Here is a 57352-nt window from a genome sequence, read left to right on the forward strand (position 1 = left end):
CCCGAAGAGGTCACCGCCGCGGCAGCGGCGAGCCTTCCATCAGCACAAAGCTAAACAAAATCAAGAAACTGTCTCAGTTGACTTGACAGGTTCCGTGGCCCGACGGCGCCGAGAACCGGTGACGCACCGGACGACGATGCGTCAGCTGCCGCGGCACGCGACGACCGTAGGCGGTGTGAGAGGGGCGGGCAGGTAAGTACCCGCGCCGGTGAACCGGCGTGGCCGACGGCGGCCGCCGTGGACGCGACGTGCTGTCAGGCGGCTCGACGAGCGCGACGGCGGGCGTGGACGAAGGTGACGTCAGCACGCGCGTCGCCCCACCACCCCCACGGCACGATGGTCATGTACTTGCCGATCCCTGCGAAGACCGGCCCCGCGTCGGCATCGCGGCCGCTACGCGCCAGCCCGTACGCCAGAAAATTCGCGTCGTCCAGCCAGGCGCCGTGCCGGGGCGCGCCTCGACGAAACCAGCGAGACAGCGCACTGTCGAGGTCCGCCTGCATGGCCGAGTCCTGTCGCCACCGCTCGCCGATCTCGTCGGCGGAGCCCTTCGGGGAGATGCGCTCCTCCTCCCACAGCGCCCACTCGGCGGCAGCGCGGACCGGCAGCACGTGCAGCGGCGACCCGGCCGGCGCCGCGGCAGCCACGGAACGGGCGAAATCGAACATCTCCTCGTGAGAGCCACTCCACTTGCGGCAGAGGAAGGTCAGCTTGAGGACATGTCCTCCGTGATGCCAGGGGTCACGGTAGGTCAGTTGCCGCCAGGTCTCCTCGACGGCGTCGCGTGGTGCGCTGTGGCCGATCTGCATCTGCAGCCGGTTGACCCACGGCGTGGGGTCGGCGGGTGCCAGTTGAGTGGCCAGGTCGTTCACCTGCTCAGCCAAGTGCAGCAGCCGGTGGAACTCGGCCCACTGCTCCGGGCGGACGCTGCTGGCCCAGCCACTGCCGCGGACCTCCCAGGCTCGCGCGATCAGCGACCGGGCGCGGACGAGCTGGGCATCCGGGTCGGTGGGGCAGCGTGCCGCCCACCGGTCGGTCCAGTGACCGGCGGTGTCGGCCCGGCCGGTCGTGCGGTCGATCGGAGACTCGAACCCGCCGGTGGTCCCCTCCGCCAGCACCTGAACGTACCGGTTGCGTCGGTCGTGGTCGTCTCGGGTCCGGGCGAGGGCCTGCCGGGCCGGCTCGTCGAAGCCCTGGCGCGCCTGCTTGCACGCCTGGCGCAGTGCGGTGTCGTCCTGTGCCTCAGCGGTGTCGATCTGGTTGGTCAGGACACGCCACACGGTGGAGATCACGATCGACGATCATAGCGTCGAACTCGCGTTCACCTCATCACGAGGACTGTCGTTCTCCGCGCCACGTCGAGGGGCGGCCGATCCGGCCGGGACCGCCCCGTTGTTTTTCGAGTCAGACCGCCGGGAGGACGTCGGCGATCATGATGCCTGGAGTTGTTTTTTCGCTGGAAACTACGGCTGGTCCCCTATGCCGCGATCCGATCGCGCTGAGTCAGAACAACGCGATCTGCCCTGGCATTGGTTCGTGTGGGCAGGGCGAGGGCGGCACTGTCCTTGGAGGTTCCGGGATTCTCGGATGCGCTGCTTCTTCAGCTTCCTCGAGCCAGGCCAGCATCGGACGCAGGTGGTCACCTCGCCCATTGAGCGGCCGATAGCCAAAGTCTGCGGCTGCAGCTTGCAGTGCTCGTAAGAGCGTGTCGTCGACAGAAGGTAGTCCGAGGGCCCCGCGCAGGAGATCACGATTGGTGTCGAGGTCCGGCTGGTTGTCGCGGATCTCCTCGTCGGCGCGATCAAGGAACGTGCGCAAGTCCCGACCATCGTTCTGCTCAGCAGGAAACGTGGTGGCGTCGTGCAGGCTGGAGACCCCGACGACAAGGGCCAGCGCATCCCGGAGACTTCCTGCGACCAGGCCGCCTTCGCCCTCGGAGCCGACGTAGAGCACCGGCCGTGCATCTCCTGTACCGACCAGAAGGAAGCATCCGCCGGTACTGTCGCCGGCGACCGCCTCCAACGGCTCACCGCTCGCCAGCGTCACCGGCTCAATCGTTCCGTCTGCGGCTCGGGCCACTTCAAAGTCAAACAAGGTAAGCAAGTCGGAGATCCACGGAGTGCTGTGAATCGTGTCGAGCAGCCTTCGGTCTGTCACGGCATCTTGGTATCAGGTCACGGTAAATCTGCTGATCAACGCGCTCATCGAATAGCTGTCCGCGCTTGAACCAGTGAGCCGCGAGCGATCCAAGAAACGGCCATCAGTCCCTACCCCGGGCGAAGCCTTCGCCGTGGCTGAGGACGCCAGCGACCTCGCCGCCGTCCGCGACAGGCCCCGCACAAGGCGGCCGGCGGCCGAACCCGGTCCGATCAGCCAGACGGGGCCAAGGCTCGATCAACCCCGCAGGAGTCATGGCTCGATCAGCCCTGCCCGGATCGCGTACCGGGTCAGTTCGAGACGGTCGCGGAGGCCCAGCTTCTGCAACAGGTTCGAACGATGCCTCTCCACCGTCTTGACGCTGATCACCAGGAGGTCGGCGATCTCCTTGGACGAGTGACCTTCGGCGACCAGTTTGAGCACCTCCTCTTCTCGGTCGGTGATGGCACGGCCGGAAGCTGGGTCCTCTCCGTCGGCGACGCGCTCCAGATAGTTGCGGATCAGGGCGTTGACGGCGCCCGGATAGAGGAACGGCTCACCCCGGACCGCGGCCCGGCACGCCTCGACCAGGTCTCGGTCGGCGACGGATTTGAGCACGTAACCGGATGCGCCGGCCTTGAGCGCCTCGAAGAAGTACTGCTCGTTGTCATACATGGTCAGGATCAGGATGCGCATGTCGGGCAGGAGCCGAGACAGCTCACGGGCCGCCTGCAAGCCGGTGAGCCGTGGCATCGCGATGTCGAGAATCGCCAGGTCCGGCCGCTCCGCTCGGGCCTGGGTAATGGCCTCGGCGCCGTCGGAGGCTTCAGCGACCACGGTCAGGTCGGGTTCGCTGTCGAGAATGAGCCGGACCCCACGCCGGACCAGAGCATGATCGTCGGCGAGCAGGATACGAGCGGGGTCACGGTCAGTCATGGTGTTCCTTTCCGCCGAGCGGCACTCGTAACAGGACCTCGGTGCCCCGGCCCGGGGCCGGACCGACGGTGAGGTCGGCTCCGATCAGCAAGGCCCGTTCGCGCATGCCCCGCAACCCGGCGCCTTCAGGGGCTCCACCTACGCCCCGGCCGTCGTCCCGGATACGCAGCTCAACCGCTCCCGAGCAGGCCGCCTGCTCGGTGGCTGCCGACGCCGGCGGCCGGCTGCCGCTGTGGGGTGGCGCGCCGGGGACATGAGTGAGGCTGAGGGAGACCTGTCGTGCCCCGGCGTGGCGGGCCGTGTTGGTCAGTGACTCCTGAGCCACCCGGTAGAGCACGAGCTCTGTCTCCTTTCCCAGGTCGGGCAGGTCGCCGTCGATGGTGCGGCGCACGGTCAGCCCGGCCGTCGAGAACTCACCGGCCAGCGACTTCAGCGCGCTGGCCAGGCCCAGCTCCTTGAGGACGCCCGGACGTAGCCGGCGGGCGATCCGTCGGATCTCGTCGAGCCCGTTACGGACGGTCTCCTGAACCTGCCGCACCTCGCCGGACACCGGCTCGGGCGCATGGTCGGCAACGCGTTTCAGCTCCAGCAGCACCGCGGTGAGGGTCTGCCCCACCTCGTCGTGCAGCTCCTGGGCGATCCGTTGGCGCTCCGCCTCCTGCGCCGACAGCGCGCGGGCGGCGCTGGTGGCACGCTCGGCTTCGAGCCGGTCGAGCATCGTGTTGAAGCTGCGGATCAGATCGGCGATGCCGGTACGGCCGCTGACGGCGAGCCGATGGCCGGGGCGGAGCAGATCGACAGTGCTCATGGTGCGGGTGAGCCGGTCGAGGGGCGCCAGTCCGACCCGTAGCAGGCCCGCGTTGACGACGAGCATCACAACGAGCACACCGGTGAGGATCATCGCCTCGGTGACCAGCACCGGTGTCGACACCGTGAACGGGCCGACCATGAGCAGCGTGAACGCCGCCGTCACGACCACCGCGTTGAGCAGGAAGATCCGCCAGAACAGGGACAACCGCTGTGGCCTCCTCGCCGGTCTTTCCTCCACTTTCGCACCCATCCGCCGGTTGCCCGGCCAAGTCACGGCCCGATCCAGCCGACCCTGCCGGGCAGCTGGAGAAGATGACCGGCCCAGCGTGCCCAATCCGCGTACGGGTCGTCCATACGGGCAGCCACCCATTAAAGGTTCGGTTATCCGAACACCGAATGGGTGGCAGCCCGCACCTCGAATGGAGAGCTGCCCCGATGGTCAGTCACGGCCCCACTGGCTTGGATGGAGGACATGCAGAAACGAGCAGGAGGTGCCGCGATGACGCTGGAACGGATCGGTCTGCCCGGGGTCGGCGTGTCCCACCTGCTCACCACGCGGGACGGGGAGCGGCTCGCCGTCATCGTGCGCCCGGACGGGTGCCGTGACCTGGCGATCTATGACCCGGCCGACCCGGACCGGGTGGCCGGCACGGTGCTGTTGTGCGCCGACGAGGCGCACCTGGTGGCCGATGTCCTGCACACGACCGTCGTTCTCGATCACGTCGGCGGGCCGGCTCCCGCCGCGGGCGATGTCGGGACGGGCGAGGCGCTGGCGGTCCGCCTCAGAGTGCCTGCCGGTTCGGTCTGTGCGGACCGGCCGCTCGCCACTTCCCACGGCGCCGAGGTCGTCGCCGTGATCCGCGGGGCCCGGGTGCTCCCCCACCCCGGCCCCTCGCTGACGCTGCGGGCCGGCGATGTGCTGCTGGCGGTCGGCAGCGCATCCGCGCTTGCTCGGCTGCACGACCTGATGGTGGCGCCGTGCTGATCCTGCTGGCCGCCCATCTGGTCGCCGCGGTGCTGGCCCCGATGCTGGTTCGCGTCCTGGGTCCGCGGGCGTTCTACCTGCTGGCCGCGGCGCCGCTGGCCGCTTTCGGCTGGGCGGTGACGCATCGTGAGGGCGAGTGGATCCACCCGTGGGTGCCGGATCTCGGGCTCAGCCTGGCGTTCCGGGTCGACACCCTGTCCTGGCTGCTGATGCTGCTGGTCGGTGGGGTGGGCGCTCTGGTGCTCGCCTACTGCGCTCGCTATTTCGCACCGGGCACACCGGGCCTGGGCCGGTTCGCGGCGGTGTTCGTCGGGTTCGCGGGGGCGATGCTGGGCCTGGTGGCCAGCGACGATCTGCTGCTGATGTATGTGTTCTGGGAGCTGACGACCGTCTTCTCCTATCTGTTGATCGGGCACAGTGGGACGGCTCGGCCCAACCGGCGTGCCGCGCTGCAGGCTCTGATCGTCACGACTGCGGGTGGTCTGGCGATGCTGGTCGGCATCGTGATCCTCGGTCGGCACGCGGGCGGTTACCGCTGGTCGCAGGTGGCGGCGGCGTTGCCGGACGGCCCTGTGCTGACGGTCGCGGTGGTGCTGATCCTGTGCGGGGCGCTGTCCAAATCGGCGATCTTCCCGGTCAGTTTCTGGCTGCCCGCCGCGATGGCCGCGCCGACACCGGTCAGTGCCTACCTCCATGCGGCGGCGATGGTGAAGGCGGGCGTGTTCCTGGTCGCCGGGTTCGCGCCGATGATTGCCGTGGCGGGCGGGCCGGCGGCATCGGTCTGGCGGTTCCTCGCTGTCGGCCTGGGGCTGGTCACGATGCTCGTGGGTGGCTGGGCGGCCCTCTTCCAAGACGATCTCAAACTGCTTCTGGCGTACGGGACGGTCAGTCAACTGGGTCTGCTGACGGCGGTGCTCGGTTTCGGGACAGCGGGAACGGCTCTCGCCGGTGTGGCCATGCTGCTCGCGCATGCCCTGTTCAAAGCGGCCCTGTTCCTGGTCGTCGGCATCGTCGACAAGACCACCGGCACCCGGGATCTGCGCCGGCTCCAGGGCCTGGGCCGTCGAGCGCCTGTGCTGGCGACCATTGCTGTCGCGGCCGCGGCCTCGATGGCGGGCCTGCCCCCGGCGATCGGGTTCGTGGGCAAGGAGGCGGTCTTCGGTGCTCTGCTCGGCGCGGGGGCGGCCGGCTGGGTGACTTTGGCGGGCGTGGTTGCCGGTTCGATGCTGACCGTCGCTTACACGGCCCGGTTCCTCTGGGGCGCCTTTGCCACCAAGAGCGTCACCGTCGGCTCGGCGGACACGGCGAGCGTCCGGGCTCGCGAGAGCGTTCTTGGTCCACGCGACCACCCGGCTCAGGACAACCACGGGGTTGGGGACAACCGGAGTCCGGGCAACGGTGGCGGGCCGGGTGACGGTGCTGGTCCAGGCGCGGGCTCGGGGACGAGCAGTCCAGCGCTCAAGGGCGGCGGCGTCGAGGGCGGCCCTGCACGAGATGCTGCCGGCTCCCTGCGTGAGGCCGGGGTGGTGCCGGTTGTCGCGGTCACTCCGACGGTTCCCGCGCCGGCTGGGTCGCTGCTGGTCGCGCCGGCGGTGCTGGCGTTCGCCGGGGTGCTGGCGGGGTGTCTTGCCGGGGTGGTCGAGGGCGTGCTTTCGCCGTACCACCGTGGGTTTGAGGATGCCGGAGGTGTCGCCCACCTGGCGCTGTGGCATGGGCTCGGTGTGCCGCTCGCCCTGTCCTTGCTGGCCCTGGCCGGCGGGCTGGCGCTGTTCCGGTGGCTGCCGGCGTGGAAAGCGGGGCCCGGCCTGGGCGGCGGCGTCTACGAGCGGGTGATGACCGGGATGGACCGGCTCGCCGTCGAGGTCACGGGCGCGACACAACGGGGCTCGCTGCCGTTCTACCTGGCGGTGATCCTGGTCGTGCTGATCGCGACGGCAGGGCCGGCGTTGGTGGCGGGGTGGCCGGGGCGGACGGAGTTCCGGTTGTGGGACACGCCGCTGCACCTGGTGCCGGTGGCGGTGTCGATCGTCGCGGCGGTGTTCGCGGTGCCGGCTAGGAGGCGTCTGACCGCGGTGATCCTCGTCGGTGTGACCGGGTATGCGAACGCCGGGGTGTTCCTGTTGCACGGCGCTCCCGACCTGGCGCTCACCCAGTTCCTGGTGGAGACGGTCACGCTGGTCATGGTGGTGCTGGTGCTGCGGCGGCTGCCGAGTCACTTCTCGCAACGGCCGGGGCCGTGGCGACGGCGGGTCCGGGTCGGCATCGGTGTCGCGGTGGGCACGGTGATGGCCGGTGCGGGTTTTCTGGCGATGTCGGCGCGACAGGCGCTGCCGGTGTCGGTGGCCTATCCGGAGATGGCTGTGCCCTACGGCGGCGGGCACAACATCGTCAACGTGATCCTGGTCGACATCCGGGCCTGGGACACGATGGGCGAGGTCGCGGTGCTCGTCGCGGTGGCGACCGGGGTGGCGAGCCTGATCTTCCGGCAGGCGCAGCGACTGAGCCGGCGCGGGCCGGTGGAGAGCCCGTCCGAGCCGCCACGCGACGAGCCGGTATGGCTGATGGCCGGGCACACCGTGGAGGCCGGGCGCCGGTCGACCATGCTCGAGGTCGTCACCCGGCTGCTGTTCCACGTCATCGTGCTGCTGTCGGTGTATCTGCTGTTCACGGGCCATGACACGCCGGGGGGTGGCTTCACCGGCGGGCTCGTCGCGGGGCTGGCGCTGATCGTGCGCTATCTGGCCGGTGGGCGGTATGAGCTGGCGGCGGCCGCACCCGTGGACGCCGGGGCGGTGCTCGGCGCCGGACTTCTCATCGCGGTCGGCAGCGGCGCCGCCGCGCTGGTCGCCGGCGGGCAGGTGCTGCAGAGCGCGGTGCTCGACCTGCATCTGCCGGTGGTCGGCGACCTGCACCTGGTCACGTCCACGGTGTTCGACATCGGCGTGTATCTGATCGTGGTCGGGCTGGTGCTGGACGTGCTGCGCAGCCTGGGTGCCGAGGTCGACCGGCACGCGCTGGCCCGCTCGGCGGATCACGACGTCGAGCAGGGGACGGAACACGAGAGACGGCCTCAGGAGGAGCTGGTATGAGACCGAGCATCGTGCTGCTGGTCGCGGTGGGCGTGCTGTTCGCCGCCGGGACGACACTGCTGCTGGAACGCACTCTGACCCGGGTTCTGCTCGGGGTCATGCTGCTGGGCAACGGGGCGAACCTGCTGGTGCTCGCGGCCGCGGAGCCCGGCTCGCCGCCGATCGTCGGGACCGCCGACCAGGCGGAGATGACCGACCCGCTGCCCCAGGCGATGATCCTCACCGCGATCGTGATCACGCTGGGGATGACCGCGTTCCTGCTGGCGCTCGCCTACCGCAGCTGGCGCCTGAGCGGGCACGACGAGGTGCAGGACGACGCCGAGGACCGTCGGGTCCGGGAGCTTGCCGAACGGGACGAGGGCTCGGACGCCGAGGACCTGGACACCGACGAGGCCGAGACCGCGGAGGTACGTACGTGACCTGGCTCGTGCCACTCCCGGTGATCATGCCGCTGCTCGGGGCGGCGACGACATTGCTGATGTTCCGGCGACCCCGGGTGCAGCGGGCGATCAGTGTGAGCGTGCTGACCGCCACCCTCGTCGTGTCGACTTTCCTGCTGGTGCTCTCCGCCGACGGGCCGCTGGTCGTTGCGGTCGGTGGCTGGCCCGTACCACTGGGGATCGTGCTCGTCGCCGACCAGCTCGCCGCTCTGATGCTGGTCGTCTCCGCCGCGGTGACGCTGTGCGTGCTGCTCTACTCGATCGGGCAGGGCGGCGCGGACGGCGACGAGGAGCATCCGCTGTCGGTCTACCACCCGACGTATCTCATCCTCACTGCCGGCGTGACCAACGCGTTCCTCTCCGGCGACCTGTTCAACCTGTACGTAGGTTTCGAGATCCTGCTGGCGGCCAGCTACGTGCTGATCACACTCGGCGGGACGGAGAACCGGATTCGCGCGGGGACGACCTATGTCGTGGTGAGTCTGTTGTCGTCGGTCATCTTCCTGGCCGCGATCGGGCTCATCTACTCGGCCACCGGGACGCTCAACATGGCGCAACTGGTCGGACGGCTCGACGCGCTGCCCGACGGTGTGCGCATGGTGCTGCAGGGGATGCTGCTGCTCGCCTTCGGTATCAAGGCGGCGATCTTCCCGCTGTCGGCGTGGCTGCCGGACAGCTATCCGACCGCTCCCGCTCCCGTCACCGCGGTCTTCGCCGGGCTGCTCACCAAGGTCGGGGTGTACGCGATCATCCGTACCGAGACGCTGCTCTTCCCCGGTGGCCGGGTCGCCGACCTGCTGATGGTCGCGGCGCTGTCCACGATGCTGGTCGGCATTCTCGGCGCGGTCGCGCAGTCCGACCTGAAACGGCTGCTGTCGTTCACACTGGTCAGCCACATCGGGTACCTGCTGTTCGGGGTGGGGCTCGCATCGCGGGCCGGCATCGCGGCGGCGGTCTTCTACACGCTGCACCACATCGTCGTGCAGACGACGTTGTTCCTGGTCGCGGGGCTGATCGAGCGGCGGGGCGGCAGCACGGCGCTGGACCGGCTGGGCGGGCTGGCCCGTACCGCCCCGGTGCTGGCCATCCTGTTCTTCCTGCCCGCGCTCAACCTGGCTGGGATTCCACCGTTCTCCGGGTTCCTCGGCAAGCTGGGGCTCATCCGGGCCGGGGCCGATGACGGCGCCGTGCTGCCCTGGTTGCTCGTCGGCGGTTCCGCGCTGACCAGCCTGCTCACCCTGTACGCCCTGGCCCGGGTGTGGAACCTGGCGTTCTGGCGGTCACCGGCGACTCCGGACGCGGCCCCGCTCCGGTCGCCGCGCCTGATGGTCACACCGACCGCGGCGCTGGTCGTCGCCGGAGTGATGATCACCCTCGTGGCCGGGCCGCTGTACTCGCTCACCGACACGGTCGCCGAGGATCTGCTCGCGCGGACCCCCTACGTCGAGGCGGTGCTGCCGTGATGGTCCGTGGCCGGGACCGGCTTCTCGCGATCGTCGCCCTCACCGTCGTGTGGATGCTGCTGTGGGGTGTGTTCTCCTGGGTCACCCTCCTCGGTGGGCTGCTGGTGTCGATGCTGGTGCTGACGGTGTTCCCGCTGCCGCCGGTCACCTTCGCCGGGCGGCTGCGGCCGGGCGGCCTGCTCCGGGTCGCGATCCGATTCCTGACCGACCTGGTGGTGGCCAGTTCTCAGCTCGCGTGGACGGCGTTCGGCGGGCGGCGGGTGCCGCACAGCGCGGTCCTGGCGGTACGGCTCTCCGTGCGCTCCGACCTGCACCTGACCCTCTGTGCGGAAGCGGTGTCGCTGGTGCCCGGGAGTTTGATCGTCGACATGGACAGGGCCGCGGGGATCCTCTACGTCCACGTCTTCGACGTCACCGGGCCGGCGGACATCGACCAGTTCCGGCGCGACGTGCGCGACCTCGAGGAACGCATCGTCCGGGCGGTCGGCTCCGACGCCGAGATCAAGCTGATCAACGAGGCCGCAACGGCCGGATCGACATCGACCGTAGGAGGATCGAGATGATCGTCGTCGCCGCCATCGCCGCAGTTTTCCTAGCCGCTGCGGCCGGTATGGCCCTCGGCCGGATCATTCGGGGGCCGTCGACGCTGGACCGGATCGTGGGCACCGACGTGCTCCTGGCGATCACCGTGTGCGCGACCGCCACCGAAGCCGCCTACAGCCGCGATGCCACCGGGCTGCCGATCCTGCTCGGGCTGTCGTTGCTCGGCGCTGCAGGGTCGGTCGCGGTGGCGCGGTTCGCCGATCCGGTCGCCCGGCCGTCTCCGGCGGTTTCACCATCCCTGCCTGGTCGCGGTGGTGCGGGGGCCGCGGGTTCGATGGGCGCCCTGTCGGGTGCAGAGTCGCCGGGCAACGACCATCCGGCGCCTGCGGATCCGACCGGTCACCAGGAGTCGACTGGCCGGGCGCGAGGGCCGGTCTCAACGCGGCGATCGAGGGAGGCCCGGGAATGACTGTCACTGCTGTGCTCGACGTCGTTGCGGGGGTGTGTCTCCTCGGAGGGGCGCTGTTGAGTCTCGCGGCGGGCGTCGGGCTGTTGCGGTTTCCTGATCTACTGTCCCGGATGCATGCGGCCACCAAGCCTCAGGTGCTCGGCCTGCTGTTGATCCTGGCCGGCACGGCGATCCGGCTCGGCACGGCTGTCGACATCACCACATTGGTGCTGGTAGGGGCGTTCCAGCTGGTCACCGCTCCGGTCGCGGCACACATGGTGGGGCGGACCGCATACCGGGCGGGCCTGTTCCGGCGAGACCTGCTGCTCACCGACGAACTCGCCGCCGACCGCCGAAACCCATGATGCACCGCTCGGATCTGTCTGACCGAGCTGGCCGACCGGGCTGGCCGACCGAGCTGTGGTTGGTCTCAGTTAAGGCCGGGCTGAGGTGGGTGTGGTTGAGGGGCAAGGCGCGACGCGGGTGCCCGGTCAGGGAGGAGCGAGGGGAACCAGGTCGGGCGCTGACAAGGAAGGAGGACGCAGCCGAGGCGGCGGGTCACCGGAAAGCGGCGAGTCAGCCGGACGGCCAGGGCGCTGGCGAACTACGAGCCGAGTTGATTGAGGTTCGGCCCGACCGCACGAGAGCCGGAGAGCCAGCACCGGAACCGGGCGCCAGACGCTGGGGGCCAGACACCGGGGCGCCAGGCACTGGGGCGCCAGGCACTGGGGGCCAGACACCGGGGGCGCCAGGCGCCGGAAGCCAGGCGCCAGGCGCGGGACACCGGGCACCGCGAACCGCGCTGAGCCGAAGCAGAGCGCGCCTGAGCGGGGCGGCAGGACCAAGGCGAGCAAGAACAGGCAGGCCAGGCCTCGATGGTGCCGGTGACGCGAAGCCCTGGCTGCCGGCGAACTCCGTCGGCGGGATCTTTGGGACGAGCAAAAGGTGCCGCTCGGCTGTGGTTTCAGGGCAGGCGGCCGACTGCGGTGGCGTAGTAGAGGGAGGACTCGAGGTGGAAGGCGATCTGGCGGACCGACCAGGCTTCGCCGTCGCGGTGGTCCAGTTCGGCGGTGGTCAGTTTGGTGAGGCGTAGTTCGAAGATCTGGGCCAGGCGGGCCAGGCGGCTGCGGGCCTCGTCGAGGTCTTCGGGTGTGAACGGCGCCAGGTCGGCGGCTGTGGTGCTTGCTGAGGCATGCCAATGATCGGGGATCGTCGGGACACCGGCGACTCGGGCCTCTATCTCGGCCAGATGGTCGATCAAGTGGTCGGTGACACGTCGTATGGCTTTGTGTGGGGTGTAGACGCGGTCATCGATCGGGATCGGCTCGCCGGCCCACGCGGTCCAGGTCGCCGCCAAGTCGAGGACCTGGGCGATCATGCCGGTAACCACGGAAGCAGGGTCGCGATCATCGGTTACGGGAACATCGGACATCAGGGCCGCCCAAGGGTTCGTCGACTATCGGTCGGCGGGGAGGATACCGGCACCCTCTGACATTTCGGCGCATGGGCGGGCCGGAGCGGACGGTGGATGCGGAGCCGGGCGTGACCGACCACGCCCAGCTTCGCTACGGGGGCGGAGGGGACTACTTTTTCAGGCGGCGGCTTCCGGCGTGCCAGTCCTCGACCTTGCCCGTCTGCTCGGCCGTCACTCCGAAGGACGGGAGCTGTGGCTGTTCGCGCAAGCTGCGCTTCAGCTCGGCGAAACCGCCGAAACTCGCGAGGCCGACCACGTGATCCCACAGTTCGGTGGCCTGGTCCTCGTCCGGCAGGCGGCTGATCACCGGGCCGAAGAAGGCCACGCCCGCCGGTGGTTCGAAATGGATGATCGGTGTGCCTACGTCACGGCCGGTCAGGGACAGCGCCTCGTCCGACTCGGCCTGGATCTCCGCGTCGCGGGCGGTGTCGTCGAGGTGGTCGGCCAACTCCGGGGGCAGGCCGGCCGCGGTGAGGGCGTCGGCGGCCAGTTCGGTAGTGCCCTGCCAGCCGGGCGCCCGGCTCTCGTCGGGGGCGGTCTCCAGGATGCGGGCGCCGAACGCGGCGTACAGCGGGCCGACCGCCGCACGCCCGTGCTTCTCCCGGACCGCCGAGGCGACCCGCAGCAGACGCAGCCCGGCCTTGTGCTGGGCCTCGTACTCGGGCGGGAAGTGGGTGTCGTAGTCGAGGTGCGCGTTGATCAGCCGCAGCGAGATGAACCGCCAGTCGACCGTGTAGTCACGCCGGCCCTGCACGATGCGGATCCACTTGCTCGTCATCCAGGCGAACGGGCAGATCGGATCGAAGTAGAAGTTGATGTCGGCTTGTCCCATGTGAATGAGCTTTCCACTCGTCGTCGGCCGACGCAGGGCTACCGGCGGGGCGGGAACGCTTGCTCCCCGGGAGAGGACCGGCAGTTGCACCGGCGGCGTCAAGAGGACGATCGCCGAGAGCGACAGCGGGGCGAGGGCCGAAGCCGGTCGGCAGCGCGCGGCCGACACGACCGCCCGGACCTGTCCCCGGGTTCCACGTTGTCACCGTCGGCAGGTTCCAGGTTGCCGCCATCCCCAGGTTCCAGGTTGCCGCCGTCGGCGACCGTGCCATGTCGGCGTGGTTGCCGGCCGCCCGCATCGGCGCCGGTTGGAGCGCGGTGGCCGCTCCCCCGGCGGAGCGGCCCTCGGCCGCGATCGTGACGTAGGCGAGCACGGCGACGGTCAGCGCGACAGCTGAGCCGGCGAATAGCCCGGCGCCGATGACGAGCCGCCGGTGGTGCCGGTCGACGAGGATGCCGGCGAGCCGGATCCCGACGATCGGGGCGACGCCGAAGCCGGCCGGACGGCTCGCCGATCACGGTCTGCGGCCGGACCGCGGGTGTGGTCACCGGCGTGCAGTCCGGCGCCCTGGCCGACCACCGTGCCGTCTGTCGGGCGCGGCCGGCCGGGGACCTGTCCCCGGCCGGGACCGGCCTGACCCGCCGTGACGGTGACCACCGCATTCAGCCCGGCGGCCGCGTTTCGGCCCGGGGCGCCGCGATGGCCGCGGGGACAGCCACGGGAGCGTCCGGTGGGCCGTACCAAAGGAAACCCTGAGGGGTCGCCATCCGCGCCCCGCACTCCGCCGGGGGCAGCGGTTTCGCCATGAAGTAACCCTGACCGTACCGGTAGCCCATGTCCCGGAGCCGCTCCAGCTGGGCCTGGCTCTCGATGCCCTCGGCGACGGCCTTGAGCTGCAGATATTCCACCAGTTGCGCAACCGCGGCCGCGACCGCGAGACGGCCCCGGTCGGTGCCGTCGGCTATCCCGTCGACGAAGGACTTGTCCAGTTTGAGGACGTCGACCGGGACGGCGCGCAGCAGGCTCAGCGAGGACTGGCCGGTGCCGAAGTCGTCGAGGGCGAGGCGTACGCCCATCGCGTGCAGGGCTTCGAGGGCCTCGGTGACCTGCGGGCCGTCGGCCACCGACGACTCCGTCACCTCGATGATCAGGTGGCGCGGCTGGAGTCCGGTGTCGCTGAGGACGGCCGCGACCTCGTCGACGAAACCGCTCTCCCGGAGCTGACGGACCGCCACGTTGACGTTGACCGCCTCGACCGCGTCCGCGCCCAGCGTGGCGCGCCACTGGGCGAGCTGGCCGCACGCCTCGCGCAGCACCCAGGCGCCGAGCGGGACGATGAGCCCGGAGCGTTCGGCGACCGGGATGAAGTCGGCGGGCGAGACGAAGCCGCGTTCCGGGTGCTGCCAGCGGACCAGCGCCTCACAGCCGTGCATCCGGCCGTTGACCAGGTCGTACACGGGCTGGTAGAGCAGTCGCAACTGGCCGCCGACGATGGCGTCGTGGAGTTCACCGGCGAGACGGGCGTGGGCGGTCATGTCCTGGCGCATGCGCGGCTCGAACCGTACCCAGGAGGCCTTTCCCGACTCCTTCGCCGCGTAGAGGGCGATGTCGGCGTTGCGCAGCACCTCGTCGGCGGTCTCGCCGGGCTCGGCGACGGCGATCCCGACGCTGGCGTGCAGGAGGAACTGCTGCGTGCCGGCGCCGGCCTGCGGGGCCGCGGCGTGCACCGGCCGGCCCACGGTGCCCTGCAGGCGGGTGGCGGCGGCCTGCGGGGCGGCGGCGTGCACCGGCCGGCCCACGGTGCCCTGCAGGCGGGTGGCGGCGGCCTCGGCGGCGGACGGCTCGCCGGTGGGCAGCAGCACCGCGAACTCGTCGCCGCCGAGCCGGGCCACGCATTCGTCGTCGGCGGCGCCGTCGCGCAGACGCTCGGCGACCTGGCGCAGCAGCTGGTCGGCGGCGGCCGGGCCGAGGGTGTCGTTGACCTCCTTGAAGTCGTCGATGTCGAGGAACATGGCGGTCGACGGCTGCCCGGCGTCGAGGCGTTCGGTGAGTTCGACGAGGAAGCCGGTGCGGTTGGCGAGGCCGGTGAGGTTGTCGGTGAGGGCGAGGCGTTCCAGCTCGGCCTGCTGGCGGCGGATGCCCCGGAGCGCGCGGTTGTTCTCGCGGAGGCTGAGCAGCTGCCGGATCACGATGATCGTGGCGATCAGGACGGCGCCGATGATCACCGCGCGGCCACGGAGGTCGAGGTCACGGGCGGAGACGATGATGACGAGGACACCGGTGACGGCGACCGACAGGAACTGCAGCGGGTCGGCGAACGACCAGCGGAGGTGTTTCGGCGCCACGTCGAGGACCCGGCCCTGCCGGTAGGCGGCCAGCGTCATGCCGAGCCCGACCAGCGGATAGCCGAGATAGGTCACCAGGGTGTCGCTCAGGTCGTTGCCGACGAGGAACGCCAGCACCGTCACGAGGCCGACGACGGGCTCGAACGCCAGGATGCCGAGCGCGAGCGGGTCGACGCGGCCGGTGGGGCTCATCGCGGCCCGGCTGAAGATCACCAGGCCGAGAAGGCAGCAGATGCCGACCACACCGGCGCCGGTCCGGGTGGCGAGCGGGGTGCCGTCGGGGACGGTACGCAGCACGACGTACCCGAAGAAGACGGTGCCGGCGACGATCACGGCGGTCCCGTCGAGCAGCAGCCGCGCCCAGTCGAGCCGGGTCCGGGAGGTGATCGGCACGTGCCGGAACGCGATCATCGCGAGGACCAGGCTGACCACGTTCGACGCGGCCTCGTTGGGCGGCATGTCGGCGTCGCCGCGGATCGCCGCGACGGTGGCGGCCAGGGTGCTGACCAGCAGGGCGGCCGCCGAACCGGCCCACAGCCGCCAGAACGCGGAGACCCGGCGGTCGGTGGCGAGGCGGCTGACCCGGTGGCAGGCGGCGGTGGCGCACGCGGCGATCACGGTGCCGCCGGCGTTGCCGAGGAGCACGCCGCCCGGGTCGCGCCGGGCCAGCCAGGCGAGCACGGCCGCCAGGGCGGTCCAGGCGATGATCAGGGGTACGGTCAGCGCCCGGTCCCGTGGTGGCGGACCCGGGGCGGCGTCGGATCCTCGCATTGTCGGCCTCTCGCCCGTCAGCACCTTCCGGGACCCAGATCGGCGGGAAACGGGCCTGGCTGAGCCGATGCCGTCACTCCTGGGGAGGCGTCGGGGCGGGGGTGCGGGTGGCGGTGACGATGTCGGCGCTCAGCCGGGTCAGCAGGGTGGCCAGGCCGAGCGCGAGGACGCCGAACAGCCCGATCCGCAGCGGCTCGGTGTCGTCGAGGAACCCGCCGAGCACCCCCATCGACGCCGCGATCCCGGCGATCAGCGTGGTCGCGACGACGAGCGAGTAGATCCGCACCCGCGGCTTGGTCCAGAACAGCACGCCGGCACGATCCTGCCTGGTCAGGCGCAGGAGATACTGCGAGTCCCACATCAGGGACAGCACGAGGACCCCGAGCACCTGGCTGAGGGTCGTGTAGAAGTCGTCATGCACCCCGCCATGCTATGCGCCGCGCCGTCCACACTGGACTGTTCTTCCGGTTGTCAACGGGGCGTCGATCGGCCCCGGCGAGCATCGGCCGATGAACTGCGGGCGGTCCGGCGGGGGCCGGCACCGGCGATGCCGGTGGTGGCACGACCCGGTGGTGGCGCGGTGCGTCGCCCAGCTGACGATCTCCGGCGCGGCGGTGACGCTCGGGCTGATCGCGCTGGCCGGCCTGTGGTCCCCGGTGTTCTGCCTGGCCTGCTGGATCACGCTGGCCGCGGCGGTGGAGGCCGCCGGGGCGGGGCCGGTGCGCTGGGCGGCGCTGCCGTTCGCGATCACGGCGGCGCTCGGCGCGGCCGCCGCCGGCGCCCGGATGGCGACGATCCTGATCGGCGCGGCCGGCGTCGTCCACGGCCTGGTCGCCGCGGTCACGGTCCGTTCTCCGGCTTCGGGGGTACGCCCGGAGCGTCACCCGGCCAGTGCGGCCCCCGCGTCATCGGCGAGAGCGCGGGCCCCGGTCTCGGCCAGCTCCCGGTCGGCGGCCTGCACCACGACCCGGCTGAGGATGTCGCCTCTGGCCAGCAGCAACGTGCAGCGGCCGGCGCTGTGCTCGGACTCCTCGCAGTAGAGCAGCTGCCGGTCGGCGCCCGTGACGGCGGGCAGCACGACCCGATGGACGTCGTGGTATCCGGTCCCGCCGTCGGTGTACCGCTCGCAGCCGAGCCGCCCGTCGGCCTGGGTGATCGCCTCGGCCGCGGTGATCCGCCCGTACGCCCCGGCGAACTGCCGGATCTCGCCGCCGGTCTCCACGTCGAAGTCGCGCTCCCGCCAGACCCGCTCCTGCCCGTAGGCCGCCACGAGCGCGCCGAACCCGGGCCCGTTGCCGCACAGGTGCGCGGCCACGTCCTCGGTGGCGACGGGCTCGGGGGTGACCGGGGCGAGCCAGTCGACGGCGTCGCGCCCGAGCATCGCCCGGTCGACCCGGCCGGGCGCCTCGGACCGCAGTGATCCGCCCGTCTGCCGCAGCGGGGTGTCGGTGGCGTCCACGCAGTCGGAGTGCCGCCGGATCTCCTCGGGGCCGGCCAGGTCGGCCATGTCGCCGAGCGGCCGGGTCAGGTAGCGGACCTGCCGCGGGTCGGCGCCGGCCGGGTAGGCGGGAACCGCGGCCAGCAGCAGGCTGATCGATTTCTCGACGCTCCCGCCGTACCCGTCGGTGTAGACGGCGGTGGCGCGGAAGTCGCGGGGCGGCCCGCCGTCGCCGGCCCGGACGGTGACCCGCCGGAACGGCCCGTCGTCGCCGAGGGTCACGAACTCCGCCGGCCGGCCGGACGGGTCCGCCGGGCCGGCGGCGGCCCACCAGTCGCCGGCCGTGGCCACCGGGCCGCCGACCCGCACCGCGGACAGCGCGTCGCCGGGGCAGACCGGCGCGAAGAGGTGGTAGTCGTCGCCGATCCGGGCGACACCGATCCGATACTCGGCGGGCGCGGCGGACGCGCCCGGGCATCCGGCGAGCAGCAGCCCGGCGAGCACCGGGACCAGCAGCGACCACGTTCTCCGCACGACACCCCCGCATCGCCGACCAGGATGGACGGTCCAGCGTAACCAAGGCGCCGCCGGTCAGCCGGCGGCGAACAGCGGGGTGCTCAGGTAACGCTCGCCGGTGTCCGGGAGAACGACCACGATGGTCTTGCCAACGTTCTCGGCGCGCCACGCCAGCTCCCGGGCGGCGTGCAGGGCGGCGCCGCTGGACACCCCGGCGAGAATCCCCTCGGTACGGGCCAGCTGCCGGCCCGCCTCGCGTGCCTGCTCCACGTCGACCCGGAACACCTCGTCGTAGATGGTCGGGTCGAGCACCTCCGGCACGAACCCGGCCCCGATGCCCTGGATGCCGTGCGGGCTCGACGCGCCACCGGACAGCACCGGCGACTCGTCCGGCTCGACCGCGTACACCCGCAGGTCGGGCTGCTTCTCCTTGAGGATCTGGCCGACACCGGTGAGGGTACCGCCGGTGCCGACCCCGCCGACGAACAGGTCGACCTGGCCGTCGGTGTCGTTCCAGATCTCCAGCGCGGTGGTGCGGCGGTGCACGTCCGGGTTCGCCGGGTTGTCGAACTGCATCGGCAGCCAGGCGCGCTGTTCCTCGGCGATCTCCAGCGCCTTCGCCACGGCGCCCTTCATGCCCTCGGCTGCGGGGGTCAGCACCAGCTTCGCCCCGTACGCCAGGAGCAGCGCCCGCCGCTCCGCGCTCATGCTGTCCGGCATCGTCAGGGTGAGGCGGTAGCCCCGGGCGGCCGCCACCAGGGCCAGGCCGATGCCGGTGTTGCCGCTGGTGGCCTCGACGATCGCCGATCCGGGCCGCAGCTCCTCGGTGGCCTCGGCGGCCTCGATCATGGCGAGGGCGATCCGGTCCTTGACGCTGCCGCCGGGGTTCGCCGACTCGAGCTTGGCGATCAGTTTCGCCGGCAGGCCGGGCTCGAAACGGGTCAGCCGCACCATCGGGGTCCGGCCGATCAGCTCGGTGACGTCGTTGTAGATCATGTCCTCGCTCCTGAGTTGATGCCGGGGTTCGGTGTTGATGGAACAGTCTCCGCGGCGGGGGCGCGCACCCGGGCCCCCGCCGGAATGTCCGCCACGACCAGCGCGAGAGCGCCGATCTCGGCGTCGTCGCCGATGCTGACCGGCCCGAGGACGGTGGCGCCCACCCCGAGGGTGACCCGATCTCCCACCTGCGGGTGACGGCGGCTGCCCTTGGGATCGCGCCGCCAGCCCCGCCCGCCGAGGGTCACCTGGTGGTACATGGTGACGTCGTCGCCGATGCGGGCCGTCTCGCCGATCACCACCCCGGCGCCGTGGTCGATGAAGAGCCGCCGGCCGATCACCGCGCCCGGATGGATCTCGATGCCGGTGAGGAACCGCATCACCTGTGACAGCAGGCGCGGCAGGAACGGGAGGCGGGCCCGGTGCAGCAGGTGGGCGGCCCGGTGGCCCCAGAGCGCCCAGAGACCGGGGTAGAGCAGCACCTCGGCCACCTTGACGCCGTACAGAGCGGGGTCGCGCCGGCAGTAGGCGCGGAGGTCTTCCAGCACGGAACTTGTCCTCGAGGAGCGGGAGCGGGGTGCGGGCCCCACGGTGGCACACGCGGGGATCCGCCGGGCCGGCGGCGGGTGTCAGTCGCGGAGGCTGGGACAGCGCTCGTCGAAGACGCGGCGCACGTGCGGGCCCGCCATCGGCACGGCGAACCGGTAACCGGCCATCCGCCGCGGGGCGTCCCACTCACTCATGACGGCAAGGCTAGCCGATCATCGCCGGGCCGTTCAGGGGCCGAAGGTCCCTGTCGCACCGGCTGTGGTGCACCTAGCGTCGGGGACGTGAGCACGCCGGGGATCGCTGACCGAAAAGTGACGAGGGCCCGCCGCCGGCAGTACGTCCCGCCGCAGCACGGCGCGTGGGCGATGCTGCTGCTGCCCTACCTGGCCGGGCTGCTGCTCTCCGGGTTCGCGTGGCCGGCCGTCCCGCTGCTGGGGGCGTGGATCGCCGGATATCTGCTGTCGTACTACCTGCTCCAGGCGGTCAAGACCCGGCGGCCGGCCCGGTTCGGTCCGCAGATCGGCCGGTACGCGCCGGTCACCGTGGTCCTGGCCGTGCCGGTCGTGGCGGCCCGTCCCGCGTTGCTGTGGTTCGCTCCCGCCTACGCCGTCCTGCTGGCCGTCAACGTCTGGTACGCGTGGCGGCGGCGCGAGCGTGCCCTGCTCAACGATCTCGCGTCGGTGGTGCAGAGCTGCCTGATGGTGCCGGTCGTCGCGGTGGTCGCCGGGTCCGCCCCGCGCTGGCAGCCGTTCCTGATCGTGCTGCTCTACTTCACCGGCACGGTCCTGTTCGTGAAGACCATGATCCGTGAGCGCGGCTCCGTGGCGTACCGCCGGGCCTCGATCGTGTATCACCTGGCCGCGCTCGCCGTGGCGACGCTGATCGACGCCGTCGCCGCGGTGGTCTTCGCCGGTCTGCTGTGCCGTGCCTGGCTTCTGCCGGGCCGCCCGCTGACGCCGAGGCAGGTCGGCTTCGTGGAGATCGGCGCGAGTGTCCTGGTGCTGGCCGCGGCGGTGCTAGCCGATTAGCGCGCGGACCCCGTTCATGTAGAGCTGCCGGTCGACGTTGCCGAGCAGGATCCGCTGCAGGATGTAGCCCTGGACCAGCCCGAAGAACGCCGCTCCGATCCCGGCCGGGTCGGCGTCCGGCGGGATCTGCCCGGTCTCCTGGGCGCGCTCGGCGGTGCGCACGGCCCGGTCCCGGACCCGGCCGTAGATCTCGGCGACCAGGGCGCCGACCTCCGGATCGTGCACCGCCTCGCCCCACACCTGCACGGCGATGCGGATCGTGCCGTCCTCGACAGCGGCGTCGTCGATCAGCTCCAGCAGCCGCTCCAGGATCTCCGGGACCGACGGCATCGGGTCGAGCAGGAGCAGCCCGTCGAGCACCCCGGTGACCGCGGTGATCTTCTCCCCCGCGATCGCCGTGATCAGCTCGTTCTTGCTCTTGAAATACCGGTAGAACGCGCCGACCGACAGCCCCGCCTCCTTGATGACGTCCTGCATGGACGTCTGATGGAACCCGTTTCTGACGAAACACCGCGCCGCGGCGTCGAGAATCTGCTGACGGCGGGCGGCGAGGTGGGCTTCGGAGACGCGGGGCACCCCAAAACCTTAATCATTGGCGTACGGCCACCCGGAGAACCGTGGCCACCGCGCGGCACAGGCCGGCCGTTCCGCCGGCAAAGGCGCCTCACGGGCGTAGCGGCCCCGCACCGGAGTACCAGGTCGAGTCCGCGGCGACGACGAATCCGAGCGACTCGTAGAGCGGCCGGCCCAGCCGGGACGCGGTGAGGGTGAACGGCAGGTCCGGGAGGGCCGTCAGCGAACCGACCATGACCGCCCGGCCGACGCCGCGGGACCGGAAGCCGGGCGGCGTGCCGACCCAGTAGTGGCTGCCCAGACCCTCGTCGACCATCGTCACGCAGGCGCCGCCGATCACGCCGTCGAGACGGGCGGCGAACACGTCCACGCCCGGCTGTTCCAGCAGCGCCGCCGGGAACATCTCGCCGGCCCGGTACGGCTCGAAACGGGTGAGGTCGAAACCGGCGATCAACGCCAGCTCGGCCGCCCGCAGGTCCGGCTCGTCGCGCACCCGGACGACCTCCATCAGCGGTGGCTCGACCGGGCCGGGCGGCCGGAGCATCACCGGCATCTGCCAGCTCCGCAGTTCGAGGGCGCTCAGGTCGGTGGCGCTGAACGGGTCCTCCAGGTTCACCGGGCCGGGCGCACGGCGTACCAGATCGATGATCTCGGCGGTGTCCGTGGCCGGCTCCTGGATCAGGATCCGCAGCCCGGCCCGCTCGTCGCCGTTCACGGCGAGGAAGCCGGGGCGGCGGATGACCTCATGGCCGCGGGAGCGGCCGGTCGCCGCCCAGAAGGCCGCGGAGTTGCGGGCCTGTCGCAGCGGCGCGTCGGCGAGCGTCGTCATGGGCACGATCATTCCTTGTATGTGAATAGAACACGTTCTAGTGTCGGGGGTGTATCGGGACCGGAGGAGGCAGGCGATGACCTCGGTGGTGCTGACCGCCCGTGACCTGGCCCGGCGTTCGCAGGCCGCGGCCGGCGCGAAGGACCGGGAGACCTGGCTCGGACTCTTCGCCGACGACGCGGTGGTGGAGGACCCGATCGGCCCGTCACCGCTCTGCCCCGGCGGGGCGGGCCATCACGGCGCGGAGGCGATCGCCGGCTTCTACGACACCGTGATCGGCCAGGTCGAGGCGATGCGGTTCGTGATCGAGCGGTCCTACCTGTGCGGGGACGAGGTGGCCGACGTCGGCGCCATCCACCTGACCATGCCGGGCGGCCACACCGTCGAGGTGCACGGCGTCTTCACCTACCGCAGCGACGGCGCCGGCCGGCTCGCCGCCCTCCGCGCGTACTGGGAGTTCGACAGCGTGATGGGCGCTCAGTCGAGGTAGACGGCGGCCAGTCGGGGAAACCGGGCGCGGATCTCGTCGTCGTCCTCGTAGTCGAAGTCGTCCCCGGTCAGCGTGAACGCGAACGTGTCCGCCGGCAGCTCCCGGCGGGCCGCGTCGACGGCGGCGTGGAAGTCCTCGTCACCGGCGAAGGCGGCCCGCCCGACGCTGAGCATGTCCTCCCCCTCGAGGAAGTCGTCGTCCGGATCGATGCCCAGCTCGGCCAGCGTGTCCGGGTTCTCCAGCGCCCGCTCCCACACCGTGCGGCCCTGCGCGACAAGCCAGCCCCGGAAGTAGTCGAAGGCGTCGTCGGAGCAGCCGCCCTTCATCAGGTAGGCGGCCGCCCACAGGGTTCCGTCGTAGGATCGGGCGGCCAGCAGGTCGTACCGAAGGTCGAAGGCCACCGCGGTGTCCGGTCCCGACGCGGCGAGCCGCTGCCCGACTCGGGTGGCGACCTCCTCCGCGCCCTCGCCGGTGCGGGTGTCGCCGACGCCGGAGCGGGCATCCTCGACGACCGCCCAGAACTCGTCCTCGTCCATGATCGCCACGTCCGCGATACTACGATGGGGCCGCCCGCGAATTCGGAGGTCCGTTGAAGCTCTTGCTCACGTCGGGTGGCGTCACCAACCCCGCCATCCACGCGGCGCTCGTGGACCTGCTCGGCAAGCCGATCAGCGAGTGCCGCGCCCTCGCCATCCCGACCGCCCAGTGGGGCCACCCGATGTGCGGTCCCGCGTCGGTCCGCGACTTCGTCGCCGCCACCCCCAGGCCCGGCCGCAAGTACATGTCCGGCCTGGACTGGGCGTCGCTCGGGGTCCTCGAGCTCACCGCGCTGCCCAGCATCGGCGCGAAGCGCTGGATCCCCTGGGTCCGCGAGGCCGACGTGCTCCTCGCCGACGGCGGCGACGCCACCTACCTGTGCCACTGGATGCGCGAGTCCGGCCTGGCCGGCCTGCTGCCCACCCTCGCCGACAAGGTCTGGGTCGGCGTGAGCGCCGGGAGCATGGTGATGACCCCGCGGATCGGCGACTACTTCGTCGAGTGGCCGTCCGCCCCCGACGACCGCACGCTGGGAGTCGTCGACTTCGCGATCTTCCCTCACCTGAATCTCTTCCCCACCAACACGATGGCCGACGCCGAGCGCTGGGCCGCCGGCCTCGGCATCCCGGCCTACGCCATCGACGAGGAGACAGCCATCCGGGTCGCCGGCGACTCCGTCGAGGTGATCTCCGAGGGCGAGTGGAGACGTTTCGGATGACGGCGATCCGTCCGTGACCGGCGCCGGCGCGTGAGGCCGCGGTGAAGTACGTGTCCAGGGCGCCCGGCCCGCCGCTGGACGGACTGATCGACGACCTCTACTACCTTGAGGGCGTCCCGCCGTACCCCCGGTTGATCCTGCCGGCCGCGCCCGCGCCCCTGCTCATCGTCAACCTCGGGGCGCCGTTTCGCATCCGCGCGGGAACCGATGCCGACGCCGTGGAGTACCCGGACGGCTGCGCGGTCGTCACGCCCACCCGCGCCTGGGAGTTCGGCTACCCCACCCCGACCCGGTCGGTCGGCGCCCATGTCAAGCCGTGGGGTCTGGCGCCGCTTCTTCCGGTGCCCGCGGCCGAGCTGTGCGACCGGCCCGCGACGGTGGAGCAGATCTGGGGCCGGACCGCTGCCGATGACCTGCGGCAGCGGCTGGCCTCGGCGCCCACGCCGCACGAGATGCTGACGGTCCTGGAGGAGGAACTCGTGCGACGGCTGCGGGTGGTCGACGGTCTCGACCTGGTCCGCGAGGTGAGCAGTGCCGTCGCGGCGACCGGCGGGACCGTGCCGATCGGCGGCATCGGTGCGGCGGCCCACGTCAGCAGCACGTATGTGGCGAAGCGGTTCAAGGCGGTGGTCGGTGTCACGCCGAAACGGCTGGCGCGCGGCTACCGCTTCAGCTCCACCGTGCTGGCGCTCGACGTCACCGCGCCGATCGACTGGGCCGAGGTCGCCGCCGGCGCGGGCTACTTCGACCAGGCCCACTTCGTGCGTGAGTTCCGGGAGTTCACCGGGCTCACGCCGACCCGGTACACCGAGGTGCGGCGGCGGTTCCTGCGTGACCATCCCGGCCACGTCCTGGCCGGCTGGCCGCTTCCGGCCGATTGATTTTCTACAAGAACGACAGCCCATCCCCCACCAGACTCGGAGCCGGCGAACAGAGGGGGAACACGTGGGAAAAGTGGTCATGAACGCGTCGGTCTCGGTGGACGGTTTCATCGCGGCCGGCAACGACGATCCCGGCCCGATCTTCGAGTGGCTGGTCAGCGGTGACGTGCCGCTGGACGGCAGCGGCGTGCTGAAGGTGTCGCAGGCCTCGTTCGACCACATCCGGCCGTACTGGGACGAGATCGGCGTGACCGTCTGCGGCCGGCGCTCCTTCGACATCACCGACGGCTGGGACGGCACGCCGCCGAGCGGGATCGACCACGTGGTCGTGGTGAGCCACCGGGGCGCCCCCGAGGGCTGGGACCCGAAGGCCCCGTTCCACTTCGCCGACGGCATCGACGCGGCCGTGGCCACGGCGCGGGAGCTCGCCGGTGACCGCACGATCGAGTTCGCCGCCGGCGACGTCGGCGGCCAGGCTCTCGCCGCGGGCTGGATCGACGAGGTACGCATGGACGTCACCCCGGTCGTGCTCGGCTCCGGCAGACGCTACTTCGGCTCGGTGGACGCCCAGCACCTGCTGGACGGCCCGGACGTGATCGTTGCGGGCAACCGGGTGCTGCACCTGCGCTACCGGGTGCGCCGCTGACCGAGGCCCGCATCACAGGGCCGGCCGCTGTGCCGGGCCTGGCGAAGGCTCAACCGGCCGTGGGCCGCTGCCGATGATGAGCCCATGAACCTGTGGTCACCCCGTGCGCTGCCGGTGGCGGCGGCCGTTCTGGGCGTGCCGACACTGCTGGCGCCGGAATCGGTGGTGGCGCGTCTGACGTACCCGGCGGCCTTCTGCGTCGTGGTGGTGTCGGCGTGGCTCGCGACCCGCGCGGAGACCGGCCACCGCCTGTCCCGGGCGCTCGTGGCGGGCGCCCTCACGGTCTGGCTGGCCGGTGACCTGGTCTACTCGGCGCTGACCCGGTGGTTCGGTGAGCCGGGCGACGTGTCGCTCGCCGACGCGTTCTGGATCACGGGCTATCCGCTGCTGGCCGCCGGACTGATCATCATGGTCCGGCGGCGCACGTCGTCCGGCCTGCGGGAGGCCACGCTCGACGGCCTGGCCATGGCGACCGTGGTCGGGGTGCTCTTCTGGCGGTTCATGGTGCAGCCGGAGATCACCGGCGACACCATGTCGGCGGCGGAGATCATCGGCACCTTCTACCCGCTGGGCGACGTGCTGTTGTTCGTCGCCGGTGCGCTGCTCGTCCTCGCGCCGGGCGTCCGCGGCGGCGCGACCGGCTATCTGCTGGCCGCGCTGGCCGTCACGCTCGCCGGCGATGTGGTGATCACGGTGCTGCCCGCGGTTCTGCCGGATTTCGACACCGGGCGCCTGGACGCTCTGCTGCTGCTGGCGAACAGCCTGTTCGCCGCCGCGCTCTGGAACCGCGACATCGAGCGGCCCGCCGATCGGCGGACCGGCCCGGAACGGGTGCACGCGGCCCGGCTGGTCTTCCTGGGTGTCGCGCTGATCGCCCTGCCCGTGCTGAACCAGCTGAACGACCGGGACGACGGCGCGCTGGGCCACACCGTCTCGTGGACCGCCTCGATCCTGCTCAGCACGATCATCTTCGTACGGTTCGTCCTGGTCGTCCGCGAGCAGGAGAAGGCGCGGACGGCGCTGGCCCACCGGGCGGCCCACGACGAGCTGACCGGCCTGGTCAACCGCCAGGAGCTGTACGCCCGGCTCACGCTGGCGTTGCAGCACGGCGCCGAGCCGGTGGTGCACTTCCTGGATCTCGACGGGTTCAAGGCGGTCAACGACCGGTACGGCCACTCCGCCGGTGACTTCGTCCTGGCCGAGGTCGCCCGGCGTCTGCTCGGCCAGACACGGCCCACCGACATCGTCGCCCGGCTCGGTGGCGACGAGTTCGTCGTCGTCACCGAGGACGTCACCGGGGCCGGTGACGTGCCGCAGCGGCTCCGCGAGGCGGTGGGCGCCGAGATGTCCTTCCGTGGCCATCGCCTCCGGGTCGGTGTCAGCATCGGTGTGGTGTCGGCGGCCGATCTGAGCCGTCCCGACTCGGACCTGCTGCTGGGCACCGCGGACGAGGCGATGTACCGGCAGAAGCGCACGCACCGGCACACCGCGGCCGGCCGGACGGCGTAGGCGATCCGGCTGCCGGGATCCGCTGCGGTAGGTGCCAGTTTCTGTCACCCTCTCCGGGCAGAATCGGCGTCATGCCGACGACCTCCGCCCGCCTGCTGTCGCTGCTGTCGCTCCTGCAGGCCCGCCGGGACTGGCCGGGCGCGCTGCTCGCCGACCGTCTCGACGTCAGCCTGCGCACCGTTCGCCGGGACGTGGACCGGCTGCGCGAGCTGGGCTATCCGATCGCCGCGCTGAAGGGTCCCGACGGCGGCTACCGGCTGGGCGCCGGCGCCGATCTGCCGCCGCTGCTGTTCGACGACGACCAGGCCGTCGCGCTGGCGATCGCGTTGCAGATCGCGGCGACGACGCCGGGCAACACCACCGGCGAGGCGGCCGCCCGGGCCCTGCACACGGTCCGGCAGGTCATGCCGTCCCGGTTACGGCACCGGATCGATGCGGTACGGGTGACCGCCGCCGACCGCCCGGCCGAGCAGCCACCGCCCGGCGTGCTGGTGGCGATCAGCGCCGCCGTGCACGCCCGTGCGGTGCTGCGGTTCGATTACGGCGACGAGGTGCGGCGCGCCGAGCCGCACCACCTGGTGACCCGGGGCGGCCGCTGGTATCTGATCGCCTGGGACCTCGACCGGGACGGCTGGCGCACCTTCCGTGCCGACCGGATGTCGCCGCGCACCCCGAACGGGCCCGGGTTCACCCCGCGCGAGCTTCCGGGCGGTGACGTCGCCGGATACGTGACCGGCGTGTTCCGGGGCGCGGTCGACGCCTCCGGCGACTGGCCGTGCCGGGGCACGGTGATCCTGGACCGGCCGGCCGCGTCGGTGGCCCCGTTCGCCGGTGACGGTGTCGTCGAGGAGCTGGACGACGGCCGCTGCCGTCTCACCCTGGGCTCCTGGTCGTGGACCGGGCTGGCGGCCGCGATCGCCCGTTTCGACGCCGACTTCACGGTCGTCGCCCCGGCCGAGCTGGCCGGGGCGGTGATCGCGCTGGGCGAGCGGTTACGACGAGGCGGGCGCCAGGCCGTACTCCCGGAGCTCGCTGATCCGCTCCGGCGCGACCGGCCGTGAGTAGAAGAAGCCCTGCCCGTACTCGTAGCCGAGCAACCGCACCAGGTCGCGCTGCTCCTCGGTCTCGATGCCCTCGGCCACCGACCCGAACTCCAGGGCCGCCGCCATCTGGCTGACCGCGTTGGCGACCGCCCCCTGCCGGCTCACCGTGGTGATCGACTCGACGAACGAGCGGTCCAGTTTCAGCGAGTTGACCGGGCAGGTGAGCAGCAGGCCCAGCGACGACGCGGCGGTGCCGAAGTCGTCCAGGGCCAGTTTCACCCCGAGCGCCCGCAGCGCCTCCATCGTGCGTTGCGACTCCTCGTCGTCGACGACGGCGGTCTCGGTGACCTCGATGACGAGGCTGCCGGGCGGCAGGCCGGTCTCGGCGAGGACCTCCGCGACGTCGGCGACCAGGTTCGGGTCGCGCAGTTGCGGGCCGGCCACGTTGACGCCGACCTGCAGCGGGGTCTCGTCGGGCGCCTCGGCCATCCAGGCCGCGCCCTGCCGGCACGCCTCCCGCAGCACCCAGCGGCCGATCGCCACGATCTGGCCGGTGCGCTCGGCGATCGGGATGAAGTCGACCGGCGACAGCACGCCGAGATCCGGGTGGTTCCAGCGGATCAGCGACTCGACACCCGTCAGCCGGTCGTCGGCGAGCCGCATGATCGGCTGGTAGACGAGGGTGAACTGCCCCAGCTCGACGGCCTGGTCCAGCTGCCGGATCAGTCCCGCCTCGGCGCTGACCCGGGCGCCCATCTCGTCGGCGTACCCGATCCACATGCCCTTGCCGCGACGTTTCGCCTCGTACATGGCGATGTCGGCGTTGGCGAGCAGCGTCGACGGGTCGTCGCCCGCGCGGGCGCCGGTCAGGCCGATGCTGGCCTTCACCCGTATCGTGTGCTGCGCCACCACGATCGGTGCGGCGAGGCGGCGCAGGATCTGCGCGGCGACCACCTCGGCGCCGACCGGCCCGGTGCCGGGCAGCAGCATCGCGAACTCGTCGCCGCCCATCCGGCACACGATGTCGTCGCCGCGGACCGCGTCCCGCAGCCGGGACGCGACGATCACCAGCAGCGCGTCACCGGCGGCGTGGCCCATCGTGTCGTTGATCGTCTTGAAGTCGTCCAGGTCGATGAGCAGCAGCGCCGAGTCGGCGGTCAGCAGGCGGGCCATCTCGGCGCTGAAGTGGGTGCGGTTCGCCAGGCCGGTCAGCTCGTCGAACGATGCCTGCTCGCGCAGCTGCGCCTCCTGGTCGCGCAGGTCGCCCAGGGCCACGTCGAGGCGGCTGATCAGGCTCATGTTGTCGTGGAAGGCGACCAGCTGACGGCCGGCCACCAGGCAGGTGATCACGACGACGCCGACCGTCGCGCCGACCAGCTGCGACGACGCGGTGTCCGGCAGCATCAGGAAGAACACCACGAAGGTGACGGCGATCATCCCGTACGGCAGGAGGCTGTAGGGGCGGCGCTTGGCGGTGTACCGCGGGTCGCCGGCGCGCAGGACGATGACCTGGATCCACGGGCCGACGGCGATCAGGACGCTGGGCAGCAGGCGGATCGCGTACACGTACGCATGGTCGAGGGTTTGGAAGTCGCCGGGCAGCAACGTGCTGACCCCCTGGACCATCGCCGCGGAGACCATCGGCCAGGCGGCCATCCGCGCCATCGGCGGATGCCGGATGAGCGCGACCTTGGTCGCGGAGAACGTCGCGACCAGCACCAGCGCCGCCGTGACGCTGGCGTTGACCCGGTCGGTGTGCGCGCCGTCGAGCGGGTTGAACGCGAAGCACCAGGCCACCACGCCACCGCCGACGAGCACGGTGGCCGCGTCGAGCCAGAAGACGAACCGCTCACGGGCGGTGTTCAACCCCTGCGGGAAGATCAGGCAGGCGATCACGTTGCTGGTCATGCCGATGCCGAAGAAGACGGTCTGCACGGTGCCGCCGGTCAGCGACGGCACGCTGGGCGAGAGCAGGACCGACGTGCCATGGTACGTGTCACCGATGGTGAACGATGCTCCGGCGAAACTGATCATCGACCAGAATCGGCGATAGCGCTCGTCGGCGAGCCGCCGCAACCGCCACCCGCCGAGCGCGAGCGCCGCGTCGAGCGGCACCTGCGCCAGCCAGTACACCTGGACCTGACGATCGGGGTGCCCGCTGAGCAGCACGAACAGCACGCACGCGAGCAGGGTGAAGCCGACCAGCCCTCGCAGCACCGGATCACGGCGCAGGTGGTTGATCGGCCGCCCGGCCGGTCGTGTCTCGGTCAACGGTGTTCCTCTCCCCGGTTCTCCCCCGCCGTATCGGACGCCGGGCCCGCGATCCGAGGAGTCCGCGGGTCAAGACGAGATAAAGCCGGCCACCCGCCGCAGCCGCGCGGATGATCATGAATAGGATCCGGCGATGGGATCACGAGCGAACGTGGCGGTCCGGCGGGACGGCACGTGGGTGCACCACGGCAGCAACGGGCTGGGCTACAGCCTGGACGCCTGGCTCGCGCCGGGTCCGGAGCCGGCCCTGGCGATGTTCGGCACCGAGGCCTGGCCCGTGTGGGAGCCGGGCCAGTGGCAGTGGGAGTCGACCTGCGAGGCGGCCGCGCTGATCGACGTGGACGCCAGGGAGCTGCTCTTCTTCGTCGACATCGACGTGACCGGGCGGCTGGCTCTCCTGGAGGCGTACGGCCGGACGTGGGACGGGTGGACGATCCGCTGGGCGTACAACGGGCTGGCGGATGTGACCGACGCGCTCGGCCTGGACCGGTCGGTGCTGGACCGCGACCCGTGGGACAACACCGACCTGTTCAAGTGGCATCGTCCCGGGCCCGGCGAGCAGCTGGTCCTCGACCGGCTGATCACCGTCGGTGACGTGGCCTACGGGCTGGACCACAACGCCGAGGACCCCTGGACGGTCGGCCCCGCGCTGCTCGACCAGCTCGGCGATCTCCCCCGGGTGGACGCCCTGCCCGGGATGCCGCGGGGCGGCATGCATCTGGATCCGGACGGCCGCGCCGCGGGGGTGTGGTCGCTCGGCCCGGTGCACCACCTGACCGAGCGGTTCGCCGAGCGCTGGCCCGGCTGGACCCTTGAGTTCTGGGAGGACCGGCACGCCGGGCAGGCCGCGCGCAGCGGGTGGCGCTTCCCGGACCCGGCGGCCGGCGTCGACGACGCCATCCGGCGGCTCGGGGAGCGGGTGCTGGACCATTGGCTGCCGGCGACCCCGGAGAACCGGGACGAGTGGCCGAAAAGCACCCGCCTCGACCCGTTCTACGGCATGCGGGCCGCCGGACTCGCGTTCGACGGCCTGCAACGTATCGTCGATGTGCTGCTCGGGCCGGGCCGCGAGCCGATCGTCGTCGCGGAGTACGCGAAGAGGGTGCTCTGACCCGCCCGTCTCAGGGGCGCATCTCGTAGGCGCCGGCCAGGGCGAGGACCTGCTGCCAGACGGCGGCCTCGCGGGACTCGTCGACGACCGGGCGGCGGATGTGGGCCAGCGCCCAGGCCGCCTGCTCCGGGGTGGTGGCGGCCTTGCCGTGCAGGTCGGTGGCGTACGCGGAGAAGTCGCGGATCAGGATGGCGAAGATCTCGTCGAGCAGGTGGTCGTCGACACCGCCCTTCTCCAGGATCAGCTGTCCGTAGACGATCAGCGCGAACAGGTGCCCGACCGCGAGCAGGAAGTCGAGGTCCCGCTGCTGTTCCTCGCTGGGTGCGTGGGCGCGCAGCAGCTCGCAGAACCCGTCGGCCTGCTCCCGGAAACGGGCGACGTTCGGCAGGTCGGCGCGGCTGTCGTAGGCCGTGCGCCAGTCGTGGAACCGGATCGCCCCGAGCCCGCGCGCCGGGCCCTGCCGGAAGAGGAACTCGTCGTCGGCCGGGTCGTGCCGGGTCGGGACCGGCGCGTACTCCGCCGGGTTGAAGAGATAGTTGGGCATGAACTTGAGGATCAGCGCCAGGTTGACGTGCACGGTGCCCTCGAGCTTGGGCAGGCCGCGGATGTCCATGGCCGCCTTGTCGAAGTAGGTGTCCGCCTCGAAGCCCTTGGCCGCGATCACGTCCCACATCAGGTCGACGACCTTCTCGCCCTCGGTGGTGACCTTCATCTTCGTCATCGGGTTGAACAGCAGATAGCGGCGGTCGTCGGGTCCGGCGCTACGGAAGTAGTCGACGGCGCGGTCGCTGAAGAGCTTCATGGCGACGAGCCGGGCGTACGCGTCGGTCAGCTCCCGCCGTACGTGCGGGAACGCGGTGACCGGCTTGCCGTACAGGATGCGCTGGTGGGCGTGGGTGACGGCCTCGTACATGGCGTGCTCGCAGATGCCGATGGCAGCCGTGCACAGGTTGAACTTGCCGATGTTGACGGTATTGAGTGCAGCATCGAATGCACTCTTGCCGGTGTGCAGTACATCTACTGCATTGACTGGATAGTCGATCAACTCGAACGTGCTGACGTACATCTGTTTGTTCACCACGTTGCGGATCAGGTGGTAGTTCTCGTGCCGGCTGTCGGCGGCGAAGAACACGTACCCGTCCGGACCCTCGACGTCGGCGCGGCGGCCGAACACCGACACCAGGCCGGCGACGTTGCCGTTGCCGATGTAGTACTTGGTGCCGCTCGCGGTGAACCCGCCGTCCCCGGTCGGGGTGAGGATCATGTCGGTGGCGTAGATGTCGGCGCCGTGCCCGCGCTCGGACAGCGCGAACGCCATCACGTGCCCCTCGTCGAGCAGGTCGGCGGCCCGCTCGCGCTGGGTCTGGTTGGCGCTCTGCCAGACCGGCCCGAGTCCGAGAACGGTCACCTGCCACGTGTACCAGTAGTCGAGGCCGTAGAAGCCGAGGATCTCGCTGAGCGCGGCGTTGCGGGCGGTGTCCCAGCGCTTGTCACCGGTGCCGTCGGCGGCGGGCGTCAGGAACGTCGCGAACAGTCCCTCCTTCGCCGAGAACGCGAGGAAGTCGTCGTACCACGCTCGATCGATGTAGCTTTTGACCAGCGCTTTCTTGCCTCGCTCCTCGAAGAAGGCGACGAGGGCCCGCAGCAGCCGGCGGCTCTCGTCGTCGAGGTGCGCGGGGTCGTAGGTGTTCGGATTGAAGAGCACGAAACGGTCCTTTCAGAGTGCGCGGAGCGTGGCGAGGACGTCGTCGAGCCAGTCGAGCAGCATCCGCTCGTAGGCGATGCCGCCGCGCAGCACCACGTGCTGGAGCCGCTGCCCGACGTCCTCACTCTCACGATCAAGAAAATCCCTTTTTTCACCATTCACGTACGTGTAGAGCAGCGTCTCGTGGTCGGCGCGATAGCGCTCGACCTCGCTGATCAGCGCGGCGCGCCCGGCCTCGTCGGTGAACGCCGCCCCGCGGATCTTCACGGCCAGCTCGTGCCGAACCGCCTCCGGCTGCACCGGCGCCCGCAGCCACTCGACGAGAGCCCGCCGGCCGGAATCGGCCACCGAGAAGCTGCGCTTGTCGGGCCGCCGATCCTGCCCGATCTCCTCGGCGACCACCCAGCCGTCCACCTCCATCCGCTTGAGGACGCGGTAGATCTGCTGGTGGGTGGCGGTCCAGAACCGGCCGATCGAACGTTCGAACCGCCGGGCCAGCTCATATCCGGACCCGGGCCGCTCCAGCAGGGAGACCAGGATCGCGTGCTCCAGCGCCATGCCCGCATCATGCTATGCACATCGTTGCTGTGCAACTAGTTGCATATGGATGGGATGGTCGTCGCTTGCTGCGACAAGGCGTTGCGGGGCCCGGACAGCCGGTTACGCCCTGCGTCGACTCTCCCCGGTGATCGCTATTTCCCGTCAGCGCCGCCGGGCCAGACGCCGGCGCAGGTCGTCGAGGTAGTAGTCCTTCGCCAGGTCACGCACTCTGCCGGGCAGCCGCGGGTAGACGACCTTCGCCACGCCGAAGAAACCGTCGAACAGCCGCTGCTGCCGCGGTGACCAGGGGTAACCGAACTGTGCCCGGATCGGCTCCGGCAGCAGGCCGGCGGTGACCAGCCTGTTCAACGGCTTGGCCGGGCGCATCAGCAGCGTAAGGTTCCTCGGCCGCATCAGCGCCGCCGCGATCTCCCGTCCCTCGTCGCTGACCCGCAGCGTGGTCACGGTGCGGTCCCAGTAGGCGTCGAACCTGGCGCGGTCGGCCGGCCACGCGTCCTCCGGACAGCCGATCGACGTGGCGAGCACGCTGTACTGCCGGTAGCACTCGTCCAGTTCGGCCGGCGACAGTGGACCGAAGACCCGCTGGTAGATCAGGACCGCGGTGTCGTAGAGGGTGGCGTTGACCCAGACCTGCAGGCCCGGGTCGTCGGCGTGGTAGCCGGGGCCGGTCACCTTCCGGTGGATCGCGGCGACGGCCCGGCTGATCGCACGCCCCTCCGCCACGGTGCCGAAGAGCACGCCGAACACGTAACTCATCGTGGTGCGCAGCCGGTCCAGCGGGCGCTCGGCGAAGTCGCTGTGGTCGTGGACGCCCTGAGCGACGCCCGGGTGGGCGATCTGAAGCAGCGTGGCGCGGCCGCCCCCGGCGAGCAGAAGCCCTTCGCGGGCCACGCGCCGGATGACCGCGCTGTCGTCGAAGAGACCCTCATCCATCCCGAGAAGGTAAATCACGATTGAGGTGGCGGGATTGACCGAGGCGGTCTGAGCCCCGGCGGTTGAGGCAAGAAGAAGGCCGCAACCTGTAACAACTCGTTCGCAGGGGCGAGCACGATGCGGTCCGGGTGCGCCGGGCGTTGATCATCATGGAGTCCGGGAAGGGTGCGCGGGCCTCGGTTGGCCGGGCCGGGTGTGCTCGGCGCGCTCCCGGTGGTTACTCGCCCGAGTCCGCGGGGGGTCGGCCGACACTGTCGAGCCAGGACAAGAGGCGGCCGCCTTCCTCGAGGATGACGGTGGCGTCGCGCAAGACGTGTGCCAGCACGGCCATGCCCTCATACCTCGACAGCAGTGACAGCGCCGAGCCGTCCGGATCGTCCGCGCCGATCGCCTTGAACTGGTCGGCGATCCAGTCCAGCAGCCGGCGGAAGATAGCCGTGGCCTCGGCGGCCAGGGAGTCGTGGTCGCCCCGCTTACCGAGTTCGATCGCCAGCGTGGCGGTGGGGCAGCCGCGTCGGGCCGCTTGTTCCCGCTGGTCTATCCAGTCTTCGACCAGGCCCGCCAGCCGGGCTCGAGGATCGGCCTGTTCGGCCAGCCGGGCCAGAAGCGCGTCCTGGTACGCCCCGTGGGCCGCGACCGCGGCCTGGATCAGCGCGTCCTTGGTCTTGAAGTAGTAGTAGACGTTGCCGAGCGGCACGTCCGCGTCGCGGGCGATGTCGGCGAGCGTGGTCCGTTCCACGCCTTGTTCGTGAAATACCCGCACAGTGGCGTCGGTCAGCCGCCGCAGCTTCTCGGCGGCGCTCACGCGCTGGCCAGTGGAGTTAGTCACCCAACTGACTCTAGACACCGGGGACCGCCGCCGTCTAACGTCTGTCGTGTTAGTCAGTCAACTAACTTAGAAGAGGGATCGAACATGATCGCGGTAACCGGCGCTACCGGAACCATCGGGCGCACCCTGGTCAAGCTGCTGGCACCCGCCGGCGAAGAGGTGCTCGCCGTCTCGCGTCACGCCCAGCACACCCCTGACCTGCCTGGCGTGCGCTGGGCGCAGGGCCAGGTGGGCGACACGGCGGGGCTGCAGTCCGCCCTGCACGGCGCCCGCGCGGTGTTCGTGCTGCTCCCGGGCGAGCTCACCAGTCACGGCGAGGACCCGCGAAAGCTGATCGATGTCGTCGCCGCCGCGGGTCTCGAGCGCATCGTCTTCCTGTCGTCGCAGATCGCCGGCACCCGGCCACAGTCCGCCTCCCACTCCAGGCTCCACGAGTACGAACAAGCGGTCCGCGCCTCCGAGATCGGCTTCACCATCCTGCGTCCGACTGGCTTCGCATCGAACGCCCTCGGATGGACCGCGTCGATCCGCGCCCAGCAGACGGTCTACGCCCCCTTCGGCGACGTCGCACTGCCCGTGGTGGATCCCGACGACATCGCGGGCGTCGCCGCAGCCGCCCTCCTCGAGGACGGGCACGAGGGCCGCACCTACGTGCTCACCGGCCCGCAGCCCATCAGCCCCCGCGAGCAGACCGCGGCCATCGGCGAAGCGATCGGCGAAGACCTCCACTTCGTCGAGGTACCCCGCGAAGCCGCCCAAGCCGCCATGACGCAATTCATGGCCCCCGACATGGCCGCCGGCTCCCTCGACGTTCTCGGATCCCCACTGCCGGCCGAGCAAGCGGTCAGCCCCGACGTCGAAGAAGTGCTGCACCGGGCACCGGGCTCGTTCGCCAACTGGGCGGCCCGCAACGCCACGGCGTTCCGCTGACGCCCCACCCCGCGAATCCCTCCCACGGCGAGGCAGACTCTGCCGAGGACGTCGAGCTGGGACCGAAGCGCGGGCGTGTGTCCCGGTGGTCCACCACATCGGCTGACCATCGTGGCGCGCGAGGGACACCGCCCTGGCCTGCAAGCTGCAGCCATACCTGCGTTGGCGTCACGCCGGGGCCGGCCACCCCGACGTCCTGACCACCCGACGCCGCGAACGAGCCCGGGTCCGCAGCCAGCGTCAACAACGCTGGGGGCGAGCCCGGGCCAAGGCCACCAGACGGATCAGACCCGGCCATACGGCGCTGTTGAACCGCGTGGACATGCCCTTCAGCGCTGTTGGGCGCTGTTCGATGGAGCGCTTCCTGCGTGAAAGGAGTTCAGCTCGTGCTGTCATCTTCACAGTCTGATATGGCGCACTCCGATCAACTTTTCGGCGTCCCCGCCACCTGGTCAAGTGGAATGACCACCGTCTCGATCCACGACGGTGGAGGCTCGGCGCCCGCCCCGACCAACCCCGCGATCACCCGGACGCTGCCGGGCCGCCCTTCCGGCCACGGGGTGTGACCGTCGGTCAGGACGATGACGATGTGCGGGCGCTCCGGGCCACGCAGCGCCTGCTCGATGCCGACACGCATGTCGGTGCCGCCGCCCCCGGCCAGAACCACATCACCGACCGTGCTGGCCCGGCGAACCGCGTGCACGTCGGCGTCACACGCCAGCACGGTCACCCGGTCACGGCCGATACCGACCGCCCGCAGCACACCGGCGACCTCACCCAGCACCGCCCGCAGCTCGTCGTCACCCATCGACCCCGACGTGTCGACCACCACCGCCACCCGGGGCATCGGGCGGCGAAGACTCGGAAAGACCACACGGGGTACGGCCGACCCGCGCCGTGACGGCCGCTGATACGTGTAGTCCACAGCGCCCGAGGCCCACGACGCGGCCTCGCGGACGGCGCCGGTCAACGCCCGCCGCCAGTCGACGACCGGCTCCAGGATCTCGTCGGCCCAGCGCCGCCAGCCCTCCGGAATCCGGCCCTGGGCCTTGACGTGGGCGCGCATCTCGATGGCGGTCTGCCTCCGGATCGCCGCCGCCTCCACCGGGCTCACCCGCGCGGCGTCGGACACCTCCCACGGCATCGACCGGCCGTGCGCGCCGGAACCACACTCCGGAGGGTGCGGCGTCGGCGGGATGTCCGGCAGATACTGCTCGAACATCCGCCCGTCCGGCAGACCGAACATCGCAGGCCGCAACGCGGTCGCCGGGAGCGCCGCGATGTCGTCGTTGATCTCACAGTCCTGCGCGATGTTGACCCGATGATGATCATGACGGACCTCCGGCGCCAGCAGCCCTGCCCGCCCGTGATGGTCGCGCAGCAGGTGGGCGACCTCATGTACCCAGACCGCGGCGAGCTCGTGCACCGGAGTCGCCTCCACGAACGCCGGGTTCACATAGCAGCGCCAATACCGGTCGACGCCCATGGTCGGCACCTCGTAACCGGGCACCACGGTGAGGCTGTAAAGAGCCGACGCCAGGTACGGCTGGGCGCCGGCCGCTCTCAGCCGCGCGGCCAGCAGTTTCGTCCGGTCCAGAGCCCGCCCGGCATCACCCGCCATCACCCTGCCCGGCACCGGCTCCCCCACCGAAGCGTCCCGGGCCCGCAACACCGGCTCCCCCACCGAACCGCCCCCAGCCCGCGACACCGCCCCGTCCGCCGACGGCACGGCTCTAGCCGAACCGCCCCCAGCCCGCGACACCGCCTCATCCGCCACCGGCACGGCTCCCGCCGAACCGCCCCCGGCTCGCAGCACCGCCTCGACTGCCGACGGCACGGATCGCCCTGAACCGGCCCCGGACCGCGACCCCGCCTCGTCCGCCGACGGCACGGATCGCCCTGAACCGGCCCCGGACCGCGACCCCGCCTCGACTGCCGACGGCACGGATCTGGCCGAATCGGCCCCGGACCGCGAGCCCGCCTCGTCCGCCGGCGGCACGGATCTGGCCGAATCGGCCCCGGACCGCGACCCCGCCTCGTCCACCGGCGGCACGGATCTCGCCGGGCCGGTGGGCGACGGCTGGTCAGGAGCCACCGGTCAGCAATCCGGAGGCGGTGAGCACGCCGATGAACGCGTCGATCGAGGCCGGGACCGGCCAGGACTGGTCGCGCATGCGGGCCAGGTCGAACGCGGCCCGGGCGGCCACGTCGGGGACTCCGGCGTCGACGGCCTTGGCGAGCACCGTCCAGCCGGCCTCCCAGCGCTCGCGGGTCACCGTCGCCTCGATGGCCGCGACGACAGCGGTGAGGAACGCCAGTTGGCGGTCGCCGCGGTCGGGGAGGGCGAAGGCCGCCGGGTTGGCCAGGACCCGCTCCGGGTCGGGCAGGTCCAGCTCGTCCAGATAGGTGGTGAGCTCCAGGCCCGCGCCGTCGCCGACAGCGCCGATGATCGCGGTCGCCAGCGCCTCACGGCTGGTGCCCGCACAGAAGTGGAAGACGAGCAGACGCAACGCCATGTCCCACGTGCGCGGTGACGGCCACGCTCCGCCGCGGGCCTCGGCATCGGCCGGCAGGTGGTGGGTGAGGCCGGGACGCGCGGTGAGGAAACCGGCGATCACGCCGCGGGCCCGGGCCAGGGCGCTCGCGGCCCGAGCGGGGTCGACGGACGGGACCTCGATGCGTGGCCACACCCCGGCCAGGCCCCGGGCGACGACCCGCGGATCGTGCGCCCAGTGCAGGTGGACGAACCGGTTGGCCAGCGGTGGGCTCAGATGCCAGCCGTCGGCGGCCGAGGACGGCGGGTTGGCGGCGGCGACGATCCGCACCTCGCCGGGAAGGGTGAGGCTGCCGACCCGCCGCTCCAGCACCACGCGCAGCAGAGCGGCCTGCACGGCCGGCGGCGCGGACGACAACTCGTCGAAGAAGAGCAGGCCACGGCCACGGCGGGCGAGCCGGACCGCCCAGTCGGGTGGGGCCATCGGGACGCCCTGCACGGCCGGATCGTCACCGACGATGGGCAGGCCGGCGAAGTCGGACGGCTCGTGAACGCTGGCGATCACCGTCTCCAGCGGCACGTCGAGACCGTCGGCGAGCTGGGCGAGGGTCGCCGACTTGCCGATGCCCGGCTCACCCCAGAGCAGCACCGGCAGATTCGCGGCGACACACAACGCCAGGGCGGCGGCCCGGTGATCGGTGACCGGCTCGGTCCGGGTGACCCGGATCTGACGCAGCAGGGCGTCAGCGGCCTCCAGCCCGCCGGTCATACGTGCTCCTCAGCGGGTCCGTATGGACCGTGACCGCTCATCGTGACGCCTCCCCCAAGCCGGCTTGGCCGGGAGCATACGCGAGCCCACCGACATTTCCGGCCACGATTCGACGTCGGCCGGCAGCCGCTCCACCCGGGCCCAGCCAGGTACCGCCGATCCCGATCAACGAGTGCGTTCGCGCAGGAACGCCATGGCAGCCGCGCCACCCGGCCCCGGCCAGGTACCGCCGATCCCAATCAACGAGTGCGTCTGCGCAGATAGGCGATGGCGGCCTCGAAGTCCGAGTCGAGGTCGTCGCGGTAGTCGAGGTAGTCCTCGCAGTGATCGATCACGGACATGCCGTCGCGGTCGGGCAGGTAGGGGTCGGCGCCGGAGTCGACCAGGGCGATGATCAGATCGGCCGGCCAGCGGTGGACCACCGAGAGGTAGAGGGGTGTGCTGCCCTCCTTGTCACGGGCGTTGACGTCGAGGCCCTCGGCCAGCAGACGCGGCAGCAGCCGGCCGTGGTCGAAGGCCCGCAGCCGGTGCAGGAGGGTGCCGCCCCGGCCGTCGCGCAGCTGCGGGTCCATGCCGGCGTCGAGGAGTTCGAGCACAGTCCGGGTGCCGCCGTGGATCATGCGCTGCCACAGGTCCTCGCGGTGGGCGCGAAGCCGCCGGGGCAGGCGTCCGGGTGCTCCGTGCCAGGCCTTCGCGGCCGCGAAGCATCCACTGACCGCGCCGCCGAAGGCGCTCAGCGCGCGTTCCCGCCGGCGTTCGGCCTCGGGGTGCGCGAGCAGGTCGAGGCGCCCGAGCCGGACGTCCACCTCGTGCCAGTCACCACGACACCGCACCCGAATCGGCCCGTCGTCCGCCGCCACCGGCGCAGCCCCGGACGCCAGGACCGCCGACGGCCCAGCGACCGAACCGGCCGGGAAACCAACGACAGCGCCGGCGACCGGCACGGGTGACGGCCCGACGACCGAACCGACCGGGAAACCAACGACAGCGCCGGCCGCCGGCACGGGTGACGGCCCGGACATGCCGGCGGGGAAGAGGGCCGCCCGGACCAGCGGGTGCACGTCCGCCGGAGTGAGCCGGCCGGCCCGGACCAGGTCCAGGTCGACCTGATGGCGAGCCACATCCGGGTAGACGCGGGGAAGCTCTCGCGCCTCGGCGGAACGGCTGCCGACGATCGAGCGCCAGACGACCCGCACGTCGTCGCCGTCCACCGAGAACTGCAGGTAGCGGTGATAGTCGGCCCACAGCGCCCAGGTGTCGAAGCCGAACCGGCGAGCGAACAGCCGCAGATCGTGAAGAAGGCGCATCGGATCGGCCGTACGGATGAAGGCCCTTCTGTCGAAGCGCGGCCACGGCGCCTCGGGACAGTCGTCGGCGACCTCGAACCCGGCCTCCGCGAACGACCCGGCGAACGTCTCCGACAGGCGGCTGCGCTCCGCCCGCGACGGCGTGTCGCCACCGGATCCGAGCGACTCGGCGGGCAGCCCGTCCGCACCGAACCCGGGCACCCGCAACGTCGAGCCCCCGACCGCGGCCCGCAGGTCGCCCGCATACCGGGCGTCCCACAGATAGGCGGGCAGCAGATGCGCCTGCCCGAGGTCGATCTCACCCCACCGGGCGGCGCCGAGGGCTAGACGCTGCGAACCGAACATCGACGCCGGCGCCTGGACCGTGGCCACCACGGTGTCCGCCGCGATCGTCCCCTCGCCGGGGACGAGCACGTAGCGCCGGTCGACGGCGAGGGTGGTGACGCCGCCGAGCGCCCGCGGCAGGTGCCAGCGCAGCAGGTCGGGCGCGAGGTGCATGGCCAGTCCGGCGGCGTCCTCGGCCAGGTCGATGCGGCCGGCGGCGCAGGCGGCCCGCCAGTCGCCGCGCTCCCGGGCCTCGGCGCACTCGGCGATCATGCGCTCCGGGACGGCATAGCGGCGGATCCGCTGCCACTCGGCGAGCGCGAGTGGATCGTGACCGCTCACCGCAACCCCCTCCGATCCGACCGGAGCATACGCGACGCGGCCGTCATCGCCTCTGTCTGCGCAGGTGCTCCAGCGCCTCCCGGAAGTCGGGCCGCAGCCGGCCGCCGTAGCTCAGCCATCTGGCGGCGTAGTCGCGGACCGTCTCGCCGTTGTGGTTGCGGATCCGGGTGCCGGCGCCCGCGTCGATCAGCGTGGTGATCACGTCGGCCGGCCCGTTCCGGATGACGATCCGGTGCAGGGCGGTGAGGCCCTCCTTGTCGGCGGTGTCGATGCCCACGCCGGCGGCGAGCAGCCGGGGCAGCACGGTCCGGTGGTCGAACGCGGCGATCCGGTGGATCAGTGTGCCGCCGGCGCCGTCGCGCAGGTGCGGGTCGAGGCCGGTGTCGAGGAGTTCGAGCAGCCGACGGGTGCCGCCGTGGAACAGCTGCTGCCACAGGTCGGCCCGGTAGGCGCGCAGCCGGCGGGGCAGGCGGCCGAGCGCTCCATACCACATGTGCTCGACCGCGAAGCAGCCGTTGACCGCACCGCCGAACGCCCGCATGGCGCGTTCCCGCCGGCGTTCCTCGACGGTGTGCGCGAGCGGGTCGAGCCGGCCGAGCCGCGCCTCGATCTCGTGCCAGACGCCGCCGCAGCGGACCCGGACCAGTTCGCCGTCGGTGGGGACGAACGGGTCGGCCGGAGTGCCGGGGAAGAGCGCGTCGCGCACGAGCGGGTGCAGGGCGCCGGGGGTGAGCCGGCCCTGCCTAATCAGCTCGAGGTCGGCGGCATACCGCACCGGGTTGACCGGGAGGCTCGCGGCGAGCGGGGCGGTGGTCCAGGCGACGCGCATATCGGCGAACACGGCGAGGCGCCGCGAGTGCGTGGACAGGGTCAGGGCGGGCACGCCGAGCCGGGCCGCCAGCCAGCGGACGTCGTGCGCGAGCCGTAGCGGGTCGAGCGGCTCCAACGGCCAGCTGCGGTCGGCCGTCGACCAGTGGTCGTCCTGCCCCGCGGCGAACGCGAAGTCGGCCTCGGCGAAGGCCTGCCGCCGGGTGGGCGCCCGCCAGACCCGCTCGGCGCGGGCGGGCAGGTCGTCACCGACGCCGAGGGCGGCCTCGGGCAGCGGCTCCCCGGTCGCGGTGAGCAGCGGAAGCCGCCGGTCGGAGCCACCCAGGGCGGCGCGCAGGCCGGCGGTGTGCCGGACGTCCCAGAGGTACGCCGGAAGCGGCGTGGCCCGGTCGTCGCGCAGGTCACCCGCCCCGCGCACCGCGCTCAGCCGGAGCCGCTGCGAGCCCTCCGGCGTGTCGGGTGTCCGCACGGTCAGCAGGACGGTGCCCGCCCCGACCGGCTCGTCGGGGATCAGCAGGTAACGGCACCCGGGGGCGAACCCGGTCGACCCGTGCAGCGCCCGGGGCAGGTGCCAGCGCAGCAGGTCCGGCGCGAGATGGGCGGCCCGTGCGGCGGCCTCGGCCTCCAGACCGGGTGGCAGGTCGACGTCGATCCGGGCGGCCTCGCAGGCGGCCCGCCAGTCGCCGCGCTCCCGGGCCTCGGCGCACTCGGCGATCATCCGGGCGGGAACCGCATATCTGCGGACGGTGCGCCAGTCGGACAGGAACAGCGCACGGCTCACCGGTAGACACTCACGATCGCGCTGATGTCCTCGTGCGGCGCGCCGGCCGACCGTGGCGCGAGCCGCCGCATCCGCCGGGGCACCCCGCCGTTGATGCCCAGGTGGTCGAGCCCGGCGCCGGCGGCGAGCAGCAGCCTGGCGCCCCGGCCGCCGATGCCGGTGAAGCGCACGTCGAGCCGGCGCAGCGCGCTGCCCGGGAGGGCCTCGGCGAGCCGGGCCGCGCCGGTGTCGCCGAGCACGTTGGGACGGCCGCCGAGGACGCGCTCGGACGGCGGGCGGGACAGGTCGAGCGCGGTCCACGAGCGGAGGCTCTCGGCCAGGGCGGTGACGTCGGTGATGCCGTTGCCGCCCAGGCCGAGCGTCATCCCGTACCCCGAAAGGGTCTCGGCGAGGGTCGCGGCGCCGGTGTCGCCCAGATGGTTGACGGCCAGGTAGAGCTCGCGGACCCCGCCCTCACGGACGAACCGGGAGAGGACCGGGACGGCATCCGGCCGGAGGCCGTTGCCGCCGAGGAAGAGCCGCTCGAGACCGGCGGGGCGGGCGGCGAGGGCGTCGGCGAGCGGCTCCAGGCCGGCGGCGGTGAGGCCGGTGTTGACCAGATCGAGGGTACGCAGGACCCGGTTGCCCCGCAGCGCGGCCGCCAGCCGGGCCACTCCCTCGTCGCCGATCGGGTTGCGCTTGAGCCACAGCGCGCGGATGCCGTCGTCGGCGGCCAGCCGGTCGGCGAGCGCCCCGGCCCCGTCCGCGTCGATCCGGTTGCAGCCAAGGTAGACGGTGCTGATGCGGTGACCGCCGGGCAGCGCGCCGGCCACCGCGCGGGCGCCCTCCGCGCCGAGCCCGTTGGTGCCGAGCAGCAGGTGGGTGGCGTGTGGCGAACCGGCCGCGACCTCGACGACCCGCGCCGCCTGGACCGGGCCGAGGCCCTGCTTGCACAGGTCGACGCGACCGTCCGGGCGGATCAGGCCGCGGGCGAACTCCTCGGTCGTGGTGACCGGGCCGGGCGCGGCGAGGCGGCCGAGGATGCCGTCGAAGTCGGCCGGATCGGCCAGACCGCGCTCCGGATCGGTGATCGCCGGGCACCGCACCTGCATGTCGCCGCCTCCCCCGGGGCTCGCGAAGTAGGGCGGCGAGACCGGCCGGATTCGAACCGGCGTCCTCCTGCTTGACGCCAAGGCGCGACGACCTCTGCGCTACGACCTCGCCGCGCCGGAGCATACGCGAGCCCACCGACATTTCCTCAGACCAGCGGATCCTCCGAGCGGCGTGCCCGGTCGAGCCCGTCGAGCAGCAGGTCCAGTGTGAACTCGAACTCGACCTGACTGTCGCACCAGCCGAGCTCGGCCTCGTGTGCCTCGCTCGCGACCATGGCCGCCAGGTGCGGCAGCCGGTCGGCGACGGCGCTCATCCCGCCGTCGCCGCCGTCGCCGGACGGGCTGAACGCCTCCTGGACGAACCCGAGCGGCATGCTGCCGAAGGCGTGCAGGGCACGGTGGGCGATCCGGTACGACAATCCGTCGCCCACCATCACGCCGATGATCGCGTCGTAGTGCCGCAGCACCCCGAACGGCACCGTGGCCCGCGAGTTGAGCAGGCCTGGCCCCCATCGGTGCCGCAGCATCACCTCGCGCGCCGCCAGGAACCAGGCCCGCAGCCGCACGCGCCAGCCACCCGGCCCGTCGGCCGCGGCGACCGCGGTGAGCACCTCGCCGATCAGCGTCTCGGCGACCCCGTCGAGGAGCGCGTCCTTGCCGCGCAGGTGGTGGTAGAGCGACATCGCCTCGACGCCCAGCTCGGCGCCGAGGCGTCGCATGGTGACCGCGGGCAGCCCGTCACGGTCGGCGATGCCGACGGCCGCCAGCAGCACCCGGTCTCTCGTCAACGCCTTGCGCACGGGAGCTACCTTACAACGTAAGGTAGCCCTCTCAGGAGCAGACATGCCGCAGATCGACCGAGCACACCTCGTCCGGACCGCCCGCATCACCGGAGTCCTCTACCTGGGCCTGGCCGTCAGCGGCCTGCTCGGGTTCCTGATCACCCGGCCCCGCCTGTTCGACGCCGGCGACCCCGGCGCGACCCTCACCCACCTCACCGACCAGCCCGGCCTGGCCGCCGCGCTCGTCGTCTTCGAGCTGATGATCGTCCTCACCCAGGCACTGGCCGCGGCCTGGTTCTACCGCCTGTTCCGGCCCGGCGACCCGGTGTCGGCGCTCGGCATCGGCGCGTTCGGCCTGGTCAACGCTGTGGTCATCCTGATCAGCGCGGCGCTGCTGTCGGCCGCGGACAACATCGCCGCGGACCCGTTCGGCGCGGCGGCCGACACCGTCCAGCTGCTCTTCCTGACCAGCGGCGAGCTGTGGGCGGCCGGGGCGATCTTCTTCGGCTTGTGGCTGATCCCGATGGGTACGGCCGTGCTGCGCACCGGCTGGATGCCCCGCCCCCTCGGCTGGGTCCTGATCATCGGCGGCGCCGGTTACGTGCTGCACGCGTTCGCCGGGTTCGAGCCGCTGACCGTTCCCGCGTCGATCGGCGAGTTCTGGATGATCGGCTACCTGCTGTTCCGCGGTGTCCGCCGGACGGCCGGGTCAGGCGACCTCCATCGCGACGATGTCCAGCTCACGGCCGGTGGTGACGGTGACGTCGGCGCTGCCGCACGGGCACAGCGGGATGAGATCGGGTAGCCGGCGCTCGCTGCGGCAGACCCGGCAGAACACCACGGCCGGGCGCAGGTCCAGATCGAGCGCGGCGCCGTGCGCGGCCGTCCCGGTGGCGGCCAGCTCGAAACAGAACCGCATGGTGTCGGGCAGCACCGCGGTCAGCGCTCCGATCCGCAGGATGACCCGCCGCACCGGCCGGCCCGCGGCCCGGGTGCAGACGGTGTCCACGATGTTCTCAGCGATCGCCAGCTCGTGCATGAAACCCTCCCCGGCGGTGGACCCGGTCAGGTGGCGCAGATCGACAGTCTCCCACGTCCGGAGGGCCCCCGATCCCGGCGTCACACCAAAGGGAGAGGGGGACGCGGCCGAACGGCGCTTCGGCCTGCGGGCGGGCCGCCGCGTCGCCTACCGGGCCAGCGGTGACCGCCGGGATGCTGCTCTCCGGAGCATCCCGGCGGTTCTTCGCCCGGCCGGCCGCCTAGCGGGGGCTGCCGACCCCGGTGAGGATGCGGCTGCGGATGTAGCGGCCCGACTCGGTCAGGACGCCGGTGCCGGCGAACGTCGAGCCCGCGCAGGTGCCCTGCTTGAACGCCGAGTTGGTCTCCCGGCCGTCGGAGAGGCTCCACATGCCGTAGCCGATCTTGTTCGCCTTCAGCAGGTCCAGCCACGCGTCGGTGCTGGCGAAGTCGTTGCCGCCGTCGCCGGTGAAGGTCTGGGTGCCGAACTCGCTGACGAACAGGGGCAGCTTCTTCGCGGCCCGGGCCACCACGGCCCGCCGGTCGGCGCCGTGCGACGCCGCGTAGAAGTGGAACGTGTACATGATGTTCGCGAACCTGACCGGGTCGTTGACGATCTCGGTCTCGTCGCTGCCGTCGGTGAGGCCGAGCGAGGAGAAGCCACGGGTGCCGACGAGCACCACACTGTCCGGCGCGTTCTGCCGGATCACCGGGATGACCTGGTTGGCGTAGTTCAGGATGCCGTCCCAGCTGACGCCGTTGGGCTCGTTGGCGATCTCGTAGATGACGTTGTTCTTGGCCCGGTGCGCGGCGGTCACGTCGGCGAAGAACTTCTTGGCCAGTGCCGTGTTCGCGTTCGGGTCGCCGGGCGTGAGGATGTGGAAGTCGACGATCACGTACAGGCCCTGCCTGGTCGCCTCGTCGACCAGCCCGTTGACCTTGGCGGTGAACCCGGCCGGGTCGGTCTCCAGGCCGCCCTCCTGGACGTACATGCTGAGCCGTATGAAGTCGGCCTTCCAGTCGTTGCGCAGCGCGTTCAGCGAGCCGGCGTTCACACAGTTGGGGAAGAACTGCAGGCCGTGGCTGCTCATGCCGCGTAGCTGGATCGGCTGCCCGGCCTGGTTGCAGAGGTTCACCCCGCACACCTTCAGGCGGCCGTTGACGGCGACCGGTGTCCCAGCGGCCGGGGCGGCGGTGGTCGGCGCGGCGGTGGGGGCGGTGGTGGCGGGCGCCTTGGTGGGCGGCGTGGTCGGCTTGGCCGGCGGTTTCGTGGTCGCGGCCGGGGCGGCGGTGGACGGGACCGCGGTCGGCTGCTTGACCGGCGTGCCGCCCTGGGTGTTGAGCTTGCAGGGCGCGAGGGCCTCGGACTTCAGATCGGGACGGGCCGCGTTGCGGGCGATCGCCGTCTCGATCCGTTCGATGGTGGCGAAGCGCTTGTCCTTGAGCGGGCCGAGGATCGCGTTCTGGATGAAGTTCGGGCCGCCCTGCCCCTTGGTGCTGACGATCCGCTTGTTGGCCTCGTCGATCTGGGTGTTCAGCAGTTCCAGGTTGCGCTGCACGTCGGCGCGCTGCTGGGCGGGGACGGCGACGCCGATCGTGACGGCCGGGCAGTCGACGGTGGGTGTGGCCTCGCCGGCGGAGGCGACCCCCAGCCCGACGCCGAGCGCGATGACGGTGACGCCGGCTACCGCGCCGATCTGCCACCGGCGGGACCGGAGACGGGACGTGTCGAAACGCGATCTGTACATTGGGAGCCTCCACTGAGCCTGCGCTACGGCAGTCAATACGGGAGCGCTCCCAGTTCGGATCAACGTGCGGCCACGAAAGCGCCGCCGGCCGGCTGAAGAAGGCTTTTGCCCGATACGTCGTCGCTCGATGTCGTGAACATTGCGTACATACCTGATACCCGTGTGCAAATGTTGCGTGCGGTCTAGTCATGAGGGAAGTGCGGCTCGCCCTTCCCGGCTCCATTTCCTGTACCCAACCTCTCGGGAGGCTCCGCAATGCGCGGATTGACCGGTGTCGAGCGCGAGCTCGGTGCCCTGACGGACGCCGAATGCACGGCGGTGATCCGGTGAGGCCCGGGATGACGGTGCTGGCCCGCTACTCGATGGGCCCCGCGGCGCTGGCCGGAGCGGCCATCGTGGCGTCGTCACCGCAGACGGTGCTCAACGGTGGCATCCCGGCCACGTACGCCGCGACCGGCGCCGCCGGCGTGCCGCTGTCCTTCCTCGTAATCATGACGGTGATGGCGTTCCTGGCCGTCCCCTACGTGGCCGTCGGCCGGCACGTGCCGCACGGCGCGCCCTTCTATGCCCAGCTCGCCCGCGGCGGCAACCCGTCCTGGGGGCTGGCCGGCGCGGCGGTGACGTTCATCGGTTACAGCGCGTTGCAGGCCAGCCTGTACCCGCTGCTGGGCAGCACGGTGGCCGCGCTGGTCGGCAGTGGATCGTGGTGGATGTGGGCGATCATCGCCTGGCTGATCGTGCTGCTGCTCGGCCAGTACCCGGGCGCCGTCGGCGCCCGCGTGCTCGGGGTGCTGCTCGCCCTGGAGATCGCGGTGGTGCTGCTGTTCATCCTCGCCGGGCTCACCCACCCGTCACCGGGCGCGGGCACGGCGGCCGGCGCGGGCCTGGCGTTCGCCCCGTCGAGCCTGGTCGTCGCGGGCGCCACCTCGACCCTGCTGGTGTACGCGGCGGCCGCGTTCGCCGGCACCGAGACGGCCCTGGCGTACGCCGAGGAGGCCACCTCGTACCGTGCCATGGCGGTCGGATCGGCCGCGGCGATCGGCGGCGGCGGGCTGCTGTACTGCCTCGCGTCCTGGGCCTACGGGGCCTGGGTCGGCTTCGCCGATCTGGACGGCGCCGCCCGCCAGCCGCTGACGCTGCTCGGCGAGGTGTACGGCTCCGGCATCGCCGAACTGTCCACGTTGCTCCTGGTCACCAGCATCCTGGCCGCGCAGGCGTCGTTCGGCGCCGCCATCGCCCGTAACGTGTTCGCGCTGGCCCGGGAGGGTGTGCTGCCGGTCGCGTGGCAGAAGGTCAGCCCGGGCGCCAAGGGCGGCGCCCCGCTGGGCGGGACCGCGGTCCAGGCCGTCACCTCGGCGGCGGTGCTGACCACGATGGCCGTGGCCGGCGCCGACCCGATGGCCACGATCTTCCCGTGGCTGTCGACGATCGGCGCGGTGTGCGTGCTGGCGCTGCTCACGGCGACGTCGTGGTCGGCGTACACCTTCTTCGACAAGGGTCTCGGCGGCAACGAGAGCGTGTTCGTGCGCCGGGTGTGCCCGGTCGCCGGTGGCACCTTCGGGGTGCTGGCCCTGTTCTTCATGGCCGGCAGCATCGGCACGCTGCTGGGCACCGAGCCGGGGTCGCCGCGTCCGTGGCTGGTGGCCGCGGTGATCGGGGGCGGCGTGCTGACCGCGTGGATCGTCGGGCTGCGGCTGCGGCGGGCCCGGCCGGACGTCTACCGGGGCATCGGCCGTGGTGTTCCGGACGGGCGTACGGTCCTGGACCCGGCTCTCGAGGACGTGGAGGTGTGACCGCGCTCGCCGAACCCCAGTCGGGCGCGCACCTGCCGCCCCTGCCCGTGACCCGGGTCGCGTACCCCGCTCCGGCGGACACCACCGGCTGGCGGACGCCGGTCGACCGGGACCGGGAGCGGGAGGCGGCCGACGCCGAGACCCTGGCCCGGCAGAACCTGGAGTGGTCGCTGTTCGAGCGGGCCCACGCGCTGAGCGTGCGGCACGCGTCGGCCGCGTGGGAGCGCAGGTTCCGCCGCCCGCTCGTGCCCTACGCCCTGGCGGCCCTGTTCCGGCAGCGCACCGCCGACGGCATGGTGGTCACCGCGGCGACCCGGCTGTGGCTGGCCGGGCCCGAGCCGTCCGACCCGGTCGACCTGCTGTCGGCGCTCGTCGCGCTGGCCCGCGGGCGTGACCCGCGGCAGCCGTGGGACGTCCGGACGGCTCTCGCCAACCGGCACGACGTGCCGGACGACGCCGTCTACACCGGCCTGGCGTTGTCCAGTCTGGACACCCGCACCGGCACCTTCGCCGAGGCGTGCGCGGCGGCCCGGTCGGAGCTGCACATCCCGGGGACGATCCTCTACCTGGCGGGTGATCCGGCGGTGCAGGGCGGGCAGCGGGCGCTGGTCGCGGACCGGCGTGGCGCGGACGGCCACAACGCGCTCACCATCTCCAGCCACGAGGCGCTGAGCACCCCGGTCATCCTGTCCCGGTGGCCGTACACCCGGGTCGCTCTGCCGTTGCTCTATGAGCGTTCCGGATACGGCCCGGTGCTGCGGCAGATGACCGAGCTGGACGGTGAGATCCAGGCAGCGGACGAGCAGCGGCGCGGCGTCCCGTCCTGGCGGAGGGGCCGCTGATGGCCGGGGACCGGTGCTACGAGCTGGCGTTTCCGGGCGCCACCGACATCACGTACCGGCACCTGGCCGGAGTCGTCACCGGGCGGCTGCTCAACAACGTCGGCGACCCCTTCGAGCACGGGCACGGCCGCAACCACACCAAGGACGTCGAGGTACGGGTGGTGCGGTGGCTCGGCGAGCTGTTCGAGGCCGGCGCCGACGTGTGGGGCTACGTGGCCGGCGGCGCGAGCGAGGGCACCCTGCACGCCGTCGACGAGGCCGCCACCGCCCACCCCGACGTGGTGGTCTACGCCTCGGCGGCCGCCCACTACTCGGTCGCCAAGGCGGCCCGTCTCGTGCGGGCGCCACTGGTCCGGGTGGAGACCGACGAGCACGACCGGATGCGCCTCGGCCATCTGCGGGACCGGCTGCTGGCCCACCCCGGCCGGGCCGCGATGATCGTCGCCACGGTCGGCACCACCGAGCGCGAGGCGGTCGACGACGTCGCCGGCATCGCCGGGCTCTGCGACGAGCTGCGGATCGAGCGGCGCCGCCTGCACGTGGACGCGGCGCTGGCCGGCATCCCCCGGGCGCTGCTGCCCGACGGCGGCCGGCCGGGGTTCGGCTTCGGCTCGGGGGCGACCAGCCTGGTGATCAGCGGGCACAAGTTCCCGTCGACGCTGACGCCCTGCGCGGTGGTGCTCTACCCGCGCCGCCCGTGCGGGCCGGATCAGCAGCGGATCTCCTACATCGGGTCCGCCGACACGACGATCAGCGGGTCCCGGTCGGGGCACGCACCGCTGCTGCTGGCCGCGTCGCTGCTCGGGCAGGGCCGGGCCGCGCACCGGCGGCGGGCGCAACGGTCCCGGGAGCTGGCGGCGTACACGTACGACTCGTTGCGCCGGATCGGCTGGCCGGCCCGGCGGCTGCCGGACGCGTTCACGGTCACCCTCGCCCAGCCGCGCCCCCTGCCGCGGCCGTGGGTGCTGGGCGGCGACGAGCGTACCGGCCGGATCATCTGCATGCCCGGCGTCGAGCAGGCGTGGATCGCCGAGCTCGTCGCCGACCTGGACGATCAGCTGCGCGGGCGGATCCGCGTCCCGGCGCCGCGCCTCACGTCCCGCACGTCAGGCGCGGGCCGCGATCGTGGCCGTGGCGAGGCGCGGGTCGAGGGCGCCGTACTCCAGGCCGCGGTCCGGGCCGAGGCGGGCCGCCACGAAGGCGTCCGCGACGGCGGCCGGCGCCTGGCGGATCAGCACGGCGCCCTGCAGGCCCAGAGCGAGGGCTTCGACCACGCGGCGGGCCGAGGCGGCCGCCGATGACGGGTCCGCGGCAGCGGCGGCGACGAGCCTGCGGGTGGCGGTCACGTGCGCGTCGTACGCCGCATGCACCCCCAGCGCAGACGACAGTTCCCGGTCGACCGCCTCCACCGACGCGGGCTCCCGGGCCATGGCCCGCAGCACGTCGAGGGCGATGACGTTGCCGGAGCCCTCCCACACGGCCATCACCGGCTGCTCGCGGTAGCGGCGGGCCAGCGGGAAGCTCTCGGTGTACCCGTTGCCGCCGAGACATTCGAGCGCCTCGTACGCGTGGTTCGGCCCTCGTTTGCAGACCCAGTACTTGCCGACCGCCGTGGCCAGCCGCCGGAAGGCCACCGACTCGTCGTCGTCGCTGTCGTGGGCGGCGGCGAGCCGGAGCCCGGTCCAGGTGGCGGCCTCGGCCTCCAGCTGGAGGTCGGCGATGACCGACGTCATGGCCGGCTGGTCGATCAGCACCGCCCCGAACGCGCTGCGGTGCCGCACGTGCCAGGCCGCCTCGGCGACGGACTGGCGCATCCCGGCGGCGCTGCCGAGCACACAGTCGAGCCGGGTCTGCGCGACCATCTCGATGATCGTGCGGACGCCGCGGCCCTCCTCGCCGAGCAGCCGGCCGACGGTGCCGTCCAGCTCGATCTCGCTGGACGCGTTCGACCGGTTGCCGAGCTTGTCCTTGAGCCGCTGGATGTGGAACACGTTGCGGTCGCCGCCGGGCAGCACCCGGGGCACCAGGAAGCAGGACAGTCCGCCGGGGGCCTGGGCGAGGACGAGGAACGCGTCCGACTGGGGGGCCGAGCAGAACCACTTGTGACCGGTCAGGCGCCACGTTCCGTCACCGGCCGGGACCGCGCGGGTCGCGTTCGCGCGTACATCCGATCCGCCCTGCTTCTCCGTCATGGCCATGCCGAAGATCGCCGACGTCTTCACCGCCGGGTCTGTCAACGCCGGGTCGTAGACCCGTGAGTAGACCTTGGGCAGCCACTCGGCGGCCAGCTCCGGGGTGAGCCGCAACGACGGCACCACCGCGTGGGTCATGCTCACCGGGCAGGCGTGGCCGGGCTCGACCTGAGCGAACAGCATGAAGGTCGCGGCCCGGGCGACATGCGCGCCCGGCCGTGGCTCCGACCAGCAGCTGGTGTGCGCGCCGTGCTCGATCGCCGCGCCGATCACCCGGTGGTAGCCGGGGTGGAAGTCGATCGCGTCGGTCCGGCGGCCCCAGCGGTCGTGCGAGGAGAAGACCGGGGCGTGCTTCTCGGCCAGCTCGGCGTCACGCTGAAAATCCGCCCGGCCGACCAGCTCACCGACGGTGGTCAGCTCCGGCGCCGCCCACTGCGCGCCGTAACGGGCAACCGCCTCGACGAGCGCGGGGTTGGTCAGGTACTCGTTGAGGCCGGTCCGCGGCGGGGCCTGGTTGACGACGTCGTGGGTCATCGCAGCTCCTGGAGCACGGTCCGGGCGACGGCGGACGCGGCGTCGCGGGCGGCCCGCAGCGCGGTCTGGTCACGTTCCAGCCGGCCGGGCAGCGGGTCGCCGATCCGGGGCGCCAGGCACAGCGTGCTCAGCCCGTGCGACCAGCCGTCCCGGACCTGCTGCAACGTCTCCCGGTAGCGGTGCGGCCGGCCCCGGTACGCGGCGGCCAGCTCCGGGTTGAGCCGGCGCAGATAGCGTTCGACCACCACGTCCGCGGCGCCGTAGGCGGGCTGTGTGCCCGGCGGCCGGGTGGCCAGCACGATCGCGTGGGTGGCGCCCCGCGCGGCCGCGGTCAGCACCGGCACCGCCTCGACGATGCCGCCGTCCAGCCAGCGGCGGCCGCGCAGCTCGACCGGGTCGCCGGCGAGCAGCGGCAGCAGGCCGGAGGCGTGCAGGCAGCCGACCAGGTCGTCGCGGTCGGTGAAGCCGGTGAGCGCCTCGGCCCGCCCGGTCGCCACGTCGGTCGCCACCATCACCAGTTTCTCGGCCTGCGCGGTGCCGGCCAGCGCCCCGAACCCGAACAGCTCGTCGACCCGCCGTACCAGCAGCGGCCCGTCGATCACCGGCCGGCCTCGGACGAACCGGCGCACGTCGATGAACTCGGGCGAGGAGAAGATCTCGGCGTACGAGTCGGCCATCGGCCCGGCCGCGCCGACCGCGACCGCGGTGGCGTTGACCGCGCCCGCCGACGTGCCGACGATCAGGTCCACCGCGTCGAGGTAGCCTTCCTCCTCGATCGCCGCGGCCATCGCGGCGGACACGATGCCGCGCATGCCGCCGCCCTCGATGACCAGCGCGACGGTGTTGCCGTCGTCGTTGCCGCCGGTGCGGCGGCGCTCGGTGAGCACCTCCCGCACGGTGGGCCCGCGACGGCCGGTGCGCGGCTGTGGCACGGGTTTGGCGGCCTGCGCCATGATCGTGCCCTGTGCCACCGCCACCAGGATCGCGTTGCCGTCCTCGGCGACCGCGTGCAGCTCGCACCGGCAGGCGGCCCGGCGGCCCTCGGCGCGCAGCACGGTGCCGGTGGCGCGCAGCGTGCGCCCGAGCGCCGGGGCCAGGTAGTCGACGGTGAGCCCGGAGGTGACGACGTCCGGGCCGAGGGCGGCCGCGCCGGCGAACGTGATCGCGGTGTCCGCGGCGTAGGCGACGATGCCGTCGTGGACGGCGCCGCGGTGGTCGCTGATGTCGGGCCGGATGTCGAGCTCGACGACGGCGCCGCCGCGGCCGAACGCGACCAGCCGCGTCCCGAGCATCCGGCTCAGCGACTGGTCGGCCAGCGCCTGCTGCGCGGTGGCCAGGGCGGCCGGCACGCCGGGCGCCGTCATCGCCGCCACCCCGCGTGCCATACGCCGAGCACCGTCGTCGCCGTCATCGCCGTCCCCCCGCGCACGTCACGCCGAGCACCGTCGTCGCCGTCATCGCCATCCCCCCGCGTAGGCCACGCCGAGCGCCCGGAAGCAGAAGTCCCGGATGCCCTCGATCACGTTCTCCAGCTCGCCCTCGGACGGCTCCGGGCTGTCCGGCCGGATCCACCCGACCAGCGCCTCGGACACCGCGCCCATCACCGCCGACGACGCCAGCCGCGGGTCCTGCGGCACGAACGTCCCGCTGGCCAGCCCGTCCCGGATGATCTGCTCGCCGATGTCGGTGTAGGAGCTGCGATAGACCAGCCGCTCCGCCTCGACGACCGGGCTGACCGGCTCGAACAGCAGCGCCCACGCCATCCGCCGGCCGTGCAGCGCGCGCCCGCTGAAGATCCGGATCAGCTCGCCGATCCGCTCCGACGCCTGCTGTCCGGCATCGGACACGGCCGCGCGGATCAGATCGATCTCGTGGCTGGCGGCGCTGCGGAACACCTCGGCGAGCAGGCGGTCACGGCTGTCGAAATAGGAGTAGACCGAGCCGACACTGGCCTGGCAGCGGGCGGCGATAGCGGCTACGGTGGCGGCTTTGAAGCCGTCGGCGGCCACCAGCCCCCGCGCGGCGCGCAGAAAGCCGTCCCGTTTGTCCTCCGCGTTCTTCCTGGTCAACGCGGTCGGGCGATAAGGCATCCGGAGACCCCCAAACTCTGAATCCGGATTCATTCCGAAGGCAAGGAGTGAACCACGATTCAAATCAATACCGCAACCAGGGGGTACGGCCACCACGCGCCGACCGCAGCCACCCCGCCGGCGAACCTACCCCGCGAGCGAGGCGGCCCGTCCCGGCCGCCACGCGGCCGCCGGGGCGAGGTGATCCGATTGACCCACCGGCGAACCGGGCATGGATCAGGCATGACTGTGGTGAAGAAGCGCTCCCGGCTGATCACCGTCGACGGCGTCGTCTACCGCTGGCGGGTCCGCCGGCACCCCGCCCACCAGGGCCCGCTCTCGTTCGCGATCGAGCGGGCCGACCGCCGCGGCACGGTCCTGATCGCCACCACCCCGGACACCCGGCCCACCGACTGGGTCGGCACCGCCACCCCACCGGCCGTGCCGTCGATCATCGCCGCGATGATCCGCGAGGCCCACGAGCAGGGCTGGCGGCCGGACTCCCCCGGCCCGGCGTTCCCGCTGAGCATGGACGCCCAGTCCTGGTCCGCCTGACCCGCCGATCACCGCCTCTCAACTCACCGGGTGTCACGCCGATGGTGACGACGTGCTGTTGCGTTGGTTCGCCCTCTGGTCGGCAGGCCTCGTCCTGATCTTCCTGGCGAGCCCCACCGAGTGGCGAGGCCTGCCGTTCCTGCTGCTCACCCTCTCCGCGATCCCGGCGGTGTGGTCCGGTGCCCGGCGCAGTCCGGCGGGAACCCGGTCACCGTGGTGGCTGCTGCTCTCCATGCTCGGTTTCTTCAACGTCGGCAACGCGGTGTGGCTCTGGGACGTGGAGGTCCGCGGTCAGGCCACCGGCGACGGCGGCCTCGCCGACCTGTTCTTCACCGTGGCGAACGTGTGCTCGCTGGCCGGCGCCCTCGTCGTGGTCGTACGCCGGGGCCGCCGCGACGTCGGTGGGGTGATCGACTCCGCGGTCGCCGCGCTGGCCTTCGGTGGCCTGCTGTGGGACGCCGCCGTGCTGCCGCACCTGACCGCGACCGGAACCCCGCTGGAACGGCAGATCGCCCTGTTCGTCAGCCTGTTCGTGATGTGCGGGACCATCGGGGCGCTGGCCCGGCTGTCGATGGCGTCCGGCAGCCGCCTGCCCGCGGTGTGGCTCCTTGCTCTGGCCATGGCCGGGGCGCTGGGCGGCAACCTGGCGTCGGTCTTCTTCACCGACCCGGCCACCGGGGTACGCCCGGACTGGACCAACGCGCTGTTCCTGATCGGTTACGCCTGCACCGCCTGCGCCGCCCTGCACCCCTCCGCGACCACGGTCACGCAGCCGGGGCACGCGCGGGCCGACGACCTGACGGCGCCGCGGCTCACCTTCCTCGGCGCGATGACCGCCCTGATCCCGGTCGTCGGCGGTGTCCGCATGATGAGCGGTCAGCCCAGCGCCGGGATCCTGGTGGCGCTCGGTTCCGCCGGGATCGTACCGCTGGTGATGTTGCGGATCGCCCGGCTGGCGGCACAGCGGCGCAGCGCCGAGGAGCGTCTGCGGAGGCTCGCCACCACCGACGGGCTCACCGGACTGCCGAACCGGGTCGCCTGCCTGACCGATCTGGCCGGCATGCTCGCCGGCCGTCCGGCCGGCATCGCGGTGATCTTCTGCGACCTGGACGGATTCAAGGCCGTCAACGACCGGCTCGGCCATGCCGCCGGCGACTCCCTGCTGATCGCCGTCGCCGCGCGTCTGCGCGGCGCGGACCCGGTCTATCGGCTCGGCGGTGACGAGTTCGTCATCGTCTGCCCGTCGGACACCGTCGACGCGGTCGGCGCACGAATGCGGGCCCTGGCGGCGCAGCCGATCATGATCGACGGCGAACCGGTGTCCATCGGCGTCAGCGCCGGGGTGGCCCACGCCGTCCCGGGTGACACCACCGACGAGTTGATCGGCCGGGCCGACCTCGCGATGTACGACGCCAAACGCTCCAAGCACATCGGCGGGCTCAGCATGCGCGTCGCCGGGGAGCCCGCCGCGGCGTGACGGCGTCCACCCCACCCGGCTCTCCGGCGCCACGCCGGGGTC

The 57352-nt window shown here is 72.0% G+C and carries 51 protein-coding genes, 1 tRNA gene and 2 pseudogenes; 23 read left to right on the forward strand and 31 right to left on the reverse strand.

The window, feature by feature from the left end; translation table 11 throughout:
* Positions 1–254: 254 nt before the first annotated feature.
* The 4 genes from BM290_RS36155 to BM290_RS36165 form a co-directional block, all read right to left on the reverse strand.
* Complete coding sequence (locus BM290_RS36155) at positions 255–1292, reverse strand: DUF4034 domain-containing protein (protein WP_093620459.1); 1038 nt, start codon at positions 1290–1292, stop codon at positions 255–257.
* Between the two features lie 211 nt (positions 1293–1503).
* Positions 1504–2157 carry a hypothetical protein gene (locus tag BM290_RS47665; RefSeq protein ID WP_143134046.1) on the reverse strand — a complete coding sequence of 218 codons (654 nt, stop codon included), beginning with the start codon at positions 2155–2157 and terminating at the stop codon, positions 1504–1506.
* A 252-nt stretch (positions 2158–2409) separates the two neighbouring features.
* Positions 2410–3072: a response regulator gene (locus BM290_RS36160; protein ID WP_093620460.1), complete on the reverse strand. Its 663-nt coding sequence runs from the start codon at positions 3070–3072 to the stop codon at positions 2410–2412.
* A complete protein-coding gene (locus BM290_RS36165; protein WP_093620461.1) occupies positions 3065–4087 on the reverse strand; it encodes a sensor histidine kinase in 1023 nt (340 codons plus the stop codon). The genes BM290_RS36160 and BM290_RS36165 overlap by 8 nt, the downstream gene beginning before the upstream one ends.
* 294 nt (positions 4088–4381) lie before the next feature.
* On the opposite strand from BM290_RS36165, the gene BM290_RS36170 reads away from it, so the two are divergent.
* The 7 genes from BM290_RS36170 to mnhG are packed head-to-tail and all read left to right on the forward strand — an operon-like array spanning position 4382 to position 11215.
* Positions 4382–4867 carry a cation:proton antiporter regulatory subunit gene (locus BM290_RS36170; RefSeq protein ID WP_177320039.1) on the forward strand — a complete coding sequence of 162 codons (486 nt, stop codon included), beginning with the start codon at positions 4382–4384 and terminating at the stop codon, positions 4865–4867.
* Entirely contained in the window at positions 4861–7956 is a 3096-nt protein-coding gene (locus tag BM290_RS36175; RefSeq protein ID WP_093620463.1) for a Na+/H+ antiporter subunit A, read from the forward strand. The genes BM290_RS36170 and BM290_RS36175 overlap by 7 nt, the downstream gene beginning before the upstream one ends.
* Positions 7953–8375: a Na(+)/H(+) antiporter subunit C gene (locus tag BM290_RS36180; RefSeq protein WP_093620464.1), complete on the forward strand. Its 423-nt coding sequence runs from the start codon at positions 7953–7955 to the stop codon at positions 8373–8375. Before BM290_RS36175 ends, BM290_RS36180 begins: the two co-directional genes overlap by 4 nt.
* Positions 8372–9859: a Na+/H+ antiporter subunit D gene (locus tag BM290_RS36185; RefSeq protein ID WP_093620465.1), complete on the forward strand. Its 1488-nt coding sequence runs from the start codon at positions 8372–8374 to the stop codon at positions 9857–9859. Before BM290_RS36180 ends, BM290_RS36185 begins: the two co-directional genes overlap by 4 nt.
* A complete protein-coding gene (locus tag BM290_RS36190) occupies positions 9859–10422 on the forward strand; it encodes a Na+/H+ antiporter subunit E (protein WP_093620466.1) in 564 nt (187 codons plus the stop codon). Before BM290_RS36185 ends, BM290_RS36190 begins: the two co-directional genes overlap by 1 nt.
* Positions 10419–10871 (forward strand): monovalent cation/H+ antiporter complex subunit F, encoded by a 453-nt coding sequence (locus BM290_RS50975; RefSeq protein WP_093620467.1) that lies wholly within the window; start codon positions 10419–10421, stop codon positions 10869–10871. Before BM290_RS36190 ends, BM290_RS50975 begins: the two co-directional genes overlap by 4 nt.
* Positions 10868–11215: a monovalent cation/H(+) antiporter subunit G gene (gene mnhG, locus BM290_RS36200; RefSeq protein WP_093620468.1), complete on the forward strand. Its 348-nt coding sequence runs from the start codon at positions 10868–10870 to the stop codon at positions 11213–11215. Before BM290_RS50975 ends, mnhG begins: the two co-directional genes overlap by 4 nt.
* A gap of 599 nt (positions 11216–11814) precedes the next feature.
* Here the strand turns inward: mnhG and BM290_RS36205 are convergent.
* The 7 genes from BM290_RS36205 to epsC all read right to left on the reverse strand — a co-directional run bounded on the left by BM290_RS36205 (position 11815) and on the right by epsC (position 19770).
* Entirely contained in the window at positions 11815–12228 is a 414-nt protein-coding gene (locus tag BM290_RS36205) for a hypothetical protein (protein ID WP_239143992.1), read from the reverse strand.
* 205 nt (positions 12229–12433) lie between these two features.
* Positions 12434–13156 carry a mycothiol-dependent nitroreductase Rv2466c family protein gene (locus BM290_RS36210; protein WP_093620470.1) on the reverse strand — a complete coding sequence of 241 codons (723 nt, stop codon included), beginning with the start codon at positions 13154–13156 and terminating at the stop codon, positions 12434–12436.
* 662 nt (positions 13157–13818) lie between these two features.
* Positions 13819–16272: a putative bifunctional diguanylate cyclase/phosphodiesterase gene (locus BM290_RS36215; RefSeq protein ID WP_093620471.1), complete on the reverse strand. Its 2454-nt coding sequence runs from the start codon at positions 16270–16272 to the stop codon at positions 13819–13821.
* A 73-nt stretch (positions 16273–16345) separates the two neighbouring features.
* A complete protein-coding gene (locus tag BM290_RS36220) occupies positions 16346–16693 on the reverse strand; it encodes a hypothetical protein (RefSeq protein ID WP_093620472.1) in 348 nt (115 codons plus the stop codon).
* Between the two features lie 459 nt (positions 16694–17152).
* Complete coding sequence (locus BM290_RS36230) at positions 17153–18244, reverse strand: hypothetical protein (RefSeq protein WP_093620474.1); 1092 nt, start codon at positions 18242–18244, stop codon at positions 17153–17155.
* A 57-nt stretch (positions 18245–18301) separates the two neighbouring features.
* Positions 18302–19222, reverse strand: coding sequence for a cysteine synthase A (gene cysK / locus BM290_RS36235; RefSeq protein ID WP_093620475.1), 921 nt, complete (start codon positions 19220–19222; stop codon positions 18302–18304).
* A complete protein-coding gene (gene epsC, locus BM290_RS36240; RefSeq protein WP_093620476.1) occupies positions 19219–19770 on the reverse strand; it encodes a serine O-acetyltransferase EpsC in 552 nt (183 codons plus the stop codon). The genes cysK and epsC overlap by 4 nt, the downstream gene beginning before the upstream one ends.
* A gap of 282 nt (positions 19771–20052) precedes the next feature.
* Between epsC and BM290_RS36245 the strand changes: the two genes are divergently transcribed.
* The gene (locus tag BM290_RS36245) at positions 20053–20799 is read left to right on the forward strand and encodes a YwiC-like family protein (protein WP_093620477.1); all 747 of its coding nucleotides are present in this window, start codon (positions 20053–20055) and stop codon (positions 20797–20799) included.
* Here BM290_RS36245 and BM290_RS36250 read toward each other — a convergent pair.
* Together BM290_RS36250 and BM290_RS36255 are read right to left on the reverse strand one after the other, a co-directional pair.
* A complete protein-coding gene (locus BM290_RS36250; RefSeq protein WP_093620478.1) occupies positions 20788–21375 on the reverse strand; it encodes a TetR/AcrR family transcriptional regulator in 588 nt (195 codons plus the stop codon). The genes BM290_RS36245 and BM290_RS36250 overlap by 12 nt on opposite strands.
* Positions 21376–21463: 88 nt before the next feature.
* The gene (locus BM290_RS36255) at positions 21464–22201 is read right to left on the reverse strand and encodes a GNAT family N-acetyltransferase (protein ID WP_093620634.1); all 738 of its coding nucleotides are present in this window, start codon (positions 22199–22201) and stop codon (positions 21464–21466) included.
* 76 nt (positions 22202–22277) lie between these two features.
* Between BM290_RS36255 and BM290_RS36260 the strand changes: the two genes are divergently transcribed.
* Positions 22278–22691: a nuclear transport factor 2 family protein gene (locus tag BM290_RS36260; protein WP_177320040.1), complete on the forward strand. Its 414-nt coding sequence runs from the start codon at positions 22278–22280 to the stop codon at positions 22689–22691.
* On the opposite strand, the gene BM290_RS36265 is transcribed toward BM290_RS36260, so the two are convergent.
* Complete coding sequence (locus BM290_RS36265) at positions 22679–23227, reverse strand: DUF4240 domain-containing protein (protein WP_093620636.1); 549 nt, start codon at positions 23225–23227, stop codon at positions 22679–22681. The two genes, BM290_RS36260 and BM290_RS36265, sit on opposite strands and share 13 nt — an antisense overlap.
* Before the next feature lie 53 nt (positions 23228–23280).
* Here BM290_RS36265 and BM290_RS36270 point away from each other — a divergent pair, with 53 nt between their 5' ends.
* From BM290_RS36270 to BM290_RS36290, 5 genes are all read left to right on the forward strand, one after another.
* On the forward strand, positions 23281–23946 hold the full coding sequence (locus BM290_RS36270; RefSeq protein WP_093620479.1) for a Type 1 glutamine amidotransferase-like domain-containing protein: 666 nt from the start codon (positions 23281–23283) through the stop codon (positions 23944–23946).
* Positions 23947–23996: 50 nt separating this feature from the next.
* A complete protein-coding gene (locus tag BM290_RS36275; RefSeq protein ID WP_239143993.1) occupies positions 23997–24827 on the forward strand; it encodes an AraC family transcriptional regulator in 831 nt (276 codons plus the stop codon).
* 64 nt (positions 24828–24891) lie between these two features.
* Positions 24892–25473 (forward strand): dihydrofolate reductase family protein, encoded by a 582-nt coding sequence (locus tag BM290_RS36280; RefSeq protein ID WP_093620481.1) that lies wholly within the window; start codon positions 24892–24894, stop codon positions 25471–25473.
* Between the two features lie 84 nt (positions 25474–25557).
* Positions 25558–26982, forward strand: a complete 1425-nt coding sequence (locus tag BM290_RS36285) for a GGDEF domain-containing protein (RefSeq protein WP_093620482.1) — start codon at positions 25558–25560, stop codon at positions 26980–26982.
* A 71-nt stretch (positions 26983–27053) separates the two neighbouring features.
* Positions 27054–28043, forward strand: coding sequence for a helix-turn-helix transcriptional regulator (locus tag BM290_RS36290; RefSeq protein ID WP_093620483.1), 990 nt, complete (start codon positions 27054–27056; stop codon positions 28041–28043).
* On the opposite strand, the gene BM290_RS36295 is transcribed toward BM290_RS36290, so the two are convergent.
* Complete coding sequence (locus BM290_RS36295; RefSeq protein WP_093620484.1) at positions 27975–30296, reverse strand: putative bifunctional diguanylate cyclase/phosphodiesterase; 2322 nt, start codon at positions 30294–30296, stop codon at positions 27975–27977. The genes BM290_RS36290 and BM290_RS36295 overlap by 69 nt on opposite strands.
* A gap of 133 nt (positions 30297–30429) precedes the next feature.
* On the opposite strand from BM290_RS36295, the gene BM290_RS36300 reads away from it, so the two are divergent.
* Complete coding sequence (locus BM290_RS36300; protein ID WP_093620485.1) at positions 30430–31407, forward strand: hypothetical protein; 978 nt, start codon at positions 30430–30432, stop codon at positions 31405–31407.
* A 10-nt stretch (positions 31408–31417) separates the two neighbouring features.
* On the opposite strand, the gene BM290_RS36305 is transcribed toward BM290_RS36300, so the two are convergent.
* The 4 genes from BM290_RS36305 to BM290_RS36320 form a co-directional block, all read right to left on the reverse strand.
* Complete coding sequence (locus tag BM290_RS36305; RefSeq protein ID WP_093620486.1) at positions 31418–33112, reverse strand: acyl-CoA dehydrogenase family protein; 1695 nt, start codon at positions 33110–33112, stop codon at positions 31418–31420.
* 12 nt (positions 33113–33124) lie between these two features.
* Positions 33125–33670, reverse strand: a complete 546-nt coding sequence (locus BM290_RS36310) for a PadR family transcriptional regulator (RefSeq protein WP_093620487.1) — start codon at positions 33668–33670, stop codon at positions 33125–33127.
* Positions 33671–33814: 144 nt separating this feature from the next.
* Positions 33815–34606 (reverse strand): oxygenase MpaB family protein, encoded by a 792-nt coding sequence (locus BM290_RS36315; RefSeq protein ID WP_093620488.1) that lies wholly within the window; start codon positions 34604–34606, stop codon positions 33815–33817.
* 217 nt (positions 34607–34823) lie between these two features.
* Positions 34824–35411, reverse strand: a complete 588-nt coding sequence (locus tag BM290_RS36320) for a TetR/AcrR family transcriptional regulator (RefSeq protein WP_239143994.1) — start codon at positions 35409–35411, stop codon at positions 34824–34826.
* A 108-nt stretch (positions 35412–35519) separates the two neighbouring features.
* On the opposite strand from BM290_RS36320, the gene BM290_RS36325 reads away from it, so the two are divergent.
* Positions 35520–36365, forward strand: coding sequence for an SDR family oxidoreductase (locus tag BM290_RS36325; RefSeq protein ID WP_093620490.1), 846 nt, complete (start codon positions 35520–35522; stop codon positions 36363–36365).
* A gap of 127 nt (positions 36366–36492) precedes the next feature.
* Positions 36493–36639 (forward strand): annotated as a pseudogene (locus tag BM290_RS50980) (IS630 family transposase); the annotation flags it as partial.
* Positions 36640–36789: 150 nt separating this feature from the next.
* Here the strand turns inward: BM290_RS50980 and BM290_RS36335 are convergent.
* The 7 genes from BM290_RS36335 to BM290_RS36370 form a co-directional block, all read right to left on the reverse strand.
* On the reverse strand, positions 36790–38073 hold the full coding sequence (locus BM290_RS36335) for a vWA domain-containing protein (RefSeq protein WP_239143995.1): 1284 nt from the start codon (positions 38071–38073) through the stop codon (positions 36790–36792).
* 376 nt (positions 38074–38449) lie between these two features.
* Positions 38450–39628, reverse strand: a complete 1179-nt coding sequence (locus BM290_RS36345) for an AAA family ATPase (RefSeq protein WP_093620492.1) — start codon at positions 39626–39628, stop codon at positions 38450–38452.
* A 239-nt stretch (positions 39629–39867) separates the two neighbouring features.
* Entirely contained in the window at positions 39868–41601 is a 1734-nt protein-coding gene (locus BM290_RS36350; protein WP_093620493.1) for an ankyrin repeat domain-containing protein, read from the reverse strand.
* Positions 41602–41644: 43 nt separating this feature from the next.
* Positions 41645–43210: an ankyrin repeat domain-containing protein gene (locus BM290_RS36355; protein ID WP_093620494.1), complete on the reverse strand. Its 1566-nt coding sequence runs from the start codon at positions 43208–43210 to the stop codon at positions 41645–41647.
* Positions 43207–44301, reverse strand: a complete 1095-nt coding sequence (locus BM290_RS36360; protein ID WP_093620495.1) for a leucine-rich repeat domain-containing protein — start codon at positions 44299–44301, stop codon at positions 43207–43209. Before BM290_RS36360 ends, BM290_RS36355 begins: the two co-directional genes overlap by 4 nt.
* A 36-nt stretch (positions 44302–44337) precedes the next feature.
* Positions 44338–44410: transfer RNA gene (locus tag BM290_RS36365), tRNA-OTHER, on the reverse strand.
* 37 nt (positions 44411–44447) lie between these two features.
* A complete protein-coding gene (locus BM290_RS36370; protein ID WP_307837975.1) occupies positions 44448–45101 on the reverse strand; it encodes a TetR/AcrR family transcriptional regulator in 654 nt (217 codons plus the stop codon).
* A 43-nt stretch (positions 45102–45144) separates the two neighbouring features.
* Between BM290_RS36370 and BM290_RS36375 the strand changes: the two genes are divergently transcribed.
* Positions 45145–45888, forward strand: a complete 744-nt coding sequence (locus tag BM290_RS36375; RefSeq protein WP_093620497.1) for a DUF4386 domain-containing protein — start codon at positions 45145–45147, stop codon at positions 45886–45888.
* Here BM290_RS36375 and BM290_RS36380 read toward each other — a convergent pair.
* The gene (locus tag BM290_RS36380) at positions 45793–46122 is read right to left on the reverse strand and encodes a hydrogenase maturation nickel metallochaperone HypA (RefSeq protein WP_093620637.1); all 330 of its coding nucleotides are present in this window, start codon (positions 46120–46122) and stop codon (positions 45793–45795) included. The genes BM290_RS36375 and BM290_RS36380 overlap by 96 nt on opposite strands.
* A 220-nt stretch (positions 46123–46342) precedes the next feature.
* Positions 46343–47848: a glycoside hydrolase family 5 protein gene (locus BM290_RS36385; RefSeq protein WP_093620498.1), complete on the reverse strand. Its 1506-nt coding sequence runs from the start codon at positions 47846–47848 to the stop codon at positions 46343–46345.
* 326 nt (positions 47849–48174) lie between these two features.
* On the opposite strand from BM290_RS36385, the gene BM290_RS36390 reads away from it, so the two are divergent.
* From BM290_RS36390 to BM290_RS50285, 3 genes and pseudogenes are all read left to right on the forward strand, one after another.
* Entirely contained in the window at positions 48175–49641 is a 1467-nt protein-coding gene (locus tag BM290_RS36390) for an APC family permease (RefSeq protein WP_143134047.1), read from the forward strand.
* Complete coding sequence (locus BM290_RS36395; RefSeq protein ID WP_093620500.1) at positions 49638–50483, forward strand: hypothetical protein; 846 nt, start codon at positions 49638–49640, stop codon at positions 50481–50483. The genes BM290_RS36390 and BM290_RS36395 overlap by 4 nt, the downstream gene beginning before the upstream one ends.
* A pseudogene (locus BM290_RS50285) lies at positions 50483–51157 on the forward strand (pyridoxal-dependent decarboxylase); the annotation flags it as partial. The gene BM290_RS36395 and the pseudogene BM290_RS50285, both read left to right, overlap by 1 nt.
* 432 nt (positions 51158–51589) lie before the next feature.
* Here the strand turns inward: BM290_RS50285 and BM290_RS36405 are convergent.
* The 3 genes from BM290_RS36405 to BM290_RS36415 all read right to left on the reverse strand — a co-directional run bounded on the left by BM290_RS36405 (position 51590) and on the right by BM290_RS36415 (position 55299).
* Complete coding sequence (locus BM290_RS36405) at positions 51590–53209, reverse strand: acyl-CoA dehydrogenase family protein (RefSeq protein WP_093620502.1); 1620 nt, start codon at positions 53207–53209, stop codon at positions 51590–51592.
* Positions 53206–54594, reverse strand: a complete 1389-nt coding sequence (locus BM290_RS36410) for a patatin-like phospholipase family protein (protein WP_093620503.1) — start codon at positions 54592–54594, stop codon at positions 53206–53208. The genes BM290_RS36405 and BM290_RS36410 overlap by 4 nt, the downstream gene beginning before the upstream one ends.
* A gap of 69 nt (positions 54595–54663) precedes the next feature.
* Positions 54664–55299: a TetR/AcrR family transcriptional regulator gene (locus tag BM290_RS36415; RefSeq protein ID WP_093620504.1), complete on the reverse strand. Its 636-nt coding sequence runs from the start codon at positions 55297–55299 to the stop codon at positions 54664–54666.
* Positions 55300–55521: 222 nt separating this feature from the next.
* Here BM290_RS36415 and BM290_RS36420 point away from each other — a divergent pair, with 222 nt between their 5' ends.
* Both BM290_RS36420 and BM290_RS36425 read left to right on the forward strand, forming a co-directional pair.
* Complete coding sequence (locus BM290_RS36420) at positions 55522–55833, forward strand: hypothetical protein (protein WP_093620505.1); 312 nt, start codon at positions 55522–55524, stop codon at positions 55831–55833.
* A gap of 52 nt (positions 55834–55885) precedes the next feature.
* Complete coding sequence (locus BM290_RS36425; protein ID WP_093620506.1) at positions 55886–57310, forward strand: GGDEF domain-containing protein; 1425 nt, start codon at positions 55886–55888, stop codon at positions 57308–57310.
* Positions 57311–57352 lie beyond the last annotated feature (42 nt).

This window comes from Actinoplanes philippinensis (assembly GCF_900113015.1).
Taxonomy (GTDB): Bacteria; Actinomycetota; Actinomycetes; order Mycobacteriales; family Micromonosporaceae; genus Actinoplanes; species Actinoplanes philippinensis.

What these genes read in the sequence shown, in the direction of transcription:
- BM290_RS36160 (WP_093620460.1), bottom strand. Translation starts at nt 3,072, where the DNA reads ATGACTGACCGTGACCCCGCTCGTATCCTGCTCGCCGACGATCATGCT.
- BM290_RS36170 (WP_177320039.1), top strand. Translation starts at nt 4,382, where the DNA reads ATGACGCTGGAACGGATCGGTCTGCCCGGGGTCGGCGTGTCCCACCTG.
- BM290_RS36180 (WP_093620464.1), top strand. Translation starts at nt 7,953, where the DNA reads ATGAGACCGAGCATCGTGCTGCTGGTCGCGGTGGGCGTGCTGTTCGCC.
- BM290_RS36190 (WP_093620466.1), top strand. Translation starts at nt 9,859, where the DNA reads ATGGTCCGTGGCCGGGACCGGCTTCTCGCGATCGTCGCCCTCACCGTC.
- BM290_RS50975 (WP_093620467.1), top strand. Translation starts at nt 10,419, where the DNA reads ATGATCGTCGTCGCCGCCATCGCCGCAGTTTTCCTAGCCGCTGCGGCC.
- mnhG (WP_093620468.1), top strand. Translation starts at nt 10,868, where the DNA reads ATGACTGTCACTGCTGTGCTCGACGTCGTTGCGGGGGTGTGTCTCCTC.
- BM290_RS36205 (WP_239143992.1), bottom strand. Translation starts at nt 12,228, where the DNA reads ATGATCGCCCAGGTCCTCGACTTGGCGGCGACCTGGACCGCGTGGGCC.
- BM290_RS36210 (WP_093620470.1), bottom strand. Translation starts at nt 13,156, where the DNA reads ATGGGACAAGCCGACATCAACTTCTACTTCGATCCGATCTGCCCGTTC.
- BM290_RS36215 (WP_093620471.1), bottom strand. Translation starts at nt 16,272, where the DNA reads ATGCGAGGATCCGACGCCGCCCCGGGTCCGCCACCACGGGACCGGGCG.
- cysK (WP_093620475.1), bottom strand. Translation starts at nt 19,222, where the DNA reads ATGATCTACAACGACGTCACCGAGCTGATCGGCCGGACCCCGATGGTG.
- BM290_RS36255 (WP_093620634.1), bottom strand. Translation starts at nt 22,201, where the DNA reads ATGACGACGCTCGCCGACGCGCCGCTGCGACAGGCCCGCAACTCCGCG.
- BM290_RS36260 (WP_177320040.1), top strand. Translation starts at nt 22,278, where the DNA reads ATGACCTCGGTGGTGCTGACCGCCCGTGACCTGGCCCGGCGTTCGCAG.
- BM290_RS36265 (WP_093620636.1), bottom strand. Translation starts at nt 23,227, where the DNA reads ATGGACGAGGACGAGTTCTGGGCGGTCGTCGAGGATGCCCGCTCCGGC.
- BM290_RS36285 (WP_093620482.1), top strand. Translation starts at nt 25,558, where the DNA reads ATGAACCTGTGGTCACCCCGTGCGCTGCCGGTGGCGGCGGCCGTTCTG.
- BM290_RS36290 (WP_093620483.1), top strand. Translation starts at nt 27,054, where the DNA reads ATGCCGACGACCTCCGCCCGCCTGCTGTCGCTGCTGTCGCTCCTGCAG.
- BM290_RS36300 (WP_093620485.1), top strand. Translation starts at nt 30,430, where the DNA reads ATGGGATCACGAGCGAACGTGGCGGTCCGGCGGGACGGCACGTGGGTG.
- BM290_RS36310 (WP_093620487.1), bottom strand. Translation starts at nt 33,670, where the DNA reads ATGGCGCTGGAGCACGCGATCCTGGTCTCCCTGCTGGAGCGGCCCGGG.
- BM290_RS36315 (WP_093620488.1), bottom strand. Translation starts at nt 34,606, where the DNA reads ATGGATGAGGGTCTCTTCGACGACAGCGCGGTCATCCGGCGCGTGGCC.
- BM290_RS36325 (WP_093620490.1), top strand. Translation starts at nt 35,520, where the DNA reads ATGATCGCGGTAACCGGCGCTACCGGAACCATCGGGCGCACCCTGGTC.
- BM290_RS36345 (WP_093620492.1), bottom strand. Translation starts at nt 39,628, where the DNA reads ATGACCGGCGGGCTGGAGGCCGCTGACGCCCTGCTGCGTCAGATCCGG.
- BM290_RS36360 (WP_093620495.1), bottom strand. Translation starts at nt 44,301, where the DNA reads ATGCAGGTGCGGTGCCCGGCGATCACCGATCCGGAGCGCGGTCTGGCC.
- BM290_RS36375 (WP_093620497.1), top strand. Translation starts at nt 45,145, where the DNA reads ATGCCGCAGATCGACCGAGCACACCTCGTCCGGACCGCCCGCATCACC.
- BM290_RS36380 (WP_093620637.1), bottom strand. Translation starts at nt 46,122, where the DNA reads ATGCACGAGCTGGCGATCGCTGAGAACATCGTGGACACCGTCTGCACC.
- BM290_RS36385 (WP_093620498.1), bottom strand. Translation starts at nt 47,848, where the DNA reads ATGTACAGATCGCGTTTCGACACGTCCCGTCTCCGGTCCCGCCGGTGG.
- BM290_RS36405 (WP_093620502.1), bottom strand. Translation starts at nt 53,209, where the DNA reads ATGACCCACGACGTCGTCAACCAGGCCCCGCCGCGGACCGGCCTCAAC.
- BM290_RS36410 (WP_093620503.1), bottom strand. Translation starts at nt 54,594, where the DNA reads ATGGCACGCGGGGTGGCGGCGATGACGGCGCCCGGCGTGCCGGCCGCC.
- BM290_RS36415 (WP_093620504.1), bottom strand. Translation starts at nt 55,299, where the DNA reads ATGCCTTATCGCCCGACCGCGTTGACCAGGAAGAACGCGGAGGACAAA.
- BM290_RS36420 (WP_093620505.1), top strand. Translation starts at nt 55,522, where the DNA reads ATGACTGTGGTGAAGAAGCGCTCCCGGCTGATCACCGTCGACGGCGTC.